Genomic DNA, 56,350 nt, shown 5'->3' on the forward strand with positions numbered 1-56,350 from the left:
CTATTCGATGATCAAGGTCGGCAACGGCTACGTTGTGCAGGCCAATGACAAATGCATTTTGAAGGTCGGCAGCCGGCGCAAAGCCGCGCAATTGATCAGCGAGGCCACGGACTTGCTGAACGCGCTCGCCACCGTCGAATCCCCCGATATCGCGCCGGAAGCGCCATCACTCGCGCGTGAGGCCCCGGAACTTCCTTGACGACTCTTCCCGTTTCCCGTATCAGCCGCGGCGGGACACCTCCCCCCAACGGGAGGCTTACTATCTGGAAGGGTAGAATATGACTGTAGCGAAGCCCGCTTCGCGGCCCAACGTGCCGCATTTTTCCTCCGGCCCCTGCGCCAAGCGCCCCGGCTGGAACGCCCAAAATCTCAAGGACGCAGCGCTCGGCCGCTCGCATCGCGCGAAGGTCGGCAAGACCAAGCTCAAGCTCGCGATCGATCTGACGCGCGAAGTGCTTGAAGTGCCCGCCGATTATCGCATCGGCATCGTGCCCGCCTCCGATACCGGCGCGGTCGAGATGGCGCTGTGGTCGTTGCTCGGCGCACGGCCCGTCACCACGCTCGCCTGGGAATCCTTCGGCGAAGGCTGGGTCAGCGACATCGTCAAGGAATTGAAGCTCAAGGACGTCACCAAGCTCAATGCGGCCTATGGTGAAATCCCCGATCTCTCCAAGGTCGATCCGAAGTCGGACGTCGTCTTCACCTGGAACGGCACCACCTCGGGCGTCCGCGTGCCGAACGCCGACTGGATCAGCGCGACCCGCGAAGGCCTGACCATTTGCGACGCCACCTCGGCGGCATTCGCGCAACCCCTCGACTGGGCCAAGCTCGACGTCGTCACCTTCTCCTGGCAGAAGGCGCTCGGCGGCGAGGCCGCGCACGGCATGCTGATCCTCTCCCCGCGCGCGGTGGAGCGGCTCGAGACCTACAAGCCGGCGTGGCCGCTGCCGAAAATCTTCCGCATGACCAAGGGCGGCAAGATCAACGAAGGCATCTTCGTCGGCGAGACCATCAACACGCCGTCGATGCTCTGCGTCGAGGATTATCTCGACGCGCTGAACTGGGCCAAGTCGATCGGCGGCCTCAAGGCGCTGATCGCGCGCGCCGACGCCAACACCAAGGTGCTGGCCGACTGGAAGGCGAAGACGCCGTGGATCGACTTCCTGGCCAAGGACGCTTCGATCCGCTCCAATACCTCGGTGTGCCTGAAGTTCACCGATCCCGCGCTCACCTCGCTTTCGGCGGACGCGCAGGCCGACTTCTGCAAGAAGCTGGTCGCGCTGGTCGAGAAGGAAGGCGCCGGCTACGACTTCGCCTATTACCGCGATGCGCCGGCCGGCCTGCGCATCTGGTGCGGCGCCACCGTCGAGGCCAAGGACGTCGAGCTGCTGACGCAGTGGATCGACTGGGCCTTCGCCGAGACCAAGGCGCAGCTCGCCAAGGCGGCTTAAGTTTCTTTTCGCCTCTCCCCGTTCTTACGGGGAGAGGCCGGATCGCGCAGCGATCCGGGTGAGGGGCTCTCTCCGCGAGCACCTTCGCCTGTGGCTGCCCCTCACCCCAACCCTCTCCCCGTAAGAACGGGGAGAGGGAGAAGAAACAGCATCAACCTACTCCCGAAGGCCGCCCCTCTTTGCGAGGAAGGTAGAGGATCCTCCCCATGACCAAACCCAGAGTTCTCATTTCCGACGCGCTTTCGCCCGCTGCCGTGCAGATCTTCAAGGATCGCGGCGTCGAGGTCGACTTCCAGCCCAATCTCGGCAAGGACAAGGACAAGCTCGCCGAGATCATCGGCAATTACGACGGCCTTGCGATCCGCTCCGCGACCAAGGCGACCGCCAAGATGCTCGAGAAGGCGACCAACCTGAAGGTGATCGGCCGCGCCGGCATCGGCGTCGACAACGTCGAGATCCCCGCCGCCACGGCCAAGGGCATCATCGTGATGAACACGCCGTTCGGCAATTCGATCACGACCGCCGAGCACGCCATCACCCTGATGCTGGCGCTCGCCCGCGAGATCCCGCAGGCCGACGCCTCGACCCAGGCCGGCAAGTGGGAGAAGAACCGCTTCATGGGCGTCGAGATCACCGGCAAGGTGCTCGGTGTGGTCGGCTGCGGCAACATCGGCTCGATCGTCGCCGACCGCGCGCTCGGCCTGCGCATGAAGGTGGTCGCGTTCGATCCGTTCCTGTCGCCGGAGCGCGCCAAGGACATCGGCGTCGAGAAGGTCGATCTCGACGACCTGCTCAAGCGCGCCGACTTCATCACGCTGCACACCCCGCTGACCGAGAAGACGAAGAACATCATCGACGCGGCCGCGATCGCCAAGATGAAGAAGGGCGTGCGCCTGATCAACTGCGCCCGCGGCGGCCTCGTCGACGAGCAGGCGGTGGTCGATGCGCTGAACTCCAAGCACATCGCGGGCGCCGCCTTCGACGTCTTCGTCGAGGAGCCCGCGAATGCCAACGTGCTGTTCGGCCATCCCAACGTGATCTGCACGCCGCATCTCGGCGCCTCCACCACCGAAGCGCAGGAGAACGTCGCGCTCCAGGTCGCCGAGCAGATGTCGGACTATCTGCTCACCGGCGCGATCTCGAACGCGGTCAACTTCCCCTCGATCACGGCTGAAGAAGCGCCGAAGCTGAAGCCGTTCATCGCGCTTGCCGAGAAGCTCGGCTCGTTCGCCGGCCAGCTCACCGAGAGCGGCATCCTCAAGGTCGAGATCACCTATGAGGGTCATGTCGCCGAGATGAAGATCAAGGCGATCACCTCCGCCGTGCTGTCGGGCCTGCTGCGGCCGATGCTGGGCGAGGTCAACGTGGTGTCCGCGCCCGTCGTCGCCAAGGAGCGCGGCATGGTGGTGGACGAGATCGTGCGCGCCGCCCAGAGCGACTATGAGAGCCTGATCACCGTGACGGTCGCGACCGAACGCCAGGAGCGCTCGGTCTCCGGCACCGTGTACCATGACGGCAAGCCGCGATTGGTTGACGTCAAGGGCATCCGCGTCGACGCCGAATTCGGCAAGTCGATGATCTACGTCACCAACGAGGACAAGCCCGGCTTCATCGGCGCGTTCGCGAGCCTGCTCGGCGCCGCCAAGCTCAACATCGCGACCTTCCATCTCGGCCGCGTCAAGCAGGGCGGCGACGCCATCGCGCTGGTCGAGGTCGACGGCGCGGTGCCGGCCGACGTGCTCGCCAAGGTGCAGGCCCTGCCGCAGGTCAAGCAGGCCAAGGCGCTGACGTTCTGACCAAGGTCTCTCCGTCGTCATGGCCGGGCATAGCCGTCCAAAGGACGGCGTCGCTTCCGCTCGCCTATGACCCGGCCATCCACGCGCATCCGCAAGTGAAGACGTGGATGCCCGGGACAAGCCCGGGCATGACGAGTGGATGGAGCGGGGCGCGCGCCCCGGAATGACGCGTATCATATATTCCGACCCGCGGAACAACGCCGCCTCCCGCACCGGAGGCGGCGTTTTTATTTCTCCCCCGGCCTTCCAACTTTGTGTACCAATGGCGACCAGGACGCTCCGTTCAAAATCGTTCGACAAGGGAGAAAACAATGCGTGAAGCCGTCATCGTTTCCTATGCGCGCACGGGCCTCGCGAAATCCGGCCGCGGCGGGTTCAACATCACGCCGCCGATGTCGCTTGCGGCCCATGCCATCCACCACGCGGTCGATCGCGCCGGCGTCGAGAAGGACTACGTCGAAGACTGCTATCTCGGCAATTGCGCCCACGGCGCGCCGAACATCGGCCGTCAGGCCGCGCTGCTCGCCGGCCTGCCGAAGACCACCGCCGGCGTCTCGGTCAACCGCTTCTGCTCCTCGGGCCTCCAGACCATCGCGATGGCCGCCAACTCGATCCGCTCCGACGGCGCCGAGTGCATCGTCGCTGGCGGCGTCGAGAGCATTTCCATGCCGGGCGGCGGCACGCCGAAGGAATCGATCGATCCGGAGCTGCTCAAGGTCGCCCCTGACATCTTCATGGCGATGATCGACACCGCCGACATCGTCGCCGAGCGCTACAAGCTCAGCCGCGTATATCAGGACGAGTTCTCGCTGGAATCGCAGCGCCGCATGGCCGCGGCCCAGCAGGCGAACAAGTTCAAGGACGAGATCGTCCCGATGAAGACCAAGATGAAGGTCGTCGACAAGCAGACCAAGGCCGAGAGCATCGTCGACTACGTCGTCGATCGCGACGAGTGCAACCGGCCCGAGACCACGCTGGAAGGCCTTGCCAAGCTCGAGCCGGTGAGGGGGCCCGGCAAGTTCGTCACCGCCGGCAATGCCAGCCAGCTCTCGGACGGCGCCGCCGCCGTGGTGCTGATGGAAGCCAAGGACGCCGAGAAACGCGGCCTCAAGCCGCTCGGCCGCTTCGTCGCCTGGGCGACCGCCGGCTGCGAGCCCGACGAGATGGGCATCGGGCCGGTGTTCGCGATCCCGAAGCTGCTCAAGCGCACCGGCCTCAAGATCGACGACATCGATCTGTGGGAGCTCAACGAGGCCTTCGCCAGCCAGTGCCTGTATTGCCGCGACCAGCTCGGCATCGATCCCGCCAAGTACAACGTCAACGGCGGCTCGATCGCGATCGGCCATCCCTTCGGCATGACCGGCGCGCGTCTCACCGGCCACCTGCTCCAGGAAGGTGCGCGCCGCAAGGCGAAGTGGGGCGTGGTGACGATGTGCATCGGCGGCGGCCAGGGCGGCGCCGGCCTGTTCGAGATCTACAGCTGATCTAGGCCGCATGAATGTGAAAGGCACGGCGCCGCAAGCGCCGTGCCTTTTTATTTGATGATTTGAGCGCCAGACCAGGGCGTACCCAAGAATTGCAGCGCGCTCGATGTCCCTTTTTGCTGCCAACAGCGGAGGGAAGCGGACATCGCCTGACTTCGCAAATGGCCAAAGCCGGACCTCGCGCCGACGTGGCTTGGACCACCTTTCACCATTGAATCGCGTAATCAACTACACGATGTCATTCTTATAAAGACAACCGCAATGGAAGATGCTAAAGTTCGCTGGCGATCAAGCTTGCAATGGGGAGGGGCGCCATGGCCTTATCGGACCCGAGCTCGGCGATCCAAACCGTCATAGACGCTGTCGTCAGCGATTACATGGGGATGGCCGTCTACGTCTTCACGGATTTTGACGGCTCCGGCACCCCCTCCGCAAAGTTCTTCTCTCCCTCCCAGACTGAAGTCTGGGACTCGAACCACAAGGTCGTGGCCGCTGCGAACCTGCCAAATACGCTGTTCGAAATCGGGTCCATTTCAAAAGTCTTCACATCCAGAATTTTTTACAGCCTTCAAGGCACATATGATGGGAATACGGTCGGGTCCTGCATGCCCTCGATTTCCCTGCCGGCCGCGATCAGCGGGATTCCGGTCGCCGACATCGTCACTTATGCTTCTGGATTTCCGCAGGATAATGGCTTGCCTCCCGATCCGCGGGGACCATTCTGCCCGCCGAGTAACTTGCAGAACTTCACCGAGCTCGTCGCCTGGTTCAACAGCGGACAGCACTCGGCTTGGATCTGTCCGCCGGGCCAGTGCTACACGTATTCAAACCTTGCCTGGTCCCTCCTGGCTATTGCCGGCGCCAACCCGCAGAACACCTATGTCGACGTCTATGACGAGTACAACACGCAACTCGTCGAGCTGTGCGCGGGTCTGGGCATGAACAACACCGCGTTGTTCAATACGGGCCAAGTGCCCAGCATGGCGTGTGGATATGACGGGACGCAGCCTTTCGACATAGGTCATAGCTATTTGCCGTGCCCACCGATGGAGTTCGGGAGCGGATCGATCGTCAGCTGCGCCTCGGACATGCTTCAATGGCTGCTCTACAACATGGGCCAACTGCAGCCTTCACCGACGGAATTCGCCATCCTGCAGACGCAGCAGCAGACCGGCTGGACCCGGGGCAAATGCGGTACGGCGACGGGCATCTGCGGAGGGCCGACGAAGGGCCCCACGGTCGGAATTGGGTGGTTCTTTCCGAAAATCGCCGGCGCGGCGGGAAGTGTCCTGTCGAAAGATGGCGGCGTACCGGGCTTCAGCTCGTGGATGGGGTTTGAGAGCTGGGTTCAGAACGGCGCAAGCGCTCCGTCGGGAAATGGCGTCGTGGTTCTGTCCGCCGGCAGCCTCGCCTCGCCAGTGGGACAGAAAATCATGTCCATTCTTCTGAACGCCGAGGTCGAGGCTGGTTTGTCGTCGAGTTGACCCAATTTCGGGCTCGTCTTTCGACGAGAGGATGACGGAGAATCCTGCGAAGGGGCCTGATCGTCGATGAGTTCGACGATCCGGGGCGGAGCGCAACCTGCCTCGTGGCAGCAATCGATCTGGTCTGATCCCGCCTCAAGCCCGCGCCAGCGCGGGCGCGAACACCACTTCGATCAGCGTGCCATGGCCTGCGTTCTTGATGTTGAACCGGGCGCGGTTGGCTTCGACCAGCGCCTTGGTCAGCGACAGGCTCAGCGCCGAATTGTCCTCGGCATCGCCCGGCGGCGGGGTGCGGAACGGCTCCATCGCGGCCGCGACCTCGCGCTCGCTAAGGCCGTGGCCGGTGTCGCGGATGCGAAGAGCGATCTCGCCGCGATCGGTCAGCGCGGTCGAGACGATGACCTGGCCGCCGGCGCTGGCGAGCCGGATCGAGTTCGAGATCAGGTTCATGGTGATCTGCCGCATCGCGCGCGCGTCCACGGTCACCTGCGGCAGCGCATGGGCGAGCGAGGTGCGGATGATGATGCGCTCGCGGTTGGCCTGAGGCTGCATCACCACGACGCAGGCCTCGACCAGATCGTTGAGGTTGAGGTTGGCGAAGTTGAGGTCGAGCTTGCCGGTCTCGATGCGCGACAGCTCCAGCAGGTCGTCGATGATCGCGATGACGCGCTCGCCGGAGGCGCGGATGTCCTTCATGTACTCGCCGTAGCGCTCGTTGCCGAGCGTGCCGAAGCGTTCGGAGATCATCACCTCGGCAAAGCCGATGATGGCGTTGAGCGGCGTGCGGATCTCGTGGCTGATCCGGGCCAGCATGTCGGCCTTGGCATTCGCCGCGCCGTCGACGAGACGGCGGGCCTGCGTCAGCTCGCTCTCGCCCTTCTTGCTCTGGGAGAGGTCACGGAACACGGCGAAGAAGTTCGGGCCGTCGGGCCTGGTGCGGCCCATGATCATGGCGAGCGGAATGACGCCGCCCTTCTTCTCGCGCCCCAGCACCTCGCGGCCGTGGTCGAGCAGGCTCGAAATGTCCTGGCTCTTGACGCTTTCGAGATAGTCGGCGACGACCTGCCGGCTCTCCGGCGCGAACAGCGTCACCAGATTCTGCTCGAGCAGCGCTTCGCCGTCGTAGCCGAACAGCGCCTCCGCGCTGCGGTTGCAGACGTGGATGTTGCCTTCGGCATCGAACATCACGATGCCCTCGGCCGTGGTGTCGAGGATGGCGGCGAGATCCTCGGCGTCGGCATCGCCGGCCTGGGACTCGAGCTCGGAAGCATAGGGGAAGGACTCCGCGACAAGAGGCGCGGCGGCAACAGGCTCGGCGACAACGGGCGGCGCGGCGACAGGCTCGGCAACGGCGGGCGCAGCCACGACAGGTGCAGGATTGGGCAGCGCGCAGACCAGCGCATGCGCGCTCTCGCCGTCCCAGTCGATCGTGTGCAGATGCGCCTCGGTGGTCGGCAGCGGCTCTTCGCCATTGGCAAGCGTCGCGCTGATCGTCACCGGCGTGCCGCCATGCGAGGTGCTGCTGGCGGCCGACACGCCCGGCTCGACATAGAGCGCATCGAGCCCGCCGGCATTCTCCAGCGCGCTCACGCTGGCATGGCCCATGCGCGCGAGGAACGCCGGGTTGGCGTAGAGCAGCCGGTCGAGGCGATAGATCAGGATGCCCGTCGGCAGCAGGTCGAGCAGCGCGCGGTCGCGCATGCTGTGGCCGCGCGCCGGCGGCGCCGGCTCGGTCAGCCATTCGGCCGGCGTGTGCGGCGCATCGATCGGCGGTTCGGGTGCGGTCTCCGCCGGCGGTTCGGTCGCGCTGGCGGCGATCGTCTCCCGCTCGCGTTCGAGGCGCTCGGACAATTGCCGGGCGAGCTCGTTGAACGCGCTGTTCTCGATCGGCGTCAGCGTCGGCGATCTGGCATCGCCGGGCGGGCGGAACGGCACGACGTTGGGGGGCGTTTCCACTGGCGTTTCCGGATCGGTTGGGTGTGAAGTCGCGTCGGGTGCGGGGTCGGGCAGTTCAGCTTCAGGTGCGGGCTCAGGCTCAGGTGCGGGCGGCTCGGCCGGCGGAGGCGGCGCCTCCGCCACGGGCTCCGGCTCCGGTTCGGGCTCGACGATGTCGGCGGGCAGGCCGTGCTGCGCGTGCGGTTCGGCGAACTGCTCGAAGCGCCTCAGCGCATCGAGCCGGTTGAGGCCGTCGAGATCGCGGCAGACGCCAAAGCCCTTGAAGCCGGCGAAATTGCGCGCGTGGTCGTAGACCGGCAGGCCCGCGAGCTCGACCGGCAGATGCTCGCCGCCATCGGCCGGCCAGTTCACGGTGATCCCGGCCCAGGTGTCGTGGCTGGCCAGCGCCTGCGCCACGCGCCCCTCCGGGTCGAGCGAGAATTCCGCGGCGATCTCGCGCCAGGGGCGGCCGAAGCCGGCGGTGGTGTGCGGGCCCATCAGGCGGATGAACTCGCTGGTTGCGAGCACAAAGCGGCCCTCTGCATCCATCTGCCAGAGGAAGCGCAGCGGATGCTGATGCGGCGCGGGCGTCTCTGTGGGACCCGATGGCGGCTCGACCATGCCTGATGTGATCGGCGCGGCCTGCGGCGACACAATGGCTGAGGGCTGGTTTTCAACCGGAGTTTTCGGCGCGTCAGCCGGTTCTTGGGCCGGTTCTTGGACAGTCGCTTCGGCCGGTTCTTCGACCGCTTCGTCGACGGCTTGCTGGACTGTCGCGGTCTCCGGCGTCGCCTCGCGCACGGGCAGCGCGGGCGCGGGCATGTCGACCGGATCGGCGAAGGCGTCGAACAGTGCGATAGCGGCCGGCGCGTCGCTCGGCGGCGGCGGCGCGTTCGGCGTCTCGGCGGCGTGCGGCGTGGATTGAGCCGGCGCTGCGGGCGTGACATCAGGTGTGCTCTCGGGCGCGGACGCGGCCGGCGCGGCATCGCTCGCCGCGGCCGTTTGCGCGGCGGCCGGCTCGATCAGCGCGACCAGGCCGATATCGGCCCCGAGCCCAACCCGTTGCAGCACCATCTGGCCGATGCCGATCGGCGTCTCGGCGCGGCCGCTGCGAAGCGCATCGCTGCGGGCCTGTTCCAGCCCGGCTTCGCCGAGATCGCGGAAGCCGAGCAGAGCGCGGGCGGCGTCGCTGGCGCCGACGAACATTCCGTCGGGCGCGAACGCCGCCATCGGCATCCTGGCGCCCGCGACGAGACGATGCAGGCGCTCCACCAGCGGCATGGTGCGCACCAATGGATCCATCGCGGTGACGAGCACGGCCTGGCCGCCATCGGCGAAGGTCAGCCGTGTGCAGGCGCAGGTCATCAGCATGCCGAGCCGGGCGCCGAAGCCGCGCAGCCGTTCGAGCCGCACCGTGCCGTTCGCCGGCAGCTGCCGGGCGAGCCGGGCGACCTGGCGGCGATGGCTGTCAGCGGGGCCGAAAACCTTGTCAGCCAGCGCTGCGGCATGCGCCGCGCCGAAGAATTTTGCACCGACCGGATTGGCCCACAGCACGCGCGTTCCGTCGACCGACCAGAGCCACGCGGGCAGCGGGGACGTCGCATGCACGGCCAGCCGGGGATCGCCCACGCCTCGCAACTGGAAATCCGAATGACTCATCCGACCGGCTTTAGGTCTCACTGACACGCGTCTGGTCTTAGGGCTGCCGGGAATGACAGCCTTAAGAAAGGGTTAGTATCGCGCGCAGGCGCGGGCAGGTCCACGGCCCCAGCCTACCGGGGAGGCCCTAAAGCCGCGATAACCTTAATCCGGCCGACCCCGCAAGCCGCGCAGGCGCTGCATCCGCAGGATTCGCGGGGGGAGCCAGATCGTCAGCCGCGCGGCGATGGATGCGCCCCGGCCGAAGCACGCGAGCCCCTCCGTCATTCCGGGGCGCGCCACTCGGCGCGAGCCCGGAATTCATGTCCCTGCGATCTTCGCGGCCTGATGGATTCCGGGCTCCCTCGCTCCGCTCCGGCCCCGGAATGTCGACCTCAACCACGGGTTCCCCCAGGCAGGAACCTCATCCTCTCCGGGATTAAATTTTTCCTGTGCACCCCGGATCGCGTTGCGCTGCACAATGTTGACATGTTACGCAGTGATACTGCTGGGCGTTGGACGAGCCATCTTTTTCGTTACGCGTATCCAGTCTTCGTACCCGCCAACAGAAGGGCCCCGGTTGGCCGGCGGGCGCGCCAGAAGGCTCACTCCATTTTCCATGATCGTGAGGGACCAAAATGACAGGTGCGACTGATCCATTCTCCGCCTCCATCATCCCGTTCGAGGTGCCGGAGCAGATGCGTGCGTTCGCCGAAAAGGGCGTTTCGCAGGCCCGCGAGAGCTACGCCAAGTTCAAGGACGCGGCCGAAAGCCATAACGGCACCATCGAGGCCGTGTTCTCGTCCGCCAGCAAGGGCGCGAACGAGTACACCGCCAAGCTGATGGAGTTCATGAAGGCCAACACCACCGCCCATCTGGACTTCACCCAGGAGCTGCTCGGCGTGACGTCGCCGTCGGATGCGTTCGCGCTGTGGAGCAGCCATGGCCGCAAGCAGCTCGAGACCTTCCAGGCCCAGGCCAAGGAGCTCGCCGAGATCGCCCAGCGCGCCGCAACCGCCGCCGCCGAGCCGATCAAGGCCAGCGCCTCCAAGCTCTACCCGCCCGCCGCCTGAGCGATCGGGCCGGTTTGATTAGGGCCTGATCCGGACCCGAAGGGCCGCGCGCAAAGTGCGCAGCGGTTTTCCGATAAGATCATGCCCAAATAAAAAGAAACCCGGGCCCAGGCCCGGGTTTTCCTTTGGAAATAACGTCGTTTGAGGGTGGATTCCGCCCGTTTGCGGCCTTGCCAAAAACGGCCGTTGCACCTAGTTTCCGCCCCGTCCAGCCCCCCTCGGTGACCGGCCCGTCCAGGCGCCCAAGGCGGCTCGCAAGGATGCAGTTGTAGCTCAGTTGGTTAGAGCGCCTGTCTGTGGAACAGGAGGTCGGTGGTTCGAGCCCACCCAACTGTACCAATGACCAACTGCTTGTATATTCGTGCGCTTTCGTTTCCCCTCGCTCTGCACCGAGTAGCGACCACCGCGCCGTGAGCGCCCTGCAGCAGCGACCATCGAAGTTGGCAGGCTTGCAGCCGCACTGGCGACCCTAAGGGCCATACCCCCCGGGGGCAGAGGATGGCAGCCAAACTCCGGTTAGGGGCCGGCGCTAGTTTGCGACGAATCCAAGAATCAGGTCCCGTTGCTGACCGGCACGACTTATGGTTGAAGAGAGTCGGGACCTTTCGCATCGCAGGGGCACATGCCAGTCGATCATGAGTTTGGTGGCCAGCACACCGAACTAAAACTTTCGATTATCGAGAAATACCTTCGAGCGTTCTCTACGGCGCTTCAAAATAAATTCTCCGATCTTTGGTACATCGACGCCTTCGCGGGGACGGGCAAGAGAACAGTAAAAGTCGAGGCGCGTGGAGAAGATCTGTTCGATGCAGAGGTCCCAGAATCAGTGGAGCAGCGTCGCGGCTCCGCTCAGATTGCGATCGACATCCGGCCGCCCTTTCACCGGCTGATTTTTATTGAATCCAAACAGAAGTACTGCAACGCATTACGTGAACTGGCAGCTCAACATCCAGATCGTGACATCATGGTCGTCGAAGAAGACGCCAACCTTTCGATTCAAAAGGAACTCAAGGGCAGCGAGTGGAAATCCGCAAGGGCAGTCCTGTTCCTCGATCCATACGGCATGGAAGTCGACTGGGAAACGCTGGTTGCGATTGCCGCTACAAAGGCAATCGACGTTTGGTTTTTATTCTCGCTCTCCGGACTTTATCGCCAGGCGACCCGTAAAAGCGACAAGATAACAGAGGAGAAACGCGCGGCCCTTACCAAAATGTTCGGCTCTGACCAGTGGGAGAGGGAGCTTTATTCTGACAAGGGTCAAGGCGATATGTTCGGCGGTGGGCCCACACAGCGAGAGTTCGATGTCAAAGGGCTTGAGCGGTACGTGAAACGTCGACTTGAAACCCTCTTCCCCAAGGTGTTCGAGCCACTGGCGCTTCCAGTCGATAAGGCGCCTCAGCGCTTTTCGCTTTTTCTTTGTATTTCAAACGATGAACCTAAGGCCGTGGGACTCGCGACCCGGATCGCCAGTCATATACTCAAGGCAGGCAACTCATCGTAGGTGCGGCCACGCAGGAGGCGACCGGCAGCCTTTTTGTTCTTGCCACCCCACTGCTTGAAGAAAAACGCCGTACCTGATCGCCGGCAAATCGCTTCAATTTCGTCCACCCATTCAGGCTTCATCTCGCGCGAGCGTGGTCCGCTTTCACCTCCGACAATCGCCCAGTGGATATCTGTCAGGTCACCAGAAGCAACCGAACCAATTAAGGGCTCGAAGGAAACAAACCGGATTACTGCCGGCACAGCCCGGAGCGCGTCGAGCCGGCCGAGAACCCGGGCATCTTCCACGCTCGTGCCAAGCCAAACATTCGGCAAGACGGTGAAGCGGCGATCAGAAAGTACCTCCGCCATGATTTCAGGACGCTTCGTCAAAATCTGATAGGTGTGCCGCGGTGTGTCTTTCATGACTTCCCAAACCCGCAAGATGAAGGCTTTTGGGACTTTCGGATGAAACAGATCCGACATTGAATTGACGAAGACCTTCCGCGGCTTTGTCCAGGTTCTCGGCGCGCCAAGCGATTTTCGGTCGAGCCGGATATTGCCCGTCCAGACCGCTCTGCCACCGCTCTTGCGCGTGAGGCCCTCATACTTTTCAAGGCCCATCGCCTCGAGCCTAGCTGCCATGCGCATTGCGTAGCAGTTGGTGCAACCCGCAGTCAGCACAGTGCACCCGGCAACCGGATTCCAAGTCGCGTCGGTCCATTCAATGGAAGTATCGGCCATGGCGACATTGAATCAGAAGAGCACGGACCTGTGAATCAAAAACTTTGCGATCGCGGGAGAGTGCTTACGCGACGACAGGACAACCCTGATGCCGCAGCAGCCGACCCGCGCCAGCGACTATTGCCCCGCCCCCACCCCCACCGGCAACGTCACCGCCGCCAGCAGCGTCCCCAGCGCCACCGCGCCCGACACCGGGTTCACCTGCCGCTGATACTGAACCGCGAAGATGTACGCGTTCGCGCCGGTCGGCATCGCCGCGAACAGCACGACCACGCCGGCCCATTACGGTGACAGTGCACAAAACTCTCGACGCGGGGAGTGCCCCATCCGCAACGCCGCTCAAAGCCAGTTTTGTCTGCGGTCACCGTAGCTCCTCGGTTCGCAATGCGCTATCGGTAGCGAGCCAAGGACGTTCATGGACAAGCAAGCCGGGCGAAAAAGATCGTGAGTTTCTTCGAGCGTCTCAAGACAGAAGCATCCGTTGAGTGGCGGGCCTACACCGAGCATCCCTTTACGAACGGATTGGCAGACGGCTCGCTCCCCGAAGCGGCGTTTCGTCACTACCTCGTTCAAGACTACCTGTTCCTCATCGAGTTTGCTCGCGCCTACGCGCTCGCGGTCTACAAGTCGCCCAGACTTGCTGACATGCGTGAAGCAGCGGCCGGCCTTTCGGCCATCCTTGATGTCGAGATGAACCTGCATGTGAAGCTCTGCGCCGATTGGGGTCTGTCCCCGACAGACCTTGAACAGACCCCTCCGGCGGCCGAGATGCTGGCCTATACACGCTACGTGCTCGACGCGGGAATGCGCGGCGATCTGCTGGCACTCAAGGTGGCGCTTGCCCCCTGCGTGATCGGGTACGCGGAGATCGCCACACGGCTCGCCTCGCGACCCGATGCGGACGCCGCGACGAACGCCTATCGCGTCTGGATCGCCGAGTACGCCGGCGCGCCGTACCAGGAGGTCGCTGCCAAGGCGCGGGCGCACATGGAGCATCTCGCCGATCTCTACGCCACGCCGGCCCGCGAGGCAGAGCTGATTGCGATCTTCAAGGAAGCCACCCGACTCGAGGCAGACTTCTGGGAGATGGCCTGGCGCGCGGGCCAGCTTGCTCAATAGCCCTTTCGGCAGTGAGGCTCATAACCTGAAGGTTATACAATTACGATGACGATGCTCCTCGATCTGTCGGGTCGAGCTTCCGTCACGATTCCTGAAAGCCTAACAGAAACCACGTCTGTCGGCCGTCCCCGCTAGACCGCATTCATCATTTCGCGTAGTCTTTTCGCACAGCAACATGTCAGCGGAGGTCCTCCGTGGAACATCGCGGCGTCAGCTTCTCGATTGCTAGAATGCGCTATTTGCCCGGCTGGCAGTGGACGGTCGGAAAGGGCCGAACCGTGTCGGTCGGTGTCTGTGCGACGAGGGCGGATGCGATCCGCCAGGCTCAGACTTTCATTGACGCGATTATGGACTGGGCTGCTTGAGCTGATGATTCACCGGCTGGCGGCGCGCACTGACCTACCTCACCCCCGCCACCACCCACACCACCACCGGCAACGTCACCGCCGCCAGCAGCGTGCCCAGTGCCACCGCGCCCGACACCGGGTTCACCTGCCGCTGATACTGAACCGCGAAGATGTATGCGTTCGCGCCGGTCGGCATCGCCGCGAACAGCACGACCACGCCGGCCGCGGTTGGAGGCAAGCCGAGCAGCTTGGCCAGCACGAACGCCGCCGCCGGCATCGCCATCAGCTTCAGCGCGCACATCACGACGATGCCGAGCTTCTCGCCTTTGACCTCGAAGCGGAACAGGTTGATGCCGAGCGCGATCAGCGCCGCCGGCGATCCCGCCCGCGCCAGCAGCTCGATGGTCCGGTCGACGACGGGATTGAGGCCAAGGCCGGTGAAGCGCCAGACCACGCCAAAACCGATCGCCAGCATCAGCGGGTTGCGGGAGAGATCCGCGAGCACGGGCCAGATGACCGTCAGGGCCGAGCCGGTCTGCTTGCGGCCGACGAGCTCCATTTGCAGCGTGCCGCAGAGCCAGAGCAGCGGCGTGTTCACCGACAGGATAAGCGCCATCGGGCCTGCCGCCTCGTTGCCCAGCGCGGAGAGCGTCAGGGGAATGCCGAGCATCACGATGTTGCCGTAGACCGAGCCGATCGCGAACACGACGCCGTCCTCGCCGGTGTCGCGCCCCTCGCGCAGCAGCGCCGAGAGCGCCAGCGCCGCGATCCAGGTGATGGCGAGCGCGCCGTAATAGGCGCCCCACATCCGGTAGGGGCTGACGTCGGGGAATTCCGAGACGACGATGGTGCGGAACAGGAGGGCAGGGATCGCGATGCTGAAGGCGAATTCGGAGATGCCCTTGTGCGCGGTCTCGGAGACGAAGCGAAACAGCACCGCGGCATAGCCTGATGCGATCAGGGCAAACACCGGCGCGACGATCAACACGGTGGCCATGCGCCCCCTCTCCTCACGGGGATATCAGCCGACCACCCCACGCACTCTCGATGATGGCAGTATGCCCCTGTTTTGCCCGACGTGTCAAAACCGCTTCGTAAAATCCGTAGAGGTGATTTCACAAGGCATATCAAGGCCCCGGCTACTGTGCATGGGGTTGTTTTCGCAGTTCTTGTTGGACGGTCGCCGGAGCGTCACGCCAACCCCGATCTCGCCAGGTCTGCCAAGGGTTTAGCCGTGAACCTCGGAGACTCCCCGCCCACAGCTGTCGTCACCCGCGAAGGCGGGTGACCCAGTATTCCAGAGACGCCTGAAGTTTCTCGAGGGGCTGCGGCGTACTGGATCCCCCGCCTTCGCGGGGGATGACAGCTGTGTGTGAGACTCCTCGGGGGGCCCCTCGGTCTTTTGCCGCCGCTGCCCTGGCTGGGGCCGAACTCTCCGCCCTGTTGCCGAGAGCGCACACGTTCCGACCTTTCGCTCCCGCCCTCGTTGCCAACGAACGGCGGTTCACCCACACTCCGCCCCGACCAGACATTTGGGGGGATCGATGCCGGCGTTTCACTTCAGGAAGTCCGTTCTTGCTGCCATGTCGGGGCTTGCCCTGGCCGCCCTGGTCCACCCCGGCGCCGGCTTCGCCTACACGCAGGAAGAGCAGCAGGCCTGCACGCCGGATGCGATGCGGCTGTGCGGCGAGTTCGTGCCGAACGTCGATGCCATCACCGCCTGCATGATCCAGAAGAAGGCGCAGCTCTCGCCGCAATGCCGGGTGTTCTTCCGCCGGGGGCCCGAGCCGGGCGAAGCCCGCGCCGGCAAGCCGACCAGCATCGCGCCCAAGAGCGCGTCGAATACCGCGAAGAAGAGCACCAAGCCGGCGCCGAAGGCGACCAAGAAGAAATCCGAAGGCTGAGCGCGACAAGCGCGTTCCTTTCCTGAAACCCGGGCCCGGGCAAGCGTGCGAAGCGCGGCTTCGCGCCGGATGGCATCGGCCCCGCGACAGCTACCGGACTCCTTTTGTTCGCGCGCCTTGCGCGCCTGCTTGCGGCAATTACCTCCGCGCGCGATCGAAAAGAGTCGCGCCACGGTTTGCGCGGCAAGGTTGCATTCCGGCTTTTCCCGCGCTGCTGCTCAAAAAACGCTCGATTGCGCGCAGCGGAGGCGCTTCATTGCAGTTCGTGTCCTTGTCGCGCGCGGCAGTGTGACTCAAAAGCCAACACGTCTTGTTATTTCGTGGCGGCAGAGCAACTCCCGGTAAATTTTTCTTTCACGAATCAGCGTGCTGATTCATTTTCGTGGCCTGGGGTCAATCTGGAGGCCGAAGGTATGAACGTTATTGTTTTTGCATCGCGTAAAGGCGGCTCGGGCAAGAGTACCCTGGCCGCACATCTCGCCGCGCAGATCAAGGCGAGCAAACAGGTCATGCTCGTGGACGCGGATCCGCAAGGGTCGCTCACGCTGTGGCACAAGCTGCGGGGCACGAACGAACCGCCGATCAAGTCCGCCGTGAACTCCGTCAGCGGCATCGTCTCCGCTGCCAAGCGCGACGGATATGAATGGGTGTTGATCGACACGCCGCCGAACCTCTCGGCCGTCGTCGACGACGCGATCAAGAACGCCACCATGGTGGTGATTCCTGCCCGTCCCGGCGTGTTCGACGTCAACGCGGTGCAGGAAACCATCCAGATGTGCCGCGCGGCGCGCAAGCCCTATGCGGTCGTGCTCAACGGTGCGCCGGCCAAGCGCGACGAAGCCGAAAGCCCGATCGTCACCATCGCCCGCGAGGCGCTGGCGAAATTCCGTGCGCCGGTGTGGGGCGGTCAGATCACCAATCGTTCGGATTTGTTGATGGCCCTCAGCCACGGCGAAGGCGCGCGGGAGTATCAGGCCGAGAGCCGTGCGGCTCAGGAGATTGCAAGGTTGTGGGCGGCGATCGAGCGTTCGGTCAAGGCCATTCGCGGCACGGCGTCGGCATCCGGCGCAATGCACAAGCAGGCAGCGTAATTTTCATAAATCATTCCCCGGACGAAAAACGCGCGGATGTCCGCGCGTTTTGCGTTTCTAGGCCTCACCTTGTCGTTCCGGGATGGCGCGCAAGCGCCAGACCCGGAATCTCGAGATCAACGTTACGCCACCATCAGCATGTAGAACACGATGACCGGCGACAGCGTCAGGATCACCGACCAGATGCCGACGGCCCAGAGAATGTCCTCGGTGGAAAAGTTCTGCTCGGTGGTAAAGCTCTGCTGTCCGGCGCCGTAATGCGGCGCCATTTCATTCTGACTATTCACAAACGCCCCCGCGATTTCTTCGCTTATGGGCGTCACGCTACGCGCGATGGTTTAAAATTCCACGTTGCTGAGCCGCTCGCATTTTGAGCGCATTTGTGACCTCGGCTTAACCATCCGCGCGGGCTGTCGTCAGCCGACGAGCCAGACCCGAAACAGCAGCACCGGCATCAGGCCGAGCATCACCGCCCAGAACCCGAACGACGAAACCACCAGGATTCCCCGCAAAAGATCGGCGGGCGCGAACTGCTGTGCGGCCGTAGGCCGGGTGCGATGTCCCATGGTCATTCCCCCTTTTGAAGGCTTTGGAGAAAAACGATAGGCGCGAGAGCGTAAACGAGACGTGGATGCACCATGCGGCGAATGCGAAGGCGATTGGGGCGCGGTTAACCACGGTGGTCCTTCCCCTCCCCCTTGTGGGGGAGGGTGGCTCGCCGCGTAAGCGGCGAGACGGGTGAGGGGTGTCCCTCCCCACGGACAATTTGCGCGCGGAGAGAAACCCCTCATCCGGCGCTTCGCGCCACCTTCTCCCACAAGGGGAGAAGGGAGGGCAGCGTGCACGAGGTGAGATTGCGCCGTAACTAAACCCACTCGCTATATTTGCGCCTGATCTCGTCGATCCAATTCCACTCCCGCATCACGACCTCCTCGCACAGGCCGATGTCGCGGCGCAGCCAGGCCGACGCCGGATATTTGTCGGCCCATCTGTAACCCTCCGCAGATGGCAGGCGTTGCCACAGGGCCTTGAGGGCGCGGGTCCATAAACGGATTCCCATGGATCGATCTTTCCGGATTGAGTTGTTGTTGCGTGCGACGGAGAGTTGCGCTGGACACGGCGGTGCGTTCCCTCTCCCCTTGTGGGAGAGGGTGGCTCGGCCGCGTAGCGGCGAGACGGGTGAGGGGTCTCTCTCCTCACGATCAGTGTTGCGAGTGGATCGAGACCCCTCATCCGGCGCCATAGCCGAAGCCTTGCTTCGGCGTTCTCAAGAACGGCGGCCGAAGGCCGCCTATGCCACCTTCTCCCACAAGGGGAGAAGGAGGGCAGCGTGCGTGAAGAGCGTAGTGCTACGCCGCGACTTTCATTCGTCGCTCGATCTCGCGATCGATCGTGGCGGCGAGCTCGCTGCCGACTTCCACCATCGGCAGGCGCACTTCGGGGCTGTCGATCAGGCCGCTGCGCCACAGCCAGTGCTTGGCCGGCGCCGGGCTCGGCTCGGTGAACAACAGGCGCGTCAGCTCGGCGACCTCCTGCCAGCGCGCCTGCGCCGCATCGTGGTTGCCGCGCTTCAGCTCGGCATACACGGCCGCGAACGTCGCGGTCTCGACATGGGCCGAGAGCACGATGCCGCCGTCGGCGCCGTCGACGAGCGCCTCGAGGTAGTTCGCATCCTCGCCGGTGAGCACGCGAAATCCCTCGGGTCTGTCGCGCAGCAGCGCGATCGATTGCTCGCGGCTGGCGCCGCAATCCTTCAGGCCGACGATGTTGGGATGCTCGGCGAGCCGCAGCATGGTCTGGTTGGTGATGTTGACCGCGCAGCGATAGGGAATGTTGTAGAGCGCGAGCGGCCAGGCGGCGTGGTCGGCGAGCGCTTCGAAATGCGCCAGGAGCCCGCGTTGCGACGGCCGCACGTAATAGGGGCTCGCGATCAAATATCCCTCGATCGGCCAGTCCGCGGTTTCATCAAGGCGCTCCTTCAGCCGCGAAGTGTCCGCGCCCGATAAGCCGAGACAGATTGGGATGGTGCGGCGGCCGGCCGCCATCTCGTCGCGCACGATGGCGACGAGGCGCTCGAGCTCGGCGTCCCGCAGCGTCATGCCTTCACCCGAGGTCGCCCCCAGGATGAAGCCGTCGACGGCCTGTCCGCTGTAATGTCGCGTCAGCCGCCGCAGCGACGTCTCGTCGAGCTTGCCGTCGCGAAACGGCGTCACCAGTGGCAGCCAGAGTCCGTGCAAATGCGTTCGCAGGTCGGTCATGTCCAGTTCTCCTTCTCGGGAAAAAAAACCTGAGACGGAGGGCACATGAAAAAACCCCGTCCAGGTGGCGGGGTTTTCGGGATTTGCTGCGATGACGAAGCGTAGTTAGCGCGCGCAAAAATCCGAGGTCCCCGGGAGGGGGCCTTTTTTCGAGACGATTGCGCACGACTTCGTGATCATTAGGAAATGATGCGGGGTATGCCCAAAACTGTCAATACACGCGGAAAGCGAAACGGCATTTCGACGAAAAAAAGCCGGGCTCGAACGAGCCCGGCTTAAGGTATTGGCCACGTGAGGCCGACACAATCACCTTCCAAGAGGGATTACTGAACTCCCGCGCCACTGGAGGAGGGGGACAAATGCGCAACGCGAAGGCTCAGCGTGCAAACATTATGAGCTTGCCGAACGCCATGCAGCAACAGCCGAGGCCGCATGTCAGACATGCGGAAATCAGGAAGGCCAGCGCTGCGCCTTGCTCACCACGAAGTCGCGGAACACCTGCACGCGCGCGACCGTCTTCAACTCCTCGGGATAGACGAAATACGTATCAAGCTGGATCGAATCCGATTCGCCGAACAGTTGCACGAGACGGCTCTGCTCTTCGATCAGATAGTCCGGCAGCGCGGCGATGCCGAGGCCCTGCTGACAGGCGCGCACAAGGCCGAGGATGTTGTTCACCCTGAAATAGGCCTCGCGCGGACCCGAGCCGTTGCGCCCGGCTTCGACCAGCCAGTTGCGGTTCTGAAGATGCGGCGCGAAGTTGCCGTCCGCGAGCGTGATGATGCGGTGGGAGTCGAGCTCCTCCAGCGTGCGCGGCGTGCCGAAGCGCTTGATGTAGTCAGGCGAGCAATAGGCGTGGAAGCCCATCGCGAACAGCTTGCGCTGGATGAGATCCGGCTGCGTCGGCTTGCGGGTGCGGATCGCGACGTCCGCCTCGCGCATCGACAGGTCGAGCTCCTCGTCGGTGACGATCAGCGAGATCCGGATCTCTGGATAGAGCGCGGTGAATTCGCCGAGCCGCGGGATCAGCCAGTTGATGCCGACGCCGGGCGTGGTGGTGATCTTGAGATCGCCGCTCGGCCGCTCGCGGCTGTCGGTCAGTTTGGCGCGCGCCGCCTGGAGCTGCATGAACACGTCATGCGCGGTGCGGAACAAGAGGTCGCCCTGCTCGGTGAGGATCAGGCCGCGGGCGTGGCGGTGGAACAGCGAGACCGAGAGCTCCTGCTCCAGCGCCGAGACCTGGCGCGAGACCGCCGATTGCGACAGGCCGAGCTGCTCGCCCGCATGCGTGAAGCTGCCCGCTTCAGCCGCCGCGTGAAACACCTTCAGCTTGTCCCAGTCCATATCCGTAAATCCGTCGCGTGTTCGAGGCATGATCTTTATTCCGCTGCTGCACGCTCGCTGGCGCGCAGGGCCAAGAAACGTTCGGCCTCGAGCGCTGCCATGCAGCCGAGGCCTGCGGCCGTCACGGCCTGGCGATAAGTCTCGTCGGCGACGTCGCCGGCGGCGAACAGTCCGGGCACCGAGGTGGCGGTCGAGTTCGGGGCGACCTCGACATAGCCCGACGGTTTGAGCCTGACCTGGCCCTTCACGAGCTCGGTCGCCGGGGCGTGGCCGATGGCGATGAAGACGCCGTCGGCCTTCAGCTCGGTGAGCGTGCCGGTCCTGACGTTCTTGAGGCGGACATGGGTGACCTTGTTCGGGTTCTCGGTGCCGCAGATCTCGTCGACGGCTGAGTCCCAGACCACCTTGATCTTCGGGTGCTTGAACAGACGCTCCTGCAGGATGCGTTCGGCGCGGAAGTGATCGCGACGATGCACGATGGTGACCTGCGAGGCATGGTTGGTGAGGTACAGTGCTTCCTCGACCGCGGAATTGCCGCCGCCGACCACGATCACTTCCTTGCCGCGGTAGAAGAAGCCGTCGCAGGTGGCGCAGGCCGAGACGCCGCCGCCCTGGAATTTCCCCTCGGACGGCAGCCCGAGCCAGCGCGCTTGCGCGCCCGTGGCGAGGATCACGGTTTCGGCGAGATAGACGTCGCCGCTGTCGCAGGTGAGGCGGAACGGCCGCGGCCCGGTCTCCAGCTTGGTCACGAGGTCGGTGACGATCTTGGTGCCGACATGGACCGCCTGCTTCTCCATCTGCTCCATCAGCCAGGGGCCCTGGATCACGTCGGCGAAGCCCGGATAGTTCTCGACGTCGGTGGTGATGGTGAGCTGGCCGCCCGGCTGGATGCCCTGGATCAGGATCGGCTCGAGCATCGCGCGCGCAGCGTAGATCGCCGCCGTGTAGCCGGCAGGGCCGGAGCCAATAATCACGACCTTTGCATGAACAGGAGCGGACATTTCGATGGACGCCTTTCACGGGGGATTTGCAGCGCGGGCGCGGAAGGAGCCAGGAGGCCTCGCGGAAGCGCTGAAATATCAGAGCTAATCTAAGCGTTCTGGTGAGCTATGCAAGAATTGCATTCCCTGTCGGCGGATTTTTCCAACAGGGAACAAAAGTCGATTGCGCTGCACGCGCAATAAAATTGCGCAATGGGTGCGGACTGGGCTATGAGGATTGCGACAGACCCACCCGATACCGCCGCAAAGGCCAGGAGTTCCAATCACGTGTCGCGGAACCTAGACGAGATCGACCTGAAAATTCTCACCGAGATTCAGGCCGACGGTCGAATCACGAATGTTGAGCTCGCCAAGCGGGTTGGCATTTCGCCACCGCCCTGCCTGCGCCGGGTCCGGGCGCTGGAGGAGGAGGGCTATATCCACGGCTATCGCGGGCTGCTGGATGCGCGCAAGCTCGGTTTCGACGTCACGGTGTTTGCGGCCGTGCACCTGTCCAGCCAGGCCGAGGCGGATTTGCGCGCCTTCGAGGAGTTCGTCCGCGCCGAGCCCTTGGTGCGGGAATGCTGGATGCTGTCCGGCGAGGTCGATTTCATCCTGAAATGCGTCGCGCCTGACATGGCGACCTTCCAGGACTTCGTCACCCACCTCACCGCCGCGCCCCATGTCCGCAACGTGCGGACGTCGCTGGTGCTGCACAATTCGAAATACGAGGCGGCCGTGCCGCTGGACGTGAAGGGGCGGCGGTAGGGCGACGCTCTCGTGCCCCGGACGCAGCGCAGCGCTCACCCGGCGATGCGGAGCATCGTCCGGTGCGGTGCGCTGCAGGGCCGGGGCCCATCTCACCGCGATTTACCGAGTTGCTTTCTGGGTCCCGGCTCTGCGCAGCAACGCTAAGGGCGTTGCAGCGCGTCCGGGACACGAGAGAGACGGATGCTGTTGCGCCACGCACCGTCATTGCGAGCGTAGCGAAGCAATCCAGACTGTCTCCGCGGAAAGATTCTGGATTGCTTCGCTGCGCTCGCAATGACGCGTGGTGAGGGAGTGCCGCCCCCACAGCAACGCGCAGAAACAAAAAGGCCGCACGGTTGCGCGGCCTTTTCGAAACGTCAGCGGAGACAGCGGCAAATCCTTACCGCCACTCCACCTTGGTGATCTCGTACGCCTTGGCGCCGCCGGGTGCGTTGACCTCGACGGTCGAACCCTTCTTCTTGCCGATCAGCGCGCGCGCGAGCGGGGAGGTGATGGAGATGCGGCCCTTCTTGGCGTCGGCCTCGACCTCGCCGACGATCTGCCACACCGCTTTCTTCTCGGTGTCCTCGTCGACCAGCGTTACGGTGGCGCCGAACTTGATGGTGTCGCCGGACAATTTCGAGATGTCGATGATGTCGGCGCGCGCGAGCTTGTCCTCGAGTTCGGCGATTCGGCCCTCATTGTGGGACTGCTCTTCCTTCGCGGCGTGATATTCCGCGTTTTCCGACAGGTCTCCGTGCGAGCGCGCCTCCGCAATGTGCTCGATGATGCGCGGACGGTCCTCGGACTGGCGCTTCTTCAATTCTTCCCCGAGCGCGGCAAACCCGGCCGAAGTCATCGGAACCTTTTCCATCTTCTCTCTCGTCCTTCGATCGTGCGCCCCAGAACGCGACTGGGCGCCCAACCTTGATTCGTCGGTGTTTCCGAGGCCCGATACATGAGCCGCCGGACGTCGACAGATATGGGCTTGGCGCCGGAACAGAACAACCATATGGCCGGACAGTTCCTGCGGCCATTGTGGCTTGACTGCCAATCACTTAGCGGAAAGCTTAACCTCTCAAGGCCTAGCCTTCCACTCGCGATCAGGTTTCCGAAAAGTAGCTCTGCAGGGTACGAACCTCAAGGTCCCCACCCAGATAGGCGCGGATGCCCTGCGCGGCCGCCACGGCCCCGGAAAGAGTGGTGTAATACGGCACTTTATGCAAGAGGGCCGCGCGCCGCAGTGAACGGCTGTCGGCGAGCGCCTGCGGGCCTTCGGTGGTGTTGAAGACGAGCTGGACGTCGCCATTGGTGATGGCGTCGACGATATGCGGCCGCCCTTCCAGCACCTTGTTCACCTTCTCGGTCGGGATGCCCTGGTCGGTCAGGAAGCGCTGCGTGCCCGACGTCGCCAGAACCTTGAAGCCGAGCGAATGCAATTCGCGAACGGCCTCGGCGATGCGCGTCTTGTCGCTCTCGCGCACCGAGACGAACACCGTGCCCTTGCGCGGCACCCGCGTTCCGCCGCCGAGCTGGCTCTTGGCGAAGGCCACCGCAAACGAGCTGTCGATGCCCATGACCTCGCCGGTCGAGCGCATCTCGGGGCCGAGCACCGTGTCGACGCCGGGGAAGCGCGCGAACGGGAATACCGATTCCTTGACGCCGACATGCTTGAGCTGCGCCTTCGTCAGCTTGAAATCGGCGAGCTTCTCGCCGGCCATGATGCGCGCGGCGATCTTCGCGACTGGCGTGCCGACCACCTTGGCGACGAAGGGCACCGTGCGCGAGGCGCGCGGGTTGACTTCGAGCACGTAGATGTCGCCGTCCTTGATCGCGTACTGCACGTTCATCAGGCCGACGACGTCGAGGCCGAGCGCGAGCTCGCGCGTCTGCCGCTCCAGCTCCTCGATCATCTTCGCATCGAGCGAGTGCGGCGGCAGCGAGCAGGCGCTATCGCCGGAATGGATGCCGGCTTCCTCGATGTGCTCCATGATGCCGACGATGAAGGTGTCCTTGCCGTCGCAGAGGCAGTCGACGTCGATCTCGGTGGCGTCGGAGAGGTAGCGGTCGAACAGCAGCGGGTTCTTGCCGAGCACGGTGTTGATCTGCCCGGTCTTGTCGTTCGGGTAGCGCGCCTTGACGTCGGCCGGCACCAGCTCCGGCAGCGTGCCGAGCAGGTAGTCGCTGAGCTGGTTCTCCTCGCGGATGATCTGCATCGCGCGGCCGCCGAGCACGTAGGACGGGCGCACCACCAGCGGCAGGCCGAGATCGGTCGCGACCAGCCGAGCCTGTTCGACCGAATAGGCGATGCCGTTCTTCGGCTGCTTCAGTCGCAGCTTGTCGAGCACGCGCTTGAACCGGTCGCGGTCCTCGGCAAGGTCGATGGCGTCGGGCGAGGTACCCAGGATCGGCACCTCTGCGGCCTCCAGCGCGCGCGCCAGCTTGAGCGGCGTCTGGCCGCCGAACTGCACGATCACGCCATGCAGCGTGCCATTGCTGCGTTCGGTCGCGATGATCTCCAGCACGTCCTCGGCTGTGAGCGGCTCGAAATAGAGCCGGTCGGCAGTGTCGTAGTCGGTCGACACCGTCTCCGGGTTGCAGTTGACCATGATGGATTCGTAGCCGGCGTCATGCAGCGCGAAGCAGGCGTGACAGCAGCAATAGTCGAACTCGATGCCCTGGCCGATGCGGTTCGGTCCGCCGCCGAGGATGATGACCTTCTTCTTGTCCGACGGTGTGCTCTCATCCGCCGGCGCGCCCGCGAACGGCGCCTCATAGGTCGAATACATGTAGGCGGTGGGAGAGGCGAATTCGGCCGCGCAGGTGTCGATGCGCTTGTACACCGGGCGGACGCCGAGCGCGTGGCGCTTCGCGGTCACCTCGGCCTCCGTCGTGTGCGCGAGCACCGCTAGCCGCGCGTCCGAGAAGCCCATCGTCTTGAGCGAGCGCATGGCGAAGGCATTGCCCGGCAGGCCGTTCTTCCTGACCTTCTCTTCCATGTCGACGATGCCGCGCATCTCGCTGAGGAACCACGGGTCGATCTTGCAGGAATTGAAGATGTCCTCGTTCGACCAGCCGAGCCGCATCGCCTGGGCGACCTGGAGCAGCCGGTTCGGCGTCGGCGTGCCGAGCGCGGCCCGGATCGCGTTCTTGTCGTCGTCACGGCCGAGGCCTTCGATCTCGATCTCGTCGAGGCCGGTGAGGCCGGTCTCGAGCCCGCGCAAGGCCTTCTGAAGGCTTTCCTGGAAGGTGCGGCCGATTGCCATGACTTCGCCGACCGACTTCATCGACGTCGTGAGCGTCGTGGAGGCGCCGGGGAATTTCTCGAAGGCGAAGCGCGGCACTTTCGTGACCACGTAGTCGATGGTCGGCTCGAACGAGGCCGGCGTGGCGCCGCCGGTGATGTCGTTGGCGATCTCGTCCAGGGTGTAGCCGACCGCGAGCTTGGCGGCGACCTTTGCGATCGGAAAACCGGTGGCCTTCGAAGCCAGCGCGGAGGAACGCGACACGCGCGGATTCATCTCGATGACGACCATGCGGCCGTCGTCGGGATTGACGCCGAACTGGACGTTGGAGCCGCCGGTCTCCACCCCGATCTCGCGCAGCACCGCCAGCGAGGCGTCGCGCATGATCTGGTATTCCTTGTCGGTCAGCGTCAGCGCCGGCGCCACCGTGATGGAATCGCCGGTGTGCACGCCCATCGGATCGAGGTTCTCGATCGAGCAGACGATGATGCAATTGTCCTTCTTGTCGCGCACCACCTCCATCTCGTACTCCTTCCAGCCAAGCACGGATTCTTCGATCAGCACTTCGTTGGTGGGAGAGGCGTCCAGGCCGCGCTCGATGATGTCGAGGAACTCTTCCTTGTTGTAGGCGATGCCGCCGCCGGTGCCGCCCATGGTGAAGGAGGGGCGGATGATCGCGGGTAGGCCGATCTCGGACAGCGCCATCATGGCCTGGCCGAACGCGTATTCCTGGTAGCGCTTGCGGCGATCGCTCTCGCCCAGCGTCCACTGCCGCTCGAGCTCTTCGAGGGCGGCGCCGGAGAGCTTTTCGCGCTCGGCGAGATATTTGTCGCGGAACGACTTCTTCAACGCCGACGCATTGGCCAGCCGTGACTTCGGCGTCTCGAGCCCGATCTTGGTCATGGCCTCGCGGAAGAGCTGGCGGTCCTCGGCCTTGTCGATTGCATCGGCCGTGGCGCCGATCATCTCGACGTCGAATTTTTCCAGCGTGCCCTGCCGGCGCAGCGACAGCGCGCAGTTCAGCGCAGTCTGGCCGCCCATGGTCGGCAGCAATGCGAAGCCGCCGGGAACGATGTGACGTTCCTTCTCGATGATCTTGGCAACGATCTCGGGCGTGATCGGCTCGATATAGGTCGCGTCAGCCAATTCCGGATCGGTCATGATCGTGGCCGGGTTGGAATTGACGAGGACGATGCGATAGCCCTCTTCCTTCAGCGTCTTCACCGCCTGCGTGCCCGAATAGTCGAACTCGCAGGCCTGGCCGATCACGATGGGACCGGCGCCGATGATCAGGATGGTGGTGATGTCTGTACGTTTGGGCATCAACTCTCGCCGAAGTCGGATTTGGGCACAAAAAAAGGGCGCGCGGCTGCGCGTCCCTGTGGCCGAGAGCGCGGTGGTCTCCCTCGCGCGCGGGTGGGTCTTAGACCAGTTTTCGGGGCGGCGAAACCCCGAAAAACACCCATCAACCGGCAATTTTGACCGGTTTTGGCCGTGCCTGCCAGCCACGGGCGAGGTGCACCAGAAGCGAGGCCGCAACGCTCGTTCCGCCGATCCAGCCGAGGTCGTTTGGCGACAGCGTGGCCAGCACCGCGCCTCCCAAGGCGCCGCCGATGGCGAAGCCCAGATACATCGACGAGGCGTTGAGCGAGAGCGCGATCATCGAGGCCTGCGGCTCGATCCGGATGATGCTGGCGATCTGGGCCGGATAGAACGCCCAGCCCGAAATGCCCCACAGGAAGATCGTGCCCAGCACGGCATAATGCGCCTGTCCGGGCATCAATTTGAGGACCAGCGAATGCAGGATCAGCGCGGTCGCCATGCCGGCGAGCCCGAGCGCTGCGGTGGCGAGTGTGCCGAGCCGGTCGGCCAGGACGCCGCCGAGCATGTTCCCGATCGCGGCCGCGCCGCCGAACACCAGCAACGCAAGGCTGATCTGCGAGGCATCGAAGCCGAGGCCGCGCAACGGCACCGCGAAATAGGTGAACACGGTGAAGCCGCCGAGCCCCCATAGAATCGTGATCAGAAGCGCGACCAGGACACTGCTGTGACGCGCCACCGCCAGCCGTTCGCCGAGCGAGGCGGTGTTGCGCGGCAGGCCGCGGGGCAGCCCCAGCAAGAGGCCGGCGAGCGCAACGGCACCGATCAGGGCGACCATGGCAAAGGTCGCGCGCCAGCCAAGCAGGCTCCCGACGAGATTGCCGAGCGGGACGCCGATCACGGTCGCAACCGTCAGTCCCGAGGTGACCAGCGCCACCGCGCGGCCGCGCCGCTCAGGCGAGGCAACGGCGACCGACACCGCGAGCGCCGTCGGCATGCACAGCCCGGAGCCCAGGGCCATCAGCATCCGGGAAGCGAGCAGCAGGGCGTAGCTGGAAGCCACCATCGCGGCGAGATTTCCGGCAATGAAGGTCGTCAGCGCCAGAGCCAGCACGGTACGGCGGTCGATATTATTCAGCGCCACCGCCAGGATCGGCGAGCCCACGGCATAGGTGAGGGCATAGGCGGTGACCAATTGGCCGGCGGCCGAGACCGAAATCGACAGGTCAGTGGCGATCGCCGGCAAAAGCCCTGCGATAACAAAGCCTTCGGTGCCGATCGCGAAGGCCGCCAGGGCCAGCCAGAAGACGCTCATTGGAAAGATCCCTATGTTCAATGTTTATTGAACTATCGAACGCGACGGTTTCAGTGTCAATTGGTTCAAGAACTATTGAACATTGCGGGCGCATCGCTATGATTCGGACCATGAGCCGCACGCCCCTCCATCCCACCCGCGAGCAGATCGAGCTGCCGATGGTCCTGGATTGCCTGAGCGATCCGATCCGGTTGGCGATCGTCTACCAGCTCGCCCAGCAGGAACGTGTCAGCAGCGAGCTGTGCTGTGGCGACTTCAGTGGTCTTTCCGGCAAGTCCAACCTCGCCTACCACTTCGCCAAGCTGCGCGAATGCGGCCTGATGCTGACGCGCGTGGCAGGCACCAACCGCTTCATGCGGCTGCGCCGCGAGGATCTGGAGGCGCGCTTCCCCGGCCTGCTCGATGCCGTGCTCAGCTCCGCAGCCAAGGATGCGGACCGGCTTCAGCTGCTGTCGGAGTGTGAAGTGGTCAAGGCAGATTGAGCCGCGGATACAGTCCGTCTACGCTTTCGCTTCGGTCAAGCGTGGCTGCACCACGCGTAGCCCCGCAGGGGCGAAGCGTGGAGACCCGGCCTGGATTTGAACCAGGATGAAGAGCGATGCACCGCCCTCGCGTAGACACTTCCGCCACCGGGCCGTACCGATCATGTCCGAACGGAGTACGGCAAGCCACCTCAGCCAATTGTTATGCTTAACGGATCATTGGCGGCCGCGCGATGAAGGTCATGCGCCAGCGATTGTGGCCGATATTGGTGTGGGCGCGCTGGACCGCGAACCCGGCCGCCTTCAGCCTGGCCGTGATCTCGTCCTCGCTGTAGCGCTGCAGCCCGATGCGCGAGCGCAACTGACGGTAATCGGACAGCGCGGTGCTGATCAGCCCGATCAGCGCGTCCTTCAGGAAGCCGTGACGCAGGCCGAAGCCGAGCAGCGCCGTCACGTCCCTGAACATGCCGACATTGGGCTGGAGGATGTCGCCGAGCACCAGCTTGCCGGACGGGGTCAATAACCGCCGGATGTTGAGCAGCGCGGCATCGAGCTCCTCCGGCGCCATGTATTGCGCGACCGAGTTCATCACCACGAGATCGATGGACTGGTCCTGCATCTTGCGCACGTCGTCGAGCGAGCGGACGCGGATTTTCGTGTTCGGGGCAAACCGCGCGATCAGCCGGCCGCGCACGCCCGGCGCAGGCTCGGCCAGGATCAGCTTGCCGCAGGCGGCCGCGACCTGGCTCGCCGAGAGCGCCTCGCCGCAGGCATAGTCCAGCACCGTCGCCTCGGGCGAGGAGATGTAGCCGATGATGTCCCGCGCGATGATCTGGAAGTGCAAATCGCGATGCAGCTTGCTGACATAGATCGTGTGCGTGGAGTCGTAATAATCGATCCAATCGTCCATGGTATTCGAGGGCCCCGACCAGACAGTTCCTGCGCAGGAACCGGTGCTGCCGCCTTGCGTTAGGGGTGCGACGGCGCGCCGTCAATGTCCGCGTCCTAACAGGAAGGTTTCCCGTGAGCAAAGCCCCCAACAAGGTCTCGCCCGACCTCGACACCCCCACCGATCTGTCACCCCAGGCCGTCAACAAGGTTTCGGAGGCGCTCAACGTGCTTCTGGCCGACGCGTTCGCTCTGTATCTGAAGACCAAGAATTTCCACTGGCACATCAGCGGCCGGCATTTCCGCGACTACCATCTGCTGCTCGACGAGCACTCGGACCAGATCTTCGCCACCACCGACCAGCTCGCCGAGCGCGTCCGCAAGATCGGTGGCGCGACGCTGAAGTCGATCGGACAGGTCGCAAAACTCCAGACCATCAAGGACAACAACGAGGACTACGTCCCGCCGCGCGAGATGCTGCGCGAGCTGATGCAGGACAACAAGCATGTCGCGAGCGCGATGCGCAAGGCCCACGACGTCTGCGACGACGCCGGCGATGTCGCCAGCGCCAGTATCCTCGAGGTCTTCATCGACGAGACCGAGCGGCGCACCTGGTTCCTGTTCGAAGCCACCCGCCAGGAAGGCGCGAACGAGGCGTAGGGGGCACACTGCCTCCACGATGTCGTCCCGGCGCAGGCCGGGACCCATACCCCCAGGGAGAAGTTGTGGCACGAGATGCGCGTTGGCCGATCTTCGCCAAACTAGCTTTTGTGGTTATGGGTCCCGGCCTGCGCCGGGACGACTGCGGTGTATATGGCGGGAGTTCGCAGACTACGGCCGCCACAGCCGCATCAACGGCCCATGCTTGCCCGTCACCGGATCGGCCGGCGGCAGCGCGACCTTCGGAATCGTCTTCAGTGCCTTGGCATGGTTCTCCGGCGTCGCCCGTGTGATCTCCATCTTCGCGCCCGGCGGATAGGCGCCGATCACGCAGAAATCACCGCTCGCCTTGATGCATTGATGCCCGGTACCGGCCGGCAGGACCGCGACGTCGCCGGCGTTGATCCGAAGCTCCTGGCCATGGTCGCCGCCGAAGCGAACTCTTGCGCTCCCACGCGCAACGCCAAGCACTTCATGCACCGTCGCGTGATAGTGCAGATAGTCGTAGACGCCGTTGCGCCACGTGCCGCCCCAGCCGTTCTCCTCGAACAGGTTTTCGATCGTCTCCTCCGGATGCTCCGGGTCGAGCTTTACCGCCCCCTGGTAGACCAGGAAGGGGAGAATGTTGTTCGGTACGAGCCCGTCATCCTCAAACACGATGGCGAGCGGCTCGGCATTGTCGCGGACGACGGACATGGCTGGGCTCCGGTGGCAACAGACCAGGAATCAAGACGGTGCAGGCGTCCTTGTTCCTGACACAAGCCCGCTGCCGGCTTGACCGAGATCAAGGCGCAGGCGGCCATTCAGGGGCACGCAAATCAACGCGAAAAGAGGGGGACGCCATGTACGCATCCGACGTTGCGCAGCGCCATTTTTCGGCGGCCGTCGACGAGGCGGAGACGGCCGGTCTCGGGCACGAAGCCGTCTGCCGCGCCTTGCTCAGCCTGGTGATCGCAAAATATCTCGAGACGAGGTCCGTCGCCGACATCCAGGCGGAGCTGCGCTTCATCGCCGAGAACTGCGATCCCGACACGGACTTCATGTTCATGCGCCCGTGACGGCGGGCCCGGCGGATCCCTCCGCCGGGTGATCCTGCAGCCTACGCGCTCTTCTTCTGCCGCATCAGATCGGCAAAGCGCTGGAACAGGTAGTGCGAGTCGCGCGGGCCGGGTGAAGCCTCGGGATGGTACTGCACCGAGAACACCGGCTTGCCGTCGAGCTGGATGCCGCAATTGGAGCCGTCGAACAGCGAGACGTGGGTCTGCGTCGCGCCCTTCGGCAGCGTCGTCTCGTCCACGGCGAAGCCGTGGTTCATCGAGGTGATCTCGACCTTGCCGGTGGTCTCGTCCTTCACGGGATGATTGGCGCCGTGATGGCCCTGATGCATCTTCTTGGTCTTGGCGCCGACGGCGAGGCCGAGCATCTGGTGGCCAAGACAAATCCCGAAGGTCGGCGTGCCCGACTTGATGACGTCCCGGATGACAGGCACGGCATATTTGCCGGTCGCCGCCGGATCGCCCGGGCCGTTCGACAGGAACACGCCGTCCGGCTTCATCGCCAGGATGTCTTCGGCTGTCGTCGTCGCCGGCACCACCGTCACCTTGCAGCCGACGCCGGCGAGCAGGCGCAAAATGTTGCGCTTGATGCCGTAGTCGATGGCGACGACGTTGAACTCGGTCTTGTCCTGCCGGCCAAAGCCCTTGTCCCAGAGCCACGGCGTCTCGTCCCAGGTGAAGCGCTGGCCGGAGGTGACCATCGGCACGAGGTCCATGCCCTCGAGGCCCGGCCATTCGCGTGCTTCTTCCTTCAGACCATGCAGGTCGAACTCGCCGTTCCTGGCGTGCGCGATCACGGCATTGGGCATGCCCTTGCTGCGGATCAGCGCGGTCAGCGCGCGGGTGTCGATGCCGGAAAGGCCGATGATGCCGCGCGCCTTGAGCCAGGCGTCGAGATGCTTGGTGGCGCGGTAGTTCGAGGGATCGGTGATGGCGGTGCGCAGGATCACGCCGCGCGCGCCTGGCGTCGCGGCCATGTTCACCGTCTCGATGTCTTCCTCGTTGGTACCGACATTGCCGATATGCGGGAAGGTGAAGGTGATGAGCTGGCCGGCATAGGAGGGATCGGTGAGGATCTCCTCATAGCCGGTCATCGCGGTGTTGAAGCAGACTTCACCGACGGCGTGGCCTTCGGCGCCGAGACCGAAGCCTTCGAGCACCGTGCCATCGGCGAGCACGAGGAGCGCGGTCGGTTTATGGTCCGGCCAGGCGGGATCGTTGTCATGTTGTGTCATGAGCGCGTTTCATAGTCTGCCCACGCGCCTCCGTCAAAGCGGGAGAGGCCCGATTCACATGCGTTTTTGCATATTTGACAGCCCGTCCCGGGTACTTAAGCTTGGCCGCACAATTTCCGGCAAATCCAGGGGCTTTCGAGGCAATAATGGACCAGACCACCCCGCTTCTGCTGGTTCCGGGGCTGGCCTCCTCGGCCCGGATCTATGCCCCCGTGATCCCGGCACTGTGGCGGTTCGGCCCGGTGATGGTCGCCAACCATATCCGCGATGACAGCATGGCGGCGATCGCCCGCCGCGTGCTGAGCGAGGCGCCGCCGCGCTTTGCGCTCGCCGGCCATTCCATGGGCGGCTACATCGCGCTGGAGATCATGCGCCAGGCGCCCGAGCGGGTCTTGAGGCTCGCGTTGATCAACACCCAGGCCCGGCCCGATACGCCTGAGGCGACCCAGCGCCGCCGCAGCCTGATGGAGCGGGCGAAGCGCGGGGAGTTGCGTGCCGCGCGCGAGGAGATGTTTCCGGAGCTGGTGCATCCCTCGCGCCGCGACGACGCCGGCATTCGCCGGCTCGTGCACGAGCAGGGCGATGACGTTGGCGTCGACGGCTATCTGCGGCAGCAGACCGCGATCATCGCGCGGATCGACTCGCGGCCGACGCTTTCAACCATCAAGTGTCCGACATTGGTGCTGACGGGCGATGCAGATAACACGATCCCGAATGCGTTCTCGAAGGAGATGGCTGAGGGCATCGCCGGTGCAAGGCTCGTGATCCTCGAGCGGTGCGGGCATCTGCCGCAACCGGAACAGCCGGAAGCCACGGCGCGGGCGCTCGCAGAATGGCTCGCGAGCTAAGCGCTCATCCGCAATAAGCGGCCTTGGTCCATAGCGGCAGGAGGAAGAAGCCCACCATGGCAACATCGACCACGTAAAGGACGCGCCGGGCCTTCTCCGAGACCGGATTCGTCGAGTGCTCACCCTCGTAGACCACGAGCGGATCGAACCTCGTCTCCCAGCCGAGCTTGTACGTCAGCAGCGAAATGAAGTCGTAGACTGGCAGGTACAGCAGAAGGATCAGAAAGAGGCCGTTCACGGCGATGGCGAGCCAGGACGAGCTGGTTTCTCCCGTGAAGCCCGGAAGCGTGCCGCAGGTATAGGGGCCGAAACGGCTCGCCCAGAGCACCACAAGGCAGACCGCGAACATGGCGAGATGCTTTCCGGTCTTCATGCAAGCACCTATATTGAGCCCGGATCTTGTTGTAGACCACGAGTCTTTCCGGACTGTTTCCAAGTGAGGCGATCATGCTGCGCGACGACATCAACAATGCGGTCAAGGAGGCCATGAAGGCCAAGGACGAGCGCAAGCTGTCCACGCTGCGCATGGTCAACTCGACCATCAAGAACGCCGACATCGACGCCCGCGGCAACGGCAAGCCGCCGCTGTCTGATGGCGACCTGCTCGCGGTGCTCCAGAAGATGATCAAGCAGCGCCAGGAATCGGTCGAGCTCTACGACAAGGGCGGCCGCGCCGAACTTGCCCAGCAGGAGCGCGAGGAGATCGCGGTGATCTCGGCCTACCTGCCGAAGCAGATGGCGGAAGACGAGGTCAAGAAGGCGATCGCGGATGCGATCACCGAAACCGGCGCCGCCGGCATGAAGGACATGGGCAAGGTGATCGCGGTGTTGCGCGCGAAGTACGCCGGCCAGATGGATTTCGGCAAGGCGAGCGGATTGGTGAAGGCCGCGCTGTCGGGCTAGGTCGTCATTCCGGGGCGCGCGAAGCGTCGAACTATGATGCGCAATTGCGCATCAGAGAATCCATCGCGCTGCTGAATCCGTTGCTTAATGGATTCCGGGCTCGTGCTCCGCACGCCCCGGAATGACAAGAAAAACCGGGGAGGCACGATGACCGGCGCCGTCAAACCGTTCCGCATCGCCATCAGCGACGACATCCTCGCCGATCTCAAATCGCGCCTTGCCCGCACGCGCTGGCCGGAGGCTGAACTCGTCGACGACTGGAGCCAGGGCGCGCCGCTGAAATGGATCCGGGAGATCTGCACCTATTGGGCTGATGGCTACGACTGGCGCGCCCGCGAGGCCAAGCTCAACCGCTTCGATCAATACACCACCGAGATCGACGGGCTCGATATCCACTTCCTGCATGCGCGTTCGAAGGAGCCGGCCGCGCTGCCGCTGATCATCACCCATGGCTGGCCCGGCTCGATCGTGGAATTCCAGAAGGTGATCGCACCGCTGGTCGATCCCGCTGCGCATGGCGGTAATCCTGCGGATGCGTTTCACGTGATTTGCCCCTCGCTGCCGGGCTTCGGCTTCTCCGCCAAGCCGAAGACCACCGGCTGGGGCGTCGACCGCATCGCTGCGACCTGGGCCAAGCTGATGGACCGGCTCGGCTACGCGCGCTACGGCGCGCAAGGTGGCGACTGGGGCTCGGCGGTGACGACCTCGCTGGGCGCGCAGGACGCCGAGCATTGCGCCGGCATCCACATCACGCTCGCCTTCAACGCGGCGCCGAAGGTCGAGGGCGAGCCGACGGCGGAGGAGAAGCGCGCGCTCGCCGGCCTCAAGCATTATGTCGATCTCGACGCCGGTTATTCCAAGCAGCAGTCGACGCGGCCGCAGACGCTCGGCTACGGCTTGACGGATTCGCCGAGCGGGCAGGCGGCCTGGATTCTGGAAAAGTTCTGGGCCTGGACCGATTGCGATGGCCCTCCCGAGAACATCTTCACCAGGGACGAACTGCTCGACAACGTCATGCTGTATTGGGCGACGGAGACGGCGACCTCGTCGGCGCGGCTCTATTGGGAAAGCTTTGGCAAGCGCCGCACGACGCCCAAGGTCGGCGTGCCGACCGGGGTTGCCGTGTTCCCGAAGGAGATCATCACGCCGGTGCGGCGCTGGATGGAGCCCAATTTTTCCAACATCACGCATTGGAGCGAGATGGAGAAGGGCGGCCATTTCGCCGCCTTCGAGCAGCCGGAGCTGTTCGTGCGCGACGTCAGGAAGTTCTTCGCCACGGTGCGGTAATTCTCTCGCGGTCATTCCGGGGCGCGTAAAAGCGCGAACCCGGAATCTCGAGATTCCGGGTTCGGTCCTGCGGACCGCCCCGGAATGACGTGCAGATGTGATGCCCGGGCTTGTCCCGGGCATCAACGGCCTTAAATTGGCTGCAAGCAAGAAGAACGTGGATGGCCGGAACAAGTCCGGCCACGACGCCGAGACCCTTGGAAACGCCGAGCCATGCTCACCGAAGCAAAAACCTACGACGAGCTCTATCGCAACTTCCGCTGGGACGTCCCGGCGCGCTTCAACATGGCGGAGGCGTGCTGCGATCGCCATGCCGACGGCACCGGCCGCCTTGCGCTGATCTATGTCGACGAGAACGGCGCCACCACGCGCACCTCCTTCGACGAGGTCGCGGAGATGTCGCGCCGCTTCGCCAACGTGCTGAAGGCGGATGGCCTTGCGCGCGGCGACCGCGTCGCGGTGTTCCTGTCCCAGTCGCTGGAGCTGCCGATCGCGCATATGGCGGCATTCCGCTCCGGGCTGATCTCGATCCCGCTGTTCGCGCTGTTCGGCGAGGACGCGCTGGAATTTCGCCTGTCGAATTCGCAAGCGAAGGCGATCATCACTGATGAGGCGGGCTGGGAGAAGCTCACGAAGGTCCGCGATCGGCTGCCCTATTTGCAGGACATCTATATCACGAGCAGCGCCGTCCACGCCGGCGCAAAGCCGTTCTGGTCGGCGATCGAAACCGCGTCCGAGGACTTTGCGACCGTCGACACCTCGGCCGACGATCCCGCGCTGATCATCTACACCTCGGGCACGACAGGCAATCCCAAGGGCGCGCTGCATGCGCATCGCGTCGTGCTCGGCCATCTGCCGAACGTCGAGATGTGCCACAACTTCCTGCCGCGCCCCGGCGATCTGATGTGGACGCCGGCGGACTGGGCCTGGATCGGCGGCCTCGTCAACGGCCTGCTCGCATTCTGGTACCACGGCATCCCGCTGGTCGGCCATCGCGCCCGAAAATTCGAGCCGCAGGCGGCGATGCAGATGATGGCCGATCTGTCCGTTCGCAACGTTTTCCTGCCGCCGACCGCGCTGAAGCTGATGCGGCAGGCCGGTGTGAAACATCCCGGCGTCAAGCTGCGCAGCATTTTCACCGGCGGTGAATCGCTCGGCGGCGAGCTGCTCGGCTGGGTGCGCGAGACCTTCGGCATCGATGCGCATGAAGTGTTCGGCCAGACCGAGTGCAATCTCGTGATCGGCAGCAACTCGAATCTCTTTCCGATCCGGCCCGGGGCGATGGGCAAGGCGACGCCGGGCTTCGACGTCCGCATCGTCAACGACAAGGGCGAGGAGCTGCCCACGGGGCAGCGCGGCATCATCGGCGTGCGCCAGCCATGCCCCGTCACCATGCTCGAATACTGGCGCAATCCGGAGGCGACCGCGAAGAAATATGCCGGCGAGTTTTTGCTGACCGGAGATCTCGGCGTGCAGGACGAGGACGGCTATTTCTGGTACGTCAGCCGCGAGGACGACGTCATCACCACCGCCGGCTATCGCGTCGGCCCGTCCGAGATCGAGCACACGCTGATGAAGCACCCGTCGGTGGCGATGGCCGCTGTGGTCGGTATCCCCGATCCGATCCGCACCGAGTCGATCAAGGCCTGGATCGTGCTGCGTCCGGGCTTTGCCGGCAGCGATGCGCTCGCGCGCGAGATCCAGGAGTTCGTGAAGGTGCAGCTCGCCGCGCACGAATATCCGCGCTTTGTGGAGTTCGCCGAGACGCTGCCGATGACGGCGACCGGCAAGGTGCTGCGGCGCGAGCTGCGGGCGAAGGGTTAGATTCTGACAATGCCAAAGACGTCTCAAGCCGCGGGGCTTCACCGCGCCTCACTTGCGAAGCTGCACGATCTGGATGCGGCGCTGGAGCTCATGTATTACGGCTGGCGCGGGATGACGCTGGAGGCCGACGACTATCTTGCAAAGCAGGGCCTGTCGCGCCCGCACCATCGCATCCTCTACGTGGTGGCGCGCCGGCCCGACATCGCGATCGGCGCGCTGATCGAGATCCTCGGCATTTCCAAGCAGGCATTGAACCGGCCGCTCAACCTGCTGCTGGAGCGCAAGCTCCTGACGTCGAAGCGCTCGGTCGAGCAGCATCGCTCCAAGCTGCTGCGCCTGACGGACGCCGGGAAACGTATCGAGCAAAGGGCATCCGACCACGAGCGCAAGGTCCTGCGCGCGGCGTTTGATCGCGTCGGGGTGCCGGGGGCGGCGGCATGGATGGCCGTCATGGGGGCGATCGCCGACAACAACTGACGGCGTCTCAAGTCAACGTAGTTGACATGAGAGGCAAGCTTTGCCACTTTCCCGGCAACGAGCCAGGGAGGGCCGCGTCATGAGCGGACGGAAGCCATGAGCGCTCAAGAGATGAGCGCACAGAAGATGGATCGCGCAGCCGCCGAACGCTTCGTCGCGGCATGGTGCGCGAATTGGTGCAGGGTCGATATCGACGCGGTCGTCGCGCATTTTGCCGACACCGCGCAGATGCGCAGTCCCCTGGCGCTGACGCTGACCGGTTCCCCCGTCGTCACCGGCGCCGAGAACATCCGCGCCTACTGGCGGAAAGCCTATGGCCACATCGAAAGCGCCGACCTGAAGATCCTGAACTGGAGCTGGGACGACACGATCGCGCGGCTGACGGTGTGGTGGCAACTCGGTGACACGCGCGCCAGCGAGTTCATGGATTTCGACGCTGCCGGCCGCGTGGTGCGCAGCGAAGCCTTTTACGGAAAATAGTCATGCGCCTTTCGGATATCGTTCTGCTCCTCAACGCGCTCTGGTTCGGCGGCGCATTCATCCAGTTCAGCATTGCCCAGCGCAACACGTTGAAGATATTGCTGCCGCGGGAAGAGCGTGGCAATCCAATCGCGCCGACCCTGGCGGCCAGCGTGGCGTTTCTGGGCGGGATCAATCTGCCGATCGGGCTGTTGTCGTTCTACCTTCTGGTGGCACGTCCGGTCTTCTTCCAGTCGGTCGAGGCGCAGCTTGCGCTGTTCCTGTTCTTTGCCGGCTGCCACTTCAGCCAGTTCGCCTATAACCTGCCGGTCCTGATGCGCGGCGGACGCGTCGGGGTCGCCTACTGGCCCGTGCTGACGGGCCCGATGCTCAGGATCTTCGTCATCGACGCGGCCCTGTTCGCGGCCAATCTTGGTGTCGCGGTTCTGCTCGCGTCGTCGTCCTGACGTCATCGCGGCGGCGCCGACAGGGCGGACCGCAGCATCGCAGCGAGGTCGTGCCGCCGGAACGGTTTTGTCAGAATGCGGGCATCGCCGAGCCCGTCGGGCGTCTTGACGGGATTTTGGCTGTAGCCGGAGGTGAAGAGCACCTTGAGCTCGGGCCGCAGCTGGGTGGCCTGCCTGGCGAGCTCCGGCCCGAACATGCCGCCGGGCATCACGACGTCGGTGAACAGCAGGTGGATGTCCCCCGGCTGGCGCAACAGGTCGAGCGCGGCGGGACCGTTCGGTGCCTCGATGACGCGGTAGCCGAGCGCCTTCAGCTCGTTCACGACATAGGTCCGCACCATGTCGTCGTCCTCGACGACGAGAATGGTCTCGCTTCCGTCGGGTGCGACGGTCCGCTGCCGGGGTGATGGATCCTCGGTCGGCGGTGCTGCGAGGCGGGGAAAGAACAGCTTGACGACGCTGCCATGTCCGGGTTCGGACTGCATCTGCACCAGGCCGCCGGACTGTCGCACAAATCCGTAGACCATGCTGAGGCCAAGCCCGGTCCCCTTGCCGACCTCCTTGGTGGTGAAGAACGGTTCGAACGCGCGGCTCGCCACCTCGGCGGTCATGCCGCTGCCGGTGTCGGTCACCGCGACCATGACGTAGTCGCCGGGCCGCGGCTCGCCGTTGACGTCGACGTCGGTTTCTCCGAGCGAAGCGTTGCGCACCTCGACCGTCAGCTTGCCGCCGTCAGGCAAGGCGTCGCGCGCGTTGAGCACGAGGTTGAGCAGCGCAGTCGTCAGTTCGCCGGGATCGACGCTGGTCAACCACACGTTCGTCTCGAGCGCGAAAGTGCACTCGATGTGCCCGCCCAGGGTCCGACGCAGCAACGGCTCCATGTCGCGAACCTTGCCGGCGATGTCGATCTCTCGCGGCCTCAGGGGCTGCTTGCGCGCGAAGGCGAGCAGGCTCCGCGTCAGGTCGGAGCCGCGCTCGGCGGCGGTCGCGATGTCGCCGGCGATCCGGTGCAATTCCTTGTTTCCCGCCAGACTGTCGGCAAGATGCTCCGCATTGCCGAGAATGACGGTCAGCAGATTGTTGAAATCGTGCGCCACGCCGCCGGTGAGCTGGCCCATGGCCTCCATCTTCTGGGATTGGCTGAGCTTCTGGTTGAGGTCCGCGATGGCGGCGCGTTGCTGCTGGAGCGACTCGGCGGTGTCGTTGAGCAGGCTCATCAGTCCGCCGAGCTCACCGCGCGGATGGGGCGGCGGAATTCGTGCGCCGAGATCACCGCGCCCGAGATTCTTCGCCATCGTGGCGAGCCGCCCGACCTGGCGCCCGACGCTCACGGTCGCGAGGATCAAGACCGCCGCCAGCAGCAGCAGCGAGGCCACCGCCAGGATCGCCATGTCCTCGTAGAGTCGTCGGTTTGCTGCCGCGACCAGCCCGTCCTTGGACCGTCCGACCAGGATGTAGAGACCGGCATCCCGGGTCGACGGCGAGCGGGCGGCGACACTCCAGACATGGGTGCGGCCCGCGCGATCAGTGACCTCGTGAAAGGACTCCCGGTCGGGCGTTGCCGCGAAGCGGAACAGTTCGGATCCCGCGATCGACCCGCCGACGGGCTCGGTCCAGCCTCCGCCGGAGGGAGCGACCAGAACCGTGCCCTTGGCGTCGACGAGCAGGATATCCTTCTCGGCGAGCAGCCGCTTGTGGTGAAACTCCGCGAATTTGCGCAGGTTGAACGAAGCGAGCAGGATCAGCTTCAGCGCGCCCGCTTCCGATCGCACCGGATATGCGATCTGGAGCACCGACAGTCCGGTCAGCCGGCCGAAGACGGGCTCGAGCACGACGCCACGCGAGACCAGCGCCTGCTTGAAATAGGCGCGATCCCGGAGGTCGAGGGTGCGGTTGGTCCGCAGCGAGTCGCAGAACAGGCTGCCGTCCGGATCGATGGTCAATATCCCGGTGAACTGTGGGTATTCCTCGCGCACTTCCGACAGAAACGCCGAGCACGCCGCCTTGTCGCGCGTGTCGAGGTCGCGCGCACGGGCGAGACCATAGTGAAGCTGGGCGGTGCCCTGAATCTTCTCGTCCAGATCGCTTGCAATCTCGTCGGCCGTCGCAGCCAGATTGGCCAGCGCCGCGTTGATGTCGCTGCTTCGATTCTGCATGAAACGCAGCCCGACGAGGCCCGCCGGCACCAGCATGGCCGCGATGACGAGTATCAGTAGCCGGGTACGCAAGCTCATCGGTCGGATGGTCCGCTCTGGTCATCGCGTGTGCTGGTTCGAAGGTGCAATTTGCGGCACCACTGTCCACTCCGTCCATAGGCATCGTGCCCAAAAGCTTTCGATGGGGGAAAGATTCTGAAGTCGCGCGCAGCACGGGCGAGCCCCCGGCAGGGTTCGCCGGCGAGGCCCTGCCGGGCTCCCAGGATACCGTCATCCGGAACCAACTTGCGCGTGCGCGCGGCGCCCGACAGCGCTATTATCGAGGTCGATCCGCGTGCGACGAAGATCGCACCGGCAAACGTGGAGGAAGCTGATGTCCATCTCGGGCAAGGTCGATCCGGTGGTGCGTCCCGTTGCGGCGACTGACATTGCCGAGGCGCTGGTCGAGGGTCTCCGCGATTTCCAGGCGCTGCCGCTCTACGGGCTTTGCTTCGGCGCGCTCTATGCCGCCGGCGGCATCGCCATCATGCTCTGCCTCACCGCCTTCGGCTTGGTCTATCTCGTCTATCCCCTGGCCGCCGGTTTCGCGCTGATCGGCCCGTTCGTGGCGATCGGTCTCTACGAGGTCAGCCGTCGCCGCGAGCGCGGCGAGCCGGTCTCTTTCGGCGCGATCTGGTCGGCGATTCGCTCGCGCAGCGAGATCGGCTGGATGGCTTTCGTCACGCTGTTCATGTTCGTGATCTGGATGTACCAGGTGCGGCTTCTGATCGCGCTGCTGCTCGGCCTGCACGCCTCGTTCTCGAGCCTTCAGGAGTTCATGACGGTGGTGCTGACGACCAATGAGGGTCTGCTGTTCCTCGCCATCGGCAACGCGGTCGGCGCCGCGCTGTCGCTGATCCTGTTCTCGCTCACCGTGGTGTCGTTTCCGTTGCTGCTCGATCGCGAGGTCGATTTCGTCACGGCCATGGTGACGAGCGTGCGGGCGGTGGTGACCAGCCCGCTGCCGATGATCGGCTGGGCGGCCGTGATCGTGATGCTGCTGATCGTCTCGGCGCTGCCTTACTTCCTCGGGCTGATCGTGACGCTGCCGGTGCTCGGCCATGCGACATGGCATCTCTATCGGCGCCTGGTGGCGCCGGTGCCGTGAGAGGGGAGCCCGACGCACGAAAGACTTTCTCTTGGCTTGCCCCCCAAATGGCTGCCAAGCGGTCAAACACGACGCTTCGAGGGCCCTATTCGGTCGAGAACGGCATTTGGCGCTTCAAAGGCGCGGCACGGGCGAGAAAACGATAGCTAATTGCAGTGATTGCGCGCACGGTGCGCCAATGTCGGAAAGTCCGGTCGTCCCTGCGCACACGCAGCGCCATGACTATGCGCGCGTGACGTGAAACGGCTCATTTCTCGCACCGGCGGAGCCGACCCATCACGCCGTCGTAACGGCGATCGCGGTTCGATATGAGATCGAACGCCAACCGAAAGCACCTGATGCAAATTCTCTCCCCACGACACGTCAAGACAGACGAAGCACTCCGGCTCGGCGTGGAGTCGGGCTGGTACGCGATTAAGGTCAGTGGGACCTTTGTCTCGGGCCCGCACGATTCGGAAGGGGATTGCCGTCGCAAGATCGACGAGCTTCATCCGCCGCCGGTGAAGAAGAAGCGATGAGTTCGCCGATTCCGGCCGCTACGGCGTCTTGATCCCCATCGCCGTCAGCGCATCCAACATGCGCTGCGGCGGGCCCATCTTCACCACCAGTGGCTTGCCGGTCTCGAGCACGCTCTTGAGACTGGAGAGGATTGCGGGCCAGCCCTGCCGTCCGCCGGAGAGGATGTCGTCGCTGAGCGGCCGGTCATGGCCTTCGCTCATGGTGAGACGGACCGCCTCGCCGACCTCTTCGATCTCGTAGGTGACGAGGGTCGGGCCGAGCTTCTCGATCAGATCGGGCTAGTTGACGTTGAAGGTGACCGAGAGCTTTCGCGGCGGATCGTAAGCGAGGACCTCGCCGCTGATGTGCAGGGCGCCGTCGGGCGTGCGCACGACGAAGGCACCGCCGAGCCGCGGCTCGACCTCCACGGCATTGCCGAAGAAATACTGCCGGCTGAACTCGGCCGAGGTCAGCGCCTCCCACACCTTCTCCGGTGTGGAGGCGATGTAGATGGTGTAGACCGTGAGCGGCTTGAATTGATCGAGGTTCATTTTGCGTCGAATCCCTTGTTGAGGGCTGCGCGGGGAATGGCGAGCACCTTGCCTCTCTCCAACAGGCTCTTGAGCCCGGACAGGATCGCCGGCCAGCCATTGGAGACGGCGCCGAGATATTTGCCGCCCTCGACGAAGCCGTCATGCAGCACGGTCAAACGCACGAGCGAGCCGAACGGTTCGATGGTGAAGACGACGCGCGAGATCGGCTCGCCGCGGAGCTCTTCGTATTTCTGGTGCTTGAAGCTGTAGGACAGGCGCCGCGGCGGATCGGCCTCGAGGATCTCGCCGGAATCGGTGATTTCGCCGTCCAGCAGGAGCGCGAAGGGCGAGCCGACCTTCCAGTCGGAACGGATCTCGGCGCCGAACCAGTATTGCCTGGTGAACTCGCTCGACGTCAGCGCCTCCCACAGCTTTTCCGGCGAGGTCTCGATATAGCTCACATAGACGAATTGCGGCTTACTCATCGCGCTTCTCCAACTGGCGTTTCAACTCGCCGAGCGCGGCGAGCTTGCCGCGCTCGAACTTCCTGATCCAGCGCTCGCCGATCTGATGGATCGGCACCGGATTGAGGTAATGCAGCTTCTCGCGGCCATGCCTGATGGTCGTCACCAGATTGGCCTCTTCCAGAATCACAAGGTGCTTGGTCACGGCCTGCCGCGTCATCGAAAGGCCTTCGCAGAGTTCGTTCAGCGTCTGGCCGTTCCTGGCGTGAAGCCTGTCGAGCAGCGATCGTCGTGACGCGTCGGCGAGCGCTTTGAAGACTTCATCCATGGTCACGATAATAGGCAACCAAATGGTTGCATGTCAAGATGGTGTCTTTGGCGCCCGCAAATGGCCGTGCTAGCCTCGACGCTCAGCCAACGCAGATTGGTTCCGGGAGGACATTCATGTTCCGTTGCGTCTTGACTGCCGCAGGCCTCGTCTTCTTCGCTTGCGGCACTACGGCCTACGCGCAGAAGCAGACGATCGGCGCGCCGCCGGAAGCTTCGAACATGAAGCTGGTCGGGACCAACGATCTCCAGGCGCGCAGCGCGTATCAGCCGACCATTCGTCATCAGGGCGATCGCTGGATCGCCTATATCGGCCATCATGGCGGCACCGACGACGTGCCCGCTCCCGTCAATCCGATGACGGGGAAGGCGGAGCCGAACGGAACCTCGATCGTCGACGTCACCGATCCCGCGCATCCCAAATATCTGCGTCACCTGCCGGGGCAGGAAGGCAAATACGAATCCGGCGGCGCGCAGATGGTGCGGGTCTGCGACGGCAAGTCGTTGCCGAAGGGCGATCCGAACGCGGTCTACATGCTGCGCACCTTCGGCAGCGAGGCGCATGAGATCTGGAACGTCGCCGATCCCGCCAGCCCTGTGCTGATCGCGCGCATTGGCGGCTTGAAGGACACGCACAAGAGCTGGTGGGAATGCGACACCGGTATCGCCTTTCTCGTCTCGGGCGCGCCGGACTGGCGCACGCGGCGCATGACGCAGATCTATGATCTCTCCGATCCCGCGCATCCGCAGAAGATCCGTGACTTCGGCCTGCCGGGCCAGGAGCCCGGCGCCACCGGCGCGGTGCCGACCGAACTGCACGGGCCGATCTCGACCGGGCCCCACGGCAATCGCGTCTTTTTCGGGTACGGCACCAACAAGGGCGGCATCCTCCAGATCGTCGATCGCGACAAGCTGTTGAGCGGGCCGAAGGAGCCGACGCCGGACAATCTGCGCTATCCCGAGATTGCGCGGATGCCGATGTCCGCCTTCAACGGCGCGCACACGACGTTCCCGATGCTCGACATGCCCGTTGCGGAATTTTCCGAGGACAAGGACGGCAGGACCCGCGACATCGTGATGATCGTGGACGAGGCGATCCTCAACGAATGCGGCGAGGCGCGGCAGATGGTGTGGTTCGCCGACGTCACCACCGAGACGCGGCCGATGATGATCTCGAGCTATACCGTGCCGGAGGCGAGCGGACAGTTCTGCCAGCGCGGCGGCCGCTTCGGCTCCCACTCCTCCAACGAGAGCATGGCCCCGGTCTACTACAGGAAGCTGGCCTTCATCGCCTTCTTCAATGCCGGCGTGCGCGCGCTCGACATCCGCGACCCCTATCACCCGAAGGAGGTCGGCTATTTCATTCCGTCGATCACGAGCGCGACCGACAAGCGCTGCATCCCGATCGAGGGCGGCGAGCGCTGCAAGGTCGCGATCCAGACCAACAATGTGGAGACGGACGATCGCGGCTACATCTACATCGTCGACCGCGCCAATACCGGCCTGCATATCCTCGAGCTGACCGGTCCCGCGCGCGCCGTCGCCGGCCTGCCGAAGAACTGACGATGCGGCGCGGGGCGAGGATGCTCATGGCCATGATCGCTCTCGGCGCGCTGTCCGGCATGCGTGCCCATGCGACGGAACGCGCCGGGCATTGGCGGGAGATGAGCTGGCCGTTTGCCCGCGACGGCTGGCCCGCCGGCCGCGCGTTCCGTTGTACCGCGGGCGGCTGCGACGGTGCCGAGCTCTACGTCCGCGCCAAGCGCGGCTTCTGCAATTGCGACACCGGCGTTGCCGATGACGACGAGGTCGACCGCGTCACCGATATCGACCTGATCAGTCCGCGCTTCACGCCCGTCGCGGCGGGCGAGGCCGTGAGCATCGCCGCCATGCGGGGCCGCATCAGGCATTACGATCTCGACATGCCCGACGGTGCGCGCCATGCCGCCGCCGGTCTCGCGCTGTCGCGCCGCTGCGACCTGCTCGTCGCGGTGACGCAAGGCGCGGGCGAGGCGAACGCCGTGCAGCGCGCGGCGCTCGTGTTTCTGGAAACACAGGAGATGAAGGATGGCCGCCGCGCTGGATGGGCGGTGACGGGGCGCGAACCGCGCCACGTTCTCCGCTGTCATCACCCGCGAAAGCGGGTGATCCAATATTCCGAGGCGCTCGTGGGATACGGATAAGCCGCGGCGTACTGGATACCCCGCATCCGCGGGGTATGACACCGGTGGTTGGGCGGGCACACCGCGCTCATCTGTCTTCCGTTCCCGGCTCCGCCATGCATTAATGTCCCCAAACGCCCTCAGCGAGTCCCTCCCATGATGTCCATGCAAGCCTATCTCGCCTTCGTCGCCGCCTGCATTGCGCTGGCGCTGCTGCCGGGTCCGATCGTCACCCTCGTCATCGCCAACGGCCTGCGCCACGGCACGCGTGCGGCGCTCACCAATGTTCTTGGCGCGCAGGCCGGCCTTGCCATCGTCATCGGCATCGTCGCGATCGGCCTCACCTCGCTGATGGCGACCATGGGCTACTGGTTCGACTGGGTCCGCTTTGCCGGTGCCGCCTATCTGGTCTGGCTCGGCATCAAGCTGATCTGGGCACCGGTCGAGGGCGTCAATGTCGACCAGCCGCCTCCGCCGCCGCGCGGCGGCTTCTTCCTGCAGGGTTTCCTGGTGCTGCTGTCGAACCCGAAGGTGCTGGTGTTCTTCGGCGCCTTCATCCCGCAGTTCATGGACATGAACCGCGATCACTTCCCGCAAGTCGCGCTGCTGGGCGTAACTTTCATGGTCACCGCGGCGATGACGGACGCGCTTTATGCGGTTGCAGCCGGGCGCGCCCGAAAATTCTTCTCGGCCCGCCGCACGCGAATGATGTCGCGTATCTCCGGCGGCTTCATGATCGGCGGCGGTATCTGGCTGGCGCTGACACGGGCGAAATAACCTCCTGGCGGCCGGTTTGGTTTGAACCCTTCGCGGCGGCAATGCGTCCAATCGGGCATTGCCGTTGACGAAGGATTTTGCCGTGCCTGATCTGCCCCCGCTCGTTTACGCGATGCTGCTTGCGCCGCTCGCGCTGATCCTGATTGCCGCCGTTGTGAAGACCTGGCAGGCGCGCGAGGCGCGGAGCTGGCCGCAGGCCCCCGGCAAGGTGGTCACATCGGTCGCCGAGGTGCGCGAGGTCAGGGTGTCCGACGACGAGCGCGAGGACGGCTATCGGACGGAGGATCGCAACTTCGCCAACGTGACCTACGAATATTCGGTCGGCGGCCGCAAGCTGCGCAACAACCGCATCTCGATCGGCGAAGACCTCGGCAATTTCCAGGTCGCCGAAAAGCTCGCGAAATATCCCGCCGGCAGCATCGTCACCGTCTACTACAATCCGCGCCATCCCGATCAGGCCGTGCTGGAGCGCGATCTGCCCAAGGGCCTGTGGGGCTGTCTCGGCATCGGCACGGTGATCGTGCTCGCCATCGTGTTCGGCTCGGCGTTCGGTCTCAACCAGAGTTACCAATATCTCGCCCATCACGTCGCGCGGCCCGATCTCGCGGGCCTGGTCGTTGCCTTCGGCGCGTTCGGCCTCGTCATCGCGCTGATGGCGTGGGCCGTGCAGCGGCAGGCCTCGATGGCGACGCGGTGGCCGACCGTGCCGGGCACGATCAAGCTGTCGGGAATCGAGGAATATCACCAGGCCAGCGAGCCGGGCGAGCGCCGCGGCACCGAGATGTTCGGCAAGCGCGTGACCTACACCTACCTCTATCAGAACGTCAGCTACACCAACGAATGCGCGCGCGTCGCAGCAGGAACGCCGTCGGCTTCCGACGAGATGCTGCGAAAGCTCATGTCGCGCTACCAGGACGGCGCGACCGTCGAGGTTCGCGTCAACCCCGACAACCCGGCCGAGGCCACGCTCGACGCGCGCGGCGACGGCCGCATCGCCTACGTGCTGTGGGGCATCGCCGCGATCTTTGCCGCGCTCGCGGTGTTCGTGGCAACGCGTGGCGGCTAATCGACCAGCCTCTCCGCGCGCAACTGCACCTCGATCTCCACAAAGATCCTTGCCAGCCGCTCGGCCCATTGCTGCTCGCCGGACTGGTCCGCGATCAGATCCTGGCGGATCTCGATGCCGGTGTTGACGAGGCCGCGGGCTTCGCCGTGCACGGGGATGGTGTAGTCGGTGAGGTCGTTGACCGCATAGGGTTCGTTGTCGCCGACGACGAGATCGCTCTCGGCGTGGAGATGTTTCAGCAGGAGCCGCGGCAGCACGGTGTCGCGATTGTAGAGTGCACCGATATGCCAGGGTCGCTCGACACCGGCATAGACCGGCGTGAAGCTGTGCAGCGACACCAGCACCGTCGGCCGCTTGTCATGCAGGCGGCGGCCGATCGTGGCATCGATGCGATGATGGTAGGGCTCGAAAATCTCGCGCCGCCTTGCCGCGCGCTCGCCCGCGGAGATTGCCTCATTGCCCGGGACTGTCGTTGCCTCGGACATCACGGGAATCGAGCTCACGGCGCCCGGCGGGCGGTTGCAGTCGATCACGAGCCGCGAATAGCGCTGCGCGATCAGGTGCGCGTCGAGCATTTCTGCCAGCCGCTCGGCGACACCGGCAATGCCGATGTCCCAGGCGATGTGCCGCGTCAGCTCGTCCTCGGCGACGCCGAGATCGCCGAGCGCACGGGGCAGCACCCGCCCGTAATGATCCGAGGTGAGCAGGAAGGGCGATGCCCCTGCCGCATTCACCTCATGCACTGGCGGAATGTCGCCCTCGCCGAGCAGTTGATCGGTCGCGTCGGCTGTGTCTAAAGCCATCCTGATTGCCTATGGAAAATGCAGTCACCCCAAGAATCGGGCACAATCGCTATAGATTGATCCGCCCAAAGTCACCATGATCGCCTCACGATGCCGCTGCTCACGATTCATCACAAGACCGAATATCGCTATAACCGCCCCGTGGCGTTCGGCGAACACCGGATCATGCTCCGTCCGCGCGACGGGCACGATCTGCGCGTGCTCGATTCCAGGCTCGAAATCTCGCCGGAGCCGATGTCGCTGCACTGGATCCACGACGTGTTCGGCAATTCGGTCGCGATCGCCAATTTCGACGAGCGCGCGGACACGCTGAGCTTCGACTGGCATGTCACCGTCGAGCACAATCCGGTGGAGGAGTTCGCGCTGACGCCGGACGATCCGGCCTATTTCTATCCCTTCGTCTACGACGACGAGGAATTCCCCGATCTCGTCCAGTACATCACGCCGCAATACACCGATCCCGACGGCGAGATCGCGGAATGGGCGCGCGGCTTCCTCGACGAGGACGCGCCGACGCCGACCTTCAAGATCCTGGGCGGCATGACGCACGGCATCCGCGAGCAGTTCAAATACCGCAAGCGCCACGAGTTGGGTACGCAGCATCCGCTCGATACTTTGCAGTCGGGCACGGGAACTTGTCGGGACTATGCGCTGTTCATGATCGAGGCGCTGCGCCAGCTCGGCATCGCCGCGCGGTTCGTCTCCGGCTACATCTTCGTGCCGGAGGATATCGAGCAGCGGCACGTCGGCGGCGGCTCGACCCACGCCTGGGTGCAGGTCTATTTGCCGAGCGCGGGCTGGATCGAGTTCGATCCGACCAACGGCATCATCGGCACCCGTGACCTGATCCGGGTCGCGGTTGCCCGCGATCCGCGCCAGGCGATCCCGCTGCACGGCGTCTATATCGGCTCCGGGGATGCCTTCGACGCCATGGACGTGAACATCAAGGTGGTCTCGGACGACCAGGACAACGACCAGGAGATGGAGGCGGAGGTCTTGTAGATGGACATCAGGGTCGGCTTCGAGATCGCCTACGCGGCAGCACAGCCGACACCGATGGTGATCATGCTCAACATCCACCCCTCGCGGCAGGCCGACATCATCGGCACGGAGACGGTGGTTGCGGCGCCCGACGTCTCGATCCGCTTCTATCACGACAGTTTTGGCAATGTGTGCGGCCGCCTCGTCGCGCCCGCCGGCGGCGTGACGCTGAAGGGCCGCGCGCGGGTGCGCGACACCGGCCTGCCCGACGAGACGATGCCGGACGCGCAGCAGATCCCGGTCGAGCAACTGCCGAACGAGCTGATGCTCTACCTGATGCCGAGCCGCTATTGCGAGACCGACAAGCTCACCGACATCGCCTGGTCGCTGTTCGCCAAGACGAAACCCGGCTGGGATCGCGTCGCTGCCATCACCGAATTCGTGCACAGGCACGTCACATTCGGCTACGAGCACGCCCATCACATGAAGTCGGCGCACGACGTCTACGAGCAGAAGACCGGCGTCTGCCGCGACTTCGCGCATCTGGCCGTCGCGCTCTGCCGCTGCATGGGCATCCCGGCGCGCTACTGCACCGGCTATATGGGCGATATCGGCATTCCGCCGGATCCGTCGCCGATGGATTTTTCCGGCTGGTTTCAGGTCTGGCTCTCGGGGAGGTGGTTCACCTTCGACGCCCGCCACAACGTCCCCCGCATCGGCCGCATCCTGATGGCGACGGGCCGCGACGCTGCCGATGTCGCGCTCTCGACGAGTTTTGGCCGGATGGAATTGAAGAAGTTCGAGGTGGTGAGCGACGAGGTGGTGAAGGCGGGGTGAGGGTGATGCGGAGATCGTCGTTGCTTCGCTTCGCTCGCATGACGATGTCCGGCACAGCGCCTCCCCAACGTCGTCCCGGCCTAGTGCGCAATTGCGCACGGGGGCCGGGACCCATACCGCGTGATCTTTCCGGTGAAGCGCGGTATCGATACCGCAGGAAAACTTCTTCATTCCCGGTCTTCGTCAAACTGCTCCCTGTGGTAATGGGTCCCGGCCTTCGCCGGGACGACGCCGAGGGGGCCGAGAGACGGCGCGTCCACACTCCCCAATGTCGTCCCGGCGAAGGCCGGGACCCATACCGCGTGATCTTTCCGGTGAAGCGCGGTATCGATACCGCAGGAAAACTTCTTCACTCCCAGTCTTCGTCAAACTGCTCCCTGTGGTGATGGGTCCCGGCCCCCGTGCGCAATTGCGCACTAGGCCGGGACGACGCCGAGGGGGCCGAGAGACGGCGCGTCCACACTCCCCGATGTCGTCCTGGCGAAAGCCAGGACCCATTAGCCCGACTGTTCGTGTGGCGTTGCGCTGGGGCCATCAGGTTGCCCATTCCAGCATTCGGTGGTTATGGGTCCTGGCTTTCGCCAGGACGACATCGAATCTGCAGCGCTGTCGTTCCGCAAGATTCGCGGCTATAGAGCCCCCATGACCTCCGATCGTCTCTTCGTCTATGGCACCCTGATGCGCGGCTTCGACCATCCGATGGCGCGGCTGCTTGCCGGCCATGCGGAATTTCTGGGTGAAGCGACCTGCCGCGGCCGGCTCTTTCTCATCAAGCATTATCCGGGATTGCTGCTGTCGGATGCGCCGTCCGACCTCGTCCATGGCGAGCTCTTCCACATGCACGTGCCCGACGAGCTGCTGCGCGAGCTCGACATGTATGAGGCCTGCGGCGAGGGCTTTCCGGAGCCGACCGAATATCTGCGCAAGCTGATCGACGTGACGCTGCCGGACGGCACCACCGGCAAGGCGTGGACCTATGTCTACAACTGGCCCGCCACCGATCTGCCCCGCATCGAGTCCGGCCGCTTCCTGCAGCACTAACGGCTGATACTGAGTTCACCTCTCCCCGCTTGCGGGGAGAGGCATAGGCCGCCTATGGAGGCCGTTCTAAAGAACGCCGAAGCATGGCTTCGGCTATGTCGCTCGTGCGATCCGGGTGAGGGGGTACAGGTCTCGCGGCAGTCGCACGTGTGGAGAGAGGCCCCTCACCCCAACCCTCTCAGCGCGAGCGAAGCTCGTCGCGGCCCCGTAAGAACGGGGCGAGGGGGCGCACCGTCATCGTGGCTTTAGGCCGACAGCACTTCCTTCACCACGCGCACGTCCACCTCGCGCTCGACGTATCTCCATTCCTCGGTGCGCCTGAGCAGCGCCACCAGCTCCTCGAACAGCGCGGCGTACGTGGGGGCGAACTCGAACCAGGTCAGGAAGTCGAAGGGACCGCCGAGGTCGCGGCAGTGATAGAGCTGCCGCGCGATGGCGGGCAGGAAGCGCAGGCTGCTGGCGATGTGGTGCGACTTGTCCTCGAAAATCCTGCGGCGCTCTTCCTGCGTCAGATCCCACCAGGCCTGCGACTTGCGGATCGGGATCAGCGCGGCGCTGGTTGCCTCGAGCCGGCCGAGCCCGGCCTGCACGGCCACGAGCTGCTGCTTCTCGGCGCGCTCGGTGTAGCGCAAGCTGCTGGGAACGCCGACCAGCCGCCACGCATTGCGCGAGGGCACCAGCGGCAATGAGACGGCCTCGCTGTCGGTGACCGACAGCGCCGGCATGAAGGGCAGGGGCTCGCCCGTCACGGGCGAAATCGAGGTCACGCGCCAGCCCCCGCTGTGGCCGCCTCGAAAGGTCCTGAACATGGCCCATGGAAGCGTGGAACCGGGCCGGGTTCAAGGCCCCTCTGCCGTCATTCCGGGGCGCGCCTCTTGGCGCGAGCCCGGAATCCATCGCGCCGCCGGAACGTCGGGAGAAATGGATTCCGGGCTCGATGCTCCGGGCCGCGCTTTGCGCAGCCCGTCGCATCGCCCCGGAATGACCAATGAATGACGGAAAGGCCTGTGCATAGGTCGAATAACCCGGATAAGCCGGACAAACCTGACTTTTGGGCGGAGCGCACCTATATCCCTGATCCTTCGCCCGACTCACACGGTTTCGCGCTAGACACACCCCATGCGCTTCACGCCCCAATTCCTCGACGAGCTTCGTGCCCGGCTTTCGGTTTCCGAAGTCGTGGGCAAGCGCGTGAAGCTGAAGAAGGCCGGGCGGGAGTGGAAGGGGCTGTCGCCGTTCCAGCAGGAGAAGACGCCGTCCTTCTACGTCAACGACCAGAAGGGTTTTTACCACGACTTCTCCTCCGGCAAGCACGGCGACATCATCACCTTCGTGATGGAGACCGACGGCCTGCCGTTCGCCGAGGCCGTCGAGCGGCTCGCGAGCATGGCGGGCCTGCCGCTGCCGGCAGTGACGCCCGATGCGGCACGCCAGGAGCAGCGCCGCCGCTCGCTGCATGACGTCATGGATCTCGCCGCCAAGTTTTTCGCCGAGACGCTGGCCTCGCGCGTCGGCGCCAAGGCGCGCGGCTATCTCGCCGACCGCGCGATCTCGCCGGCGACACAATTGCAGTTCCGCCTCGGCTACGCCTCGCCCGATCGCTTCGCGCTGAAGGAGCATCTCGGCAAGCTCGGCGTCTCCGTCGACGACATGGTCGAGACCGGCCTGCTCGTCGGCGGCAACGACATCCCCGTGCCCTATGACCGCTTCCGCGATCGCGTGATGTTTCCGATCACCGATTTGCGCGGCCGCGTCATCGCCTTCGGCGGGCGCGCGCTGGAGAAGGACGTTCCGGCCAAATATCTGAACTCGCCGGAGACGCCGCTCTTCCACAAGGGCGACAATCTCTACAACCACCAGACCGCGCGCGCCGCCGCGCACAATGGCAGCGCCCTGATCGTGGTCGAAGGCTATGTCGACGTCATCGCCATGGTCACCGCGGGCTTTGCTGGCAGCGTCGCGCCGCTCGGCACCGCGCTCACCGAGAACCAGCTCGCGCTGCTCTGGAAGATGGCGGACGAGCCGATCCTCTGCTTCGACGGCGACCGCGCCGGGCAGAAGGCGGCGTATCGTGCAGCCGATCTCGCGCTGCCGTTCCTCGCGCCCGGAAAAAGCCTGCGCTTTGCGCTGCTGCCGGAAGGGCAGGACCCCGACGATCTCGTCCGCTCCGGCGGCCGCGGCGCGATGGAAGAGGTGATCGCGGCGGCGCGTCCGCTCGCCGACATGCTCTGGTCGCGCGAGCTCGAAGGCGGCAACTTCGCCACCCCCGAGCGCCGCGCCGCGCTGGAAGCGCGCATCAAGGAGCTCTCCAACGGCATCCGCGACGAGGTGGTGCGGCGCTATTATCGCCAGGACCTCGCCGAGCGGCTTCAGCGCACGTTTGCACCCGAGACCGGACGCGGCGGCTATGCCGGCCGCGGCAATTTCCGCCCCGGTCAGGGCGGCCGGCCGTTCCAGCCGCGGGGCGGCGGGCAGGCGAATCGATTCGGCGGTCAGGGGTTCCGCGGCGCGTCCGGCCCCACCCCGCTACCCTCCGGCCCCTACCAGGCGGCGAGCCCCCAGCTCGCGACAAGCCCGATCATGAAGGGACAGCGCAGCGCCATCTCCCGCCGGGAGGCGCTGATCCTGCAATGCCTGATCAACCACCCCTGGCTGCTGCATGAGCACCTTGAGGAGGTCGCCGCCCTGGAGCTGGCCCATCCCGAGGCCCACAAGCTGCGGGCCGGCATCATCGCCGCCTTCGCCCACGACCATCACCACTCACCGGACCCCGGCGAGCAGGCCGAGAAGATGCGGGCCGACATCGAAAAGGGCGGATTTTCTCAACTTCTTCAAAGGGTTGAGAATGGCATCACGACCCAGGCGGTGTGGGGCGCGCGCGAAGGCGCGGCGCGGGACGACGTTCTCTCCACCTGGCACCAGCTGGTTGCCTTGCATCGGCAATGGCATTCACTACTTAGGGAGTTGAAGGACGCCGAGCTGGCCTTGGGGGAGGACCCCAGCGAGGCCAATTTGGCGTGGCTGCGTGACGTCAAGGCTCGGATAGGCGAAGTCGACGGCACCGAGGCCCTGATCGAGGGTTTTGGCGAGCTGTCCGGCCGGCTCCAGAAGAGCGTGTGATGAAAGAATCATGCGGACGGCCGGGGCCGGAACCGCTAAAAGACTCGCCAAATCCATGGTTTGGCGGCAAAAACAGGGTTAATCGAGGCTTAACGGTCTTGTAGCACTTTGGCCCAGAGGCGGCCGCAGGCAGAACAGACGCGTCAGGAATGAATCCGCGCGAACACTGTTGGCACTACACCTGCATCCGCTGCGACAAAGAGGCTCACGAAGCGTTAGGCAAATCCGGCGAGAGAAAGTTGGGGGTGGCGAGAGAAGTGCGCGCCGCCCTTTCCGTGTCGAGAGCTGACGAAGCGAGAGCGTCGAGCAACAGGTTCAAGTGATTTCAGGCAGGCGCGGCGAACGTCTGTGTGAAACGCGTTTAGGAGCAATGGATGGCCACCAAGGCAAAGACGCTGCAGGCGAAGGACAAGGAAAAAGACGACAAGGCAGCGGATGCTCCCGAGAAGGATTCCCAGGACGCGCCCTCGCCGTTGCTCGATCTGTCCGACGCGGCCGTGAAGAAGATGATCAAGCAGGCCAAGAAGCGCGGCTTCGTGACCTTCGATCAACTCAACGAAGTCCTGCCGTCCGACCAGACCTCGCCCGAGCAGATCGAGGACATCATGTCCATGCTCTCGGACATGGGCATCAACGTCACCGAAGCCGACGATAGCGAAGGCGAGGAAGACAAGGACGAGGGCGGCGAGGACGAGACCGACAACGAGCTCGTCGAGGTCACCCAGAAGGCCGTCACCGAGGTCAAGAAGAGCGAGCCGGGCGAGCGCACCGATGATCCGGTGCGCATGTATCTGCGCGAGATGGGCACCGTCGAGCTCTTGTCCCGCGAAGGCGAAATCGCGATCGCCAAGCGCATCGAGGCCGGCCGCGAGGCGATGATCGCGGGCCTGTGCGAAAGCCCGCTGACCTTCCAGGCCATCATCATCTGGCGCGATGAGCTCAACGAAGGCAAGATCTTCCTCCGCGACATCATCGATCTCGAAGCGACCTATGCCGGCCCCGAAGCCAAGGGCGGCATGAACACCGCGATGATCGGCGGTCCCGCTGGCGAGAACGGCGAGGCCACGGCCGAGGGAGGCGAAGCGGCGGCAGTGAC

General features: G+C 64.6%; 54 protein-coding genes, 1 tRNA gene and 1 pseudogene (1 of these 56 cut by a window edge). 33 read left to right on the forward strand and 23 right to left on the reverse strand.

Annotated features, from left to right (window positions below; all coding sequences use genetic code 11):
- Positions 1-7 precede the first annotated feature (7 nt).
- From BM118_RS29515 to BM118_RS29535, 5 genes are all read left to right on the forward strand, one after another.
- Positions 8-199: a hypothetical protein gene (locus tag BM118_RS29515; RefSeq protein WP_244550268.1), complete on the forward strand. Its 192-nt coding sequence runs from the start codon at positions 8-10 to the stop codon at positions 197-199.
- Positions 200-278: 79 nt separating this feature from the next.
- Positions 279-1,451, forward strand: coding sequence for a phosphoserine transaminase (locus BM118_RS29520; protein WP_092189913.1), 1,173 nt, complete (start codon positions 279-281; stop codon positions 1,449-1,451).
- A 206-nt stretch (positions 1,452-1,657) separates the two neighbouring features.
- Entirely contained in the window at positions 1,658-3,247 is a 1,590-nt protein-coding gene (gene serA / locus BM118_RS29525) for a phosphoglycerate dehydrogenase (protein ID WP_092189915.1), read from the forward strand.
- A 311-nt stretch (positions 3,248-3,558) separates the two neighbouring features.
- Complete coding sequence (locus tag BM118_RS29530) at positions 3,559-4,731, forward strand: thiolase family protein (protein WP_092189917.1); 1,173 nt, start codon at positions 3,559-3,561, stop codon at positions 4,729-4,731.
- A 314-nt stretch (positions 4,732-5,045) separates the two neighbouring features.
- Positions 5,046-6,215 (forward strand): serine hydrolase domain-containing protein, encoded by a 1,170-nt coding sequence (locus BM118_RS29535; RefSeq protein ID WP_177234811.1) that lies wholly within the window; start codon positions 5,046-5,048, stop codon positions 6,213-6,215.
- 135 nt (positions 6,216-6,350) lie between these two features.
- Here BM118_RS29535 and BM118_RS29540 read toward each other — a convergent pair whose 3' ends face one another.
- On the reverse strand, positions 6,351-9,809 hold the full coding sequence (locus BM118_RS29540) for a PAS domain-containing sensor histidine kinase (protein WP_177234812.1): 3,459 nt from the start codon (positions 9,807-9,809) through the stop codon (positions 6,351-6,353).
- Positions 9,810-10,426: 617 nt separating this feature from the next.
- Here BM118_RS29540 and BM118_RS29545 point away from each other — a divergent pair.
- From BM118_RS29545 to tcmP, 3 genes are all read left to right on the forward strand, one after another.
- Positions 10,427-10,861 (forward strand): phasin, encoded by a 435-nt coding sequence (locus BM118_RS29545; protein WP_092189923.1) that lies wholly within the window; start codon positions 10,427-10,429, stop codon positions 10,859-10,861.
- Between the two features lie 262 nt (positions 10,862-11,123).
- Positions 11,124-11,200 (forward strand) — tRNA-His (locus BM118_RS29550).
- Between the two features lie 283 nt (positions 11,201-11,483).
- On the forward strand, positions 11,484-12,362 hold the full coding sequence (tcmP, locus tag BM118_RS29555; protein WP_092189925.1) for a three-Cys-motif partner protein TcmP: 879 nt from the start codon (positions 11,484-11,486) through the stop codon (positions 12,360-12,362).
- On the opposite strand, the gene BM118_RS29560 is transcribed toward tcmP, so the two are convergent.
- On the reverse strand, positions 12,332-13,084 hold the full coding sequence (locus tag BM118_RS29560) for a DUF5131 family protein (RefSeq protein WP_092189927.1): 753 nt from the start codon (positions 13,082-13,084) through the stop codon (positions 12,332-12,334). The two genes, tcmP and BM118_RS29560, sit on opposite strands and share 31 nt — an antisense overlap.
- Before the next feature lie 117 nt (positions 13,085-13,201).
- A complete protein-coding gene (locus BM118_RS40755) occupies positions 13,202-13,357 on the reverse strand; it encodes a hypothetical protein (RefSeq protein ID WP_244550269.1) in 156 nt (51 codons plus the stop codon).
- 171 nt (positions 13,358-13,528) lie between these two features.
- Between BM118_RS40755 and tenA the strand changes: the two genes are divergently transcribed.
- A complete protein-coding gene (gene tenA, locus BM118_RS29565; protein WP_092189929.1) occupies positions 13,529-14,203 on the forward strand; it encodes a thiaminase II in 675 nt (224 codons plus the stop codon).
- A 399-nt stretch (positions 14,204-14,602) separates the two neighbouring features.
- Here tenA and BM118_RS29570 read toward each other — a convergent pair whose 3' ends face one another.
- The gene (locus BM118_RS29570) at positions 14,603-15,547 is read right to left on the reverse strand and encodes an AEC family transporter (protein WP_092189931.1); all 945 of its coding nucleotides are present in this window, start codon (positions 15,545-15,547) and stop codon (positions 14,603-14,605) included.
- Positions 15,548-16,094: 547 nt separating this feature from the next.
- On the opposite strand from BM118_RS29570, the gene BM118_RS29575 reads away from it, so the two are divergent.
- On the forward strand, positions 16,095-16,454 hold the full coding sequence (locus tag BM118_RS29575) for a hypothetical protein (protein WP_092189933.1): 360 nt from the start codon (positions 16,095-16,097) through the stop codon (positions 16,452-16,454).
- A 413-nt stretch (positions 16,455-16,867) separates the two neighbouring features.
- The gene (locus BM118_RS29580; protein ID WP_027547672.1) at positions 16,868-17,545 is read left to right on the forward strand and encodes a ParA family protein; all 678 of its coding nucleotides are present in this window, start codon (positions 16,868-16,870) and stop codon (positions 17,543-17,545) included.
- 122 nt (positions 17,546-17,667) lie between these two features.
- Here the strand turns inward: BM118_RS29580 and BM118_RS29585 are convergent, their stop codons facing one another.
- The 6 genes from BM118_RS29585 to trxB form a co-directional block, all read right to left on the reverse strand.
- Positions 17,668-17,832, reverse strand: a complete 165-nt coding sequence (locus BM118_RS29585; RefSeq protein WP_177234793.1) for a hypothetical protein — start codon at positions 17,830-17,832, stop codon at positions 17,668-17,670.
- A 129-nt stretch (positions 17,833-17,961) separates the two neighbouring features.
- Positions 17,962-18,111 (reverse strand): hypothetical protein, encoded by a 150-nt coding sequence (locus tag BM118_RS41815; RefSeq protein WP_177234813.1) that lies wholly within the window; start codon positions 18,109-18,111, stop codon positions 17,962-17,964.
- A 299-nt stretch (positions 18,112-18,410) separates the two neighbouring features.
- A complete protein-coding gene (locus BM118_RS29590; protein ID WP_092189937.1) occupies positions 18,411-18,605 on the reverse strand; it encodes a hypothetical protein in 195 nt (64 codons plus the stop codon).
- A gap of 289 nt (positions 18,606-18,894) precedes the next feature.
- Complete coding sequence (locus BM118_RS29595) at positions 18,895-19,803, reverse strand: 4-hydroxy-tetrahydrodipicolinate synthase family protein (protein WP_177234814.1); 909 nt, start codon at positions 19,801-19,803, stop codon at positions 18,895-18,897.
- A gap of 450 nt (positions 19,804-20,253) precedes the next feature.
- Positions 20,254-21,177 carry a LysR family transcriptional regulator gene (locus tag BM118_RS29600; protein ID WP_177234815.1) on the reverse strand — a complete coding sequence of 308 codons (924 nt, stop codon included), beginning with the start codon at positions 21,175-21,177 and terminating at the stop codon, positions 20,254-20,256.
- Between the two features lie 5 nt (positions 21,178-21,182).
- A complete protein-coding gene (gene trxB / locus BM118_RS29605; protein WP_092189943.1) occupies positions 21,183-22,148 on the reverse strand; it encodes a thioredoxin-disulfide reductase in 966 nt (321 codons plus the stop codon).
- A 267-nt stretch (positions 22,149-22,415) separates the two neighbouring features.
- Here trxB and BM118_RS29610 point away from each other — a divergent pair, with 267 nt between their 5' ends.
- Positions 22,416-22,895: an Lrp/AsnC family transcriptional regulator gene (locus BM118_RS29610; protein WP_027547667.1), complete on the forward strand. Its 480-nt coding sequence runs from the start codon at positions 22,416-22,418 to the stop codon at positions 22,893-22,895.
- A 382-nt stretch (positions 22,896-23,277) separates the two neighbouring features.
- Here the strand turns inward: BM118_RS29610 and greA are convergent, their stop codons facing one another.
- The 3 genes from greA to BM118_RS29625 all read right to left on the reverse strand — a co-directional run bounded on the left by greA (position 23,278) and on the right by BM118_RS29625 (position 28,757).
- Entirely contained in the window at positions 23,278-23,751 is a 474-nt protein-coding gene (gene greA, locus BM118_RS29615) for a transcription elongation factor GreA (RefSeq protein ID WP_011090113.1), read from the reverse strand.
- A gap of 229 nt (positions 23,752-23,980) precedes the next feature.
- A complete protein-coding gene (gene carB, locus BM118_RS29620) occupies positions 23,981-27,445 on the reverse strand; it encodes a carbamoyl-phosphate synthase large subunit (RefSeq protein WP_092189945.1) in 3,465 nt (1,154 codons plus the stop codon).
- Between the two features lie 142 nt (positions 27,446-27,587).
- Complete coding sequence (locus BM118_RS29625) at positions 27,588-28,757, reverse strand: MFS transporter (RefSeq protein ID WP_092189947.1); 1,170 nt, start codon at positions 28,755-28,757, stop codon at positions 27,588-27,590.
- A gap of 110 nt (positions 28,758-28,867) precedes the next feature.
- Here BM118_RS29625 and BM118_RS29630 point away from each other — a divergent pair, with 110 nt between their 5' ends.
- On the forward strand, positions 28,868-29,239 hold the full coding sequence (locus BM118_RS29630; protein ID WP_177234816.1) for an ArsR/SmtB family transcription factor: 372 nt from the start codon (positions 28,868-28,870) through the stop codon (positions 29,237-29,239).
- Positions 29,240-29,447: 208 nt separating this feature from the next.
- Here BM118_RS29630 and BM118_RS29635 read toward each other — a convergent pair whose 3' ends face one another.
- Positions 29,448-30,149, reverse strand: coding sequence for a class I SAM-dependent methyltransferase (locus BM118_RS29635; protein ID WP_092189951.1), 702 nt, complete (start codon positions 30,147-30,149; stop codon positions 29,448-29,450).
- 113 nt (positions 30,150-30,262) lie between these two features.
- Here BM118_RS29635 and BM118_RS29640 point away from each other — a divergent pair, with 113 nt between their 5' ends.
- Positions 30,263-30,787: a Dps family protein gene (locus BM118_RS29640; protein ID WP_092189953.1), complete on the forward strand. Its 525-nt coding sequence runs from the start codon at positions 30,263-30,265 to the stop codon at positions 30,785-30,787.
- 171 nt (positions 30,788-30,958) lie between these two features.
- Here the strand turns inward: BM118_RS29640 and BM118_RS29645 are convergent, their stop codons facing one another.
- The gene (locus tag BM118_RS29645) at positions 30,959-31,483 is read right to left on the reverse strand and encodes a cupin domain-containing protein (protein WP_092189955.1); all 525 of its coding nucleotides are present in this window, start codon (positions 31,481-31,483) and stop codon (positions 30,959-30,961) included.
- 146 nt (positions 31,484-31,629) lie between these two features.
- Between BM118_RS29645 and BM118_RS29650 the strand changes: the two genes are divergently transcribed.
- Complete coding sequence (locus BM118_RS29650; protein ID WP_092189957.1) at positions 31,630-31,845, forward strand: hypothetical protein; 216 nt, start codon at positions 31,630-31,632, stop codon at positions 31,843-31,845.
- 41 nt (positions 31,846-31,886) lie between these two features.
- Here BM118_RS29650 and carA read toward each other — a convergent pair whose 3' ends face one another.
- Positions 31,887-33,077 carry a glutamine-hydrolyzing carbamoyl-phosphate synthase small subunit gene (gene carA, locus BM118_RS29655; protein WP_092189959.1) on the reverse strand — a complete coding sequence of 397 codons (1,191 nt, stop codon included), beginning with the start codon at positions 33,075-33,077 and terminating at the stop codon, positions 31,887-31,889.
- Between the two features lie 146 nt (positions 33,078-33,223).
- On the opposite strand from carA, the gene BM118_RS29660 reads away from it, so the two are divergent.
- Entirely contained in the window at positions 33,224-33,925 is a 702-nt protein-coding gene (locus BM118_RS29660) for an alpha/beta fold hydrolase (protein ID WP_092189961.1), read from the forward strand.
- 4 nt (positions 33,926-33,929) lie between these two features.
- Here BM118_RS29660 and BM118_RS29665 read toward each other — a convergent pair whose 3' ends face one another.
- Complete coding sequence (locus BM118_RS29665; protein WP_092189963.1) at positions 33,930-34,298, reverse strand: hypothetical protein; 369 nt, start codon at positions 34,296-34,298, stop codon at positions 33,930-33,932.
- 74 nt (positions 34,299-34,372) lie between these two features.
- On the opposite strand from BM118_RS29665, the gene BM118_RS29670 reads away from it, so the two are divergent.
- The 6 genes from BM118_RS29670 (at position 34,373) to BM118_RS29695 (ending at position 39,342) form a co-directional block, all read left to right on the forward strand.
- On the forward strand, positions 34,373-34,828 hold the full coding sequence (locus BM118_RS29670) for a GatB/YqeY domain-containing protein (RefSeq protein ID WP_092189965.1): 456 nt from the start codon (positions 34,373-34,375) through the stop codon (positions 34,826-34,828).
- Between the two features lie 147 nt (positions 34,829-34,975).
- Positions 34,976-36,115, forward strand: coding sequence for an epoxide hydrolase family protein (locus BM118_RS29675; RefSeq protein WP_092190219.1), 1,140 nt, complete (start codon positions 34,976-34,978; stop codon positions 36,113-36,115).
- Positions 36,116-36,328: 213 nt separating this feature from the next.
- Entirely contained in the window at positions 36,329-37,939 is a 1,611-nt protein-coding gene (locus BM118_RS29680) for an acyl-CoA synthetase (protein ID WP_092189967.1), read from the forward strand.
- Positions 37,940-37,948: 9 nt separating this feature from the next.
- The gene (locus BM118_RS29685) at positions 37,949-38,416 is read left to right on the forward strand and encodes a MarR family transcriptional regulator (protein ID WP_092189969.1); all 468 of its coding nucleotides are present in this window, start codon (positions 37,949-37,951) and stop codon (positions 38,414-38,416) included.
- 96 nt (positions 38,417-38,512) lie between these two features.
- The gene (locus tag BM118_RS29690; protein ID WP_092189971.1) at positions 38,513-38,896 is read left to right on the forward strand and encodes a nuclear transport factor 2 family protein; all 384 of its coding nucleotides are present in this window, start codon (positions 38,513-38,515) and stop codon (positions 38,894-38,896) included.
- Positions 38,897-38,898: 2 nt separating this feature from the next.
- Positions 38,899-39,342 carry a hypothetical protein gene (locus BM118_RS29695; RefSeq protein ID WP_092189973.1) on the forward strand — a complete coding sequence of 148 codons (444 nt, stop codon included), beginning with the start codon at positions 38,899-38,901 and terminating at the stop codon, positions 39,340-39,342.
- A 2-nt stretch (positions 39,343-39,344) separates the two neighbouring features.
- Here the strand turns inward: BM118_RS29695 and BM118_RS29700 are convergent, their stop codons facing one another.
- A complete protein-coding gene (locus tag BM118_RS29700; RefSeq protein ID WP_092189975.1) occupies positions 39,345-41,576 on the reverse strand; it encodes an ATP-binding protein in 2,232 nt (743 codons plus the stop codon).
- Between the two features lie 295 nt (positions 41,577-41,871).
- Between BM118_RS29700 and BM118_RS29705 the strand changes: the two genes are divergently transcribed.
- Entirely contained in the window at positions 41,872-42,645 is a 774-nt protein-coding gene (locus BM118_RS29705; RefSeq protein WP_177234817.1) for a DUF2189 domain-containing protein, read from the forward strand.
- A gap of 338 nt (positions 42,646-42,983) precedes the next feature.
- Complete coding sequence (locus tag BM118_RS29710; protein WP_092189979.1) at positions 42,984-43,163, forward strand: hypothetical protein; 180 nt, start codon at positions 42,984-42,986, stop codon at positions 43,161-43,163.
- Positions 43,164-43,181: 18 nt separating this feature from the next.
- Here BM118_RS29710 and BM118_RS29715 read toward each other — a convergent pair.
- The 3 genes and pseudogenes from BM118_RS29715 to BM118_RS29725 all read right to left on the reverse strand — a co-directional run bounded on the left by BM118_RS29715 (position 43,182) and on the right by BM118_RS29725 (position 44,468).
- Positions 43,182-43,694 (reverse strand): annotated as a pseudogene (locus BM118_RS29715) (SRPBCC family protein).
- On the reverse strand, positions 43,691-44,161 hold the full coding sequence (locus tag BM118_RS29720) for an SRPBCC family protein (RefSeq protein ID WP_011090095.1): 471 nt from the start codon (positions 44,159-44,161) through the stop codon (positions 43,691-43,693). Before BM118_RS29720 ends, BM118_RS29715 begins: the two are co-directional and overlap by 4 nt.
- Positions 44,154-44,468 carry an ArsR/SmtB family transcription factor gene (locus BM118_RS29725; RefSeq protein WP_092189981.1) on the reverse strand — a complete coding sequence of 105 codons (315 nt, stop codon included), beginning with the start codon at positions 44,466-44,468 and terminating at the stop codon, positions 44,154-44,156. Before BM118_RS29725 ends, BM118_RS29720 begins: the two co-directional genes overlap by 8 nt.
- Before the next feature lie 116 nt (positions 44,469-44,584).
- Between BM118_RS29725 and BM118_RS29730 the strand changes: the two genes are divergently transcribed.
- From BM118_RS29730 to BM118_RS29745, 4 genes are all read left to right on the forward strand, one after another.
- Positions 44,585-46,030 carry an LVIVD repeat-containing protein gene (locus BM118_RS29730; RefSeq protein ID WP_092189983.1) on the forward strand — a complete coding sequence of 482 codons (1,446 nt, stop codon included), beginning with the start codon at positions 44,585-44,587 and terminating at the stop codon, positions 46,028-46,030.
- Positions 46,031-46,056: 26 nt separating this feature from the next.
- Entirely contained in the window at positions 46,057-46,650 is a 594-nt protein-coding gene (locus tag BM118_RS29735) for a hypothetical protein (RefSeq protein WP_244550270.1), read from the forward strand.
- Positions 46,651-46,785: 135 nt separating this feature from the next.
- A complete protein-coding gene (locus BM118_RS29740) occupies positions 46,786-47,406 on the forward strand; it encodes a LysE family translocator (protein ID WP_177234819.1) in 621 nt (206 codons plus the stop codon).
- 82 nt (positions 47,407-47,488) lie between these two features.
- Positions 47,489-48,472: a DUF3592 domain-containing protein gene (locus tag BM118_RS29745; RefSeq protein ID WP_092190223.1), complete on the forward strand. Its 984-nt coding sequence runs from the start codon at positions 47,489-47,491 to the stop codon at positions 48,470-48,472.
- Here the strand turns inward: BM118_RS29745 and BM118_RS29750 are convergent.
- On the reverse strand, positions 48,469-49,275 hold the full coding sequence (locus BM118_RS29750; protein WP_092189985.1) for an N-formylglutamate amidohydrolase: 807 nt from the start codon (positions 49,273-49,275) through the stop codon (positions 48,469-48,471). The genes BM118_RS29745 and BM118_RS29750 overlap by 4 nt on opposite strands.
- Before the next feature lie 90 nt (positions 49,276-49,365).
- Between BM118_RS29750 and BM118_RS29755 the strand changes: the two genes are divergently transcribed.
- The 3 genes from BM118_RS29755 (at position 49,366) to BM118_RS29770 (ending at position 52,134) form a co-directional block, all read left to right on the forward strand.
- Complete coding sequence (locus BM118_RS29755) at positions 49,366-50,277, forward strand: transglutaminase family protein (RefSeq protein WP_092189987.1); 912 nt, start codon at positions 49,366-49,368, stop codon at positions 50,275-50,277.
- Positions 50,278-51,093, forward strand: a complete 816-nt coding sequence (locus BM118_RS29760; protein WP_092189989.1) for a transglutaminase-like domain-containing protein — start codon at positions 50,278-50,280, stop codon at positions 51,091-51,093.
- A 642-nt stretch (positions 51,094-51,735) separates the two neighbouring features.
- Positions 51,736-52,134, forward strand: coding sequence for a gamma-glutamylcyclotransferase family protein (locus BM118_RS29770; RefSeq protein ID WP_092190225.1), 399 nt, complete (start codon positions 51,736-51,738; stop codon positions 52,132-52,134).
- Positions 52,135-52,379: 245 nt separating this feature from the next.
- On the opposite strand, the gene BM118_RS29775 is transcribed toward BM118_RS29770, so the two are convergent.
- Positions 52,380-52,943 carry a chlorite dismutase family protein gene (locus BM118_RS29775; protein WP_092189993.1) on the reverse strand — a complete coding sequence of 188 codons (564 nt, stop codon included), beginning with the start codon at positions 52,941-52,943 and terminating at the stop codon, positions 52,380-52,382.
- Positions 52,944-53,253: 310 nt separating this feature from the next.
- On the opposite strand from BM118_RS29775, the gene dnaG reads away from it, so the two are divergent.
- Positions 53,254-55,254, forward strand: coding sequence for a DNA primase (dnaG, locus tag BM118_RS29780; protein WP_092189995.1), 2,001 nt, complete (start codon positions 53,254-53,256; stop codon positions 55,252-55,254).
- Between the two features lie 374 nt (positions 55,255-55,628).
- Positions 55,629-56,350: the start of an RNA polymerase sigma factor RpoD gene (gene rpoD / locus BM118_RS29785; RefSeq protein WP_092189997.1), read on the forward strand. 1,438 nt of this gene lie beyond the right edge of the window; only the first 722 of its 2,160 coding nucleotides appear in the window; its start codon is at positions 55,629-55,631; its stop codon lies off the right edge, out of view.

Source organism: Bradyrhizobium sp. cf659 (assembly GCF_900113725.1).
Classification (GTDB): domain Bacteria; phylum Pseudomonadota; class Alphaproteobacteria; order Rhizobiales; family Xanthobacteraceae; genus Bradyrhizobium.

Bases quoted from the DNA above. Each gene is read 5' to 3' on its own strand.
- BM118_RS29695 (WP_092189973.1), top strand. From the start codon at position 38,899: ATGCGCCTTTCGGATATCGTTCTGCTCCTCAACGCGCTCTGGTTCGGC.
- BM118_RS29535 (WP_177234811.1), top strand. From the start codon at position 5,046: ATGGCCTTATCGGACCCGAGCTCGGCGATCCAAACCGTCATAGACGCT.
- BM118_RS29740 (WP_177234819.1), top strand. From the start codon at position 46,786: ATGATGTCCATGCAAGCCTATCTCGCCTTCGTCGCCGCCTGCATTGCG.
- BM118_RS29560 (WP_092189927.1), bottom strand. From the start codon at position 13,084: ATGGCCGATACTTCCATTGAATGGACCGACGCGACTTGGAATCCGGTT.
- BM118_RS29750 (WP_092189985.1), bottom strand. From the start codon at position 49,275: ATGGCTTTAGACACAGCCGACGCGACCGATCAACTGCTCGGCGAGGGC.
- BM118_RS29770 (WP_092190225.1), top strand. From the start codon at position 51,736: ATGACCTCCGATCGTCTCTTCGTCTATGGCACCCTGATGCGCGGCTTC.
- BM118_RS29720 (WP_011090095.1), bottom strand. From the start codon at position 44,161: ATGAGTAAGCCGCAATTCGTCTATGTGAGCTATATCGAGACCTCGCCG.
- BM118_RS29540 (WP_177234812.1), bottom strand. From the start codon at position 9,809: ATGAGTCATTCGGATTTCCAGTTGCGAGGCGTGGGCGATCCCCGGCTG.
- BM118_RS29600 (WP_177234815.1), bottom strand. From the start codon at position 21,177: ATGCCTCGAACACGCGACGGATTTACGGATATGGACTGGGACAAGCTG.
- BM118_RS29670 (WP_092189965.1), top strand. From the start codon at position 34,373: ATGCTGCGCGACGACATCAACAATGCGGTCAAGGAGGCCATGAAGGCC.
- BM118_RS29775 (WP_092189993.1), bottom strand. From the start codon at position 52,943: ATGTTCAGGACCTTTCGAGGCGGCCACAGCGGGGGCTGGCGCGTGACC.
- greA (WP_011090113.1), bottom strand. From the start codon at position 23,751: ATGGAAAAGGTTCCGATGACTTCGGCCGGGTTTGCCGCGCTCGGGGAA.
- BM118_RS29660 (WP_092189961.1), top strand. From the start codon at position 33,224: ATGGACCAGACCACCCCGCTTCTGCTGGTTCCGGGGCTGGCCTCCTCG.
- BM118_RS29575 (WP_092189933.1), top strand. From the start codon at position 16,095: ATGCCGGCGTTTCACTTCAGGAAGTCCGTTCTTGCTGCCATGTCGGGG.
- BM118_RS29625 (WP_092189947.1), bottom strand. From the start codon at position 28,757: ATGAGCGTCTTCTGGCTGGCCCTGGCGGCCTTCGCGATCGGCACCGAA.
- BM118_RS29650 (WP_092189957.1), top strand. From the start codon at position 31,630: ATGTACGCATCCGACGTTGCGCAGCGCCATTTTTCGGCGGCCGTCGAC.
- BM118_RS29595 (WP_177234814.1), bottom strand. From the start codon at position 19,803: ATGACCGACCTGCGAACGCATTTGCACGGACTCTGGCTGCCACTGGTG.
- BM118_RS29530 (WP_092189917.1), top strand. From the start codon at position 3,559: ATGCGTGAAGCCGTCATCGTTTCCTATGCGCGCACGGGCCTCGCGAAA.
- BM118_RS29730 (WP_092189983.1), top strand. From the start codon at position 44,585: ATGTTCCGTTGCGTCTTGACTGCCGCAGGCCTCGTCTTCTTCGCTTGC.
- BM118_RS29645 (WP_092189955.1), bottom strand. From the start codon at position 31,483: ATGTCCGTCGTCCGCGACAATGCCGAGCCGCTCGCCATCGTGTTTGAG.
- dnaG (WP_092189995.1), top strand. From the start codon at position 53,254: ATGCGCTTCACGCCCCAATTCCTCGACGAGCTTCGTGCCCGGCTTTCG.
- BM118_RS29545 (WP_092189923.1), top strand. From the start codon at position 10,427: ATGACAGGTGCGACTGATCCATTCTCCGCCTCCATCATCCCGTTCGAG.
- tcmP (WP_092189925.1), top strand. From the start codon at position 11,484: ATGCCAGTCGATCATGAGTTTGGTGGCCAGCACACCGAACTAAAACTT.
- BM118_RS29570 (WP_092189931.1), bottom strand. From the start codon at position 15,547: ATGGCCACCGTGTTGATCGTCGCGCCGGTGTTTGCCCTGATCGCATCA.
- BM118_RS29680 (WP_092189967.1), top strand. From the start codon at position 36,329: ATGCTCACCGAAGCAAAAACCTACGACGAGCTCTATCGCAACTTCCGC.
- carB (WP_092189945.1), bottom strand. From the start codon at position 27,445: ATGCCCAAACGTACAGACATCACCACCATCCTGATCATCGGCGCCGGT.
- serA (WP_092189915.1), top strand. From the start codon at position 1,658: ATGACCAAACCCAGAGTTCTCATTTCCGACGCGCTTTCGCCCGCTGCC.
- BM118_RS29700 (WP_092189975.1), bottom strand. From the start codon at position 41,576: ATGAGCTTGCGTACCCGGCTACTGATACTCGTCATCGCGGCCATGCTG.
- BM118_RS29665 (WP_092189963.1), bottom strand. From the start codon at position 34,298: ATGAAGACCGGAAAGCATCTCGCCATGTTCGCGGTCTGCCTTGTGGTG.
- BM118_RS29705 (WP_177234817.1), top strand. From the start codon at position 41,872: ATGTCCATCTCGGGCAAGGTCGATCCGGTGGTGCGTCCCGTTGCGGCG.
- BM118_RS29580 (WP_027547672.1), top strand. From the start codon at position 16,868: ATGAACGTTATTGTTTTTGCATCGCGTAAAGGCGGCTCGGGCAAGAGT.
- BM118_RS41815 (WP_177234813.1), bottom strand. From the start codon at position 18,111: ATGGGACATCGCACCCGGCCTACGGCCGCACAGCAGTTCGCGCCCGCC.
- BM118_RS29685 (WP_092189969.1), top strand. From the start codon at position 37,949: ATGCCAAAGACGTCTCAAGCCGCGGGGCTTCACCGCGCCTCACTTGCG.
- BM118_RS29735 (WP_244550270.1), top strand. From the start codon at position 46,057: ATGGCCATGATCGCTCTCGGCGCGCTGTCCGGCATGCGTGCCCATGCG.
- BM118_RS29515 (WP_244550268.1), top strand. From the start codon at position 8: ATGATCAAGGTCGGCAACGGCTACGTTGTGCAGGCCAATGACAAATGC.
- trxB (WP_092189943.1), bottom strand. From the start codon at position 22,148: ATGTCCGCTCCTGTTCATGCAAAGGTCGTGATTATTGGCTCCGGCCCT.
- BM118_RS29755 (WP_092189987.1), top strand. From the start codon at position 49,366: ATGCCGCTGCTCACGATTCATCACAAGACCGAATATCGCTATAACCGC.
- BM118_RS29590 (WP_092189937.1), bottom strand. From the start codon at position 18,605: ATGGGAATCCGTTTATGGACCCGCGCCCTCAAGGCCCTGTGGCAACGC.
- BM118_RS29520 (WP_092189913.1), top strand. From the start codon at position 279: ATGACTGTAGCGAAGCCCGCTTCGCGGCCCAACGTGCCGCATTTTTCC.
- BM118_RS29760 (WP_092189989.1), top strand. From the start codon at position 50,278: ATGGACATCAGGGTCGGCTTCGAGATCGCCTACGCGGCAGCACAGCCG.
- BM118_RS29690 (WP_092189971.1), top strand. From the start codon at position 38,513: ATGAGCGCTCAAGAGATGAGCGCACAGAAGATGGATCGCGCAGCCGCC.
- carA (WP_092189959.1), bottom strand. From the start codon at position 33,077: ATGACACAACATGACAACGATCCCGCCTGGCCGGACCATAAACCGACC.
- BM118_RS29630 (WP_177234816.1), top strand. From the start codon at position 28,868: ATGAGCCGCACGCCCCTCCATCCCACCCGCGAGCAGATCGAGCTGCCG.
- BM118_RS29635 (WP_092189951.1), bottom strand. From the start codon at position 30,149: ATGGACGATTGGATCGATTATTACGACTCCACGCACACGATCTATGTC.
- BM118_RS29725 (WP_092189981.1), bottom strand. From the start codon at position 44,468: ATGGATGAAGTCTTCAAAGCGCTCGCCGACGCGTCACGACGATCGCTG.
- BM118_RS29675 (WP_092190219.1), top strand. From the start codon at position 34,976: ATGACCGGCGCCGTCAAACCGTTCCGCATCGCCATCAGCGACGACATC.
- BM118_RS29710 (WP_092189979.1), top strand. From the start codon at position 42,984: ATGCAAATTCTCTCCCCACGACACGTCAAGACAGACGAAGCACTCCGG.